At 73.8% G+C, this 53,237-nt stretch carries 59 protein-coding genes, 1 pseudogene and 1 riboswitch; of the genes and pseudogenes, 27 read left to right on the top strand and 33 right to left on the bottom strand.

Going from position 1 to position 53,237, the window contains the following annotated elements:
- Positions 1-100: 100 nt before the first annotated feature.
- The 3 genes from J4709_RS55215 (at position 101) to J4709_RS44545 (ending at position 2,728) form a co-directional block, all read left to right on the top strand.
- A complete protein-coding gene (locus J4709_RS55215) occupies positions 101-835 on the top strand; it encodes a hypothetical protein (protein WP_208251384.1) in 735 nt (244 codons plus the stop codon).
- A gap of 86 nt (positions 836-921) precedes the next feature.
- A complete protein-coding gene (locus J4709_RS44550; RefSeq protein ID WP_173097526.1) occupies positions 922-1,092 on the top strand; it encodes a hypothetical protein in 171 nt (56 codons plus the stop codon).
- Between the two features lie 79 nt (positions 1,093-1,171).
- The gene (locus J4709_RS44545; protein ID WP_208251383.1) at positions 1,172-2,728 is read left to right on the top strand and encodes a long-chain-fatty-acid--CoA ligase; all 1,557 of its coding nucleotides are present in this window, start codon (positions 1,172-1,174) and stop codon (positions 2,726-2,728) included.
- Here J4709_RS44545 and J4709_RS44540 read toward each other — a convergent pair.
- Both J4709_RS44540 and tuf read right to left on the bottom strand, forming a co-directional pair.
- Positions 2,725-3,627, bottom strand: a complete 903-nt coding sequence (locus tag J4709_RS44540; RefSeq protein WP_208251382.1) for an endonuclease/exonuclease/phosphatase family protein — start codon at positions 3,625-3,627, stop codon at positions 2,725-2,727. The two genes, J4709_RS44545 and J4709_RS44540, sit on opposite strands and share 4 nt — an antisense overlap.
- Positions 3,628-3,838: 211 nt before the next feature.
- Positions 3,839-5,023: an elongation factor Tu gene (tuf, locus tag J4709_RS44535; RefSeq protein WP_208251381.1), complete on the bottom strand. Its 1,185-nt coding sequence runs from the start codon at positions 5,021-5,023 to the stop codon at positions 3,839-3,841.
- Positions 5,024-5,412: 389 nt separating this feature from the next.
- Between tuf and J4709_RS44530 the strand changes: the two genes are divergently transcribed.
- Complete coding sequence (locus tag J4709_RS44530; RefSeq protein WP_208251380.1) at positions 5,413-6,297, top strand: haloalkane dehalogenase; 885 nt, start codon at positions 5,413-5,415, stop codon at positions 6,295-6,297.
- Positions 6,298-6,308: 11 nt separating this feature from the next.
- Here the strand turns inward: J4709_RS44530 and J4709_RS44525 are convergent, their stop codons facing one another.
- Positions 6,309-7,328, bottom strand: coding sequence for a sigma-70 family RNA polymerase sigma factor (locus J4709_RS44525; RefSeq protein WP_208251379.1), 1,020 nt, complete (start codon positions 7,326-7,328; stop codon positions 6,309-6,311).
- Positions 7,329-7,479: 151 nt separating this feature from the next.
- On the opposite strand from J4709_RS44525, the gene J4709_RS44520 reads away from it, so the two are divergent.
- On the top strand, positions 7,480-8,049 hold the full coding sequence (locus J4709_RS44520) for a dihydrofolate reductase family protein (protein ID WP_208251374.1): 570 nt from the start codon (positions 7,480-7,482) through the stop codon (positions 8,047-8,049).
- On the opposite strand, the gene J4709_RS44515 is transcribed toward J4709_RS44520, so the two are convergent.
- The 3 genes from J4709_RS44515 to J4709_RS44505 are packed head-to-tail and all read right to left on the bottom strand — an operon-like array spanning position 8,046 to position 10,198.
- The gene (locus J4709_RS44515) at positions 8,046-8,567 is read right to left on the bottom strand and encodes an SRPBCC family protein (protein ID WP_208251372.1); all 522 of its coding nucleotides are present in this window, start codon (positions 8,565-8,567) and stop codon (positions 8,046-8,048) included. The genes J4709_RS44520 and J4709_RS44515 overlap by 4 nt on opposite strands.
- On the bottom strand, positions 8,564-8,890 hold the full coding sequence (locus J4709_RS44510) for an ArsR/SmtB family transcription factor (protein WP_208251370.1): 327 nt from the start codon (positions 8,888-8,890) through the stop codon (positions 8,564-8,566). The genes J4709_RS44515 and J4709_RS44510 overlap by 4 nt, the downstream gene beginning before the upstream one ends.
- Positions 8,891-8,941: 51 nt before the next feature.
- Positions 8,942-10,198, bottom strand: coding sequence for an MFS transporter (locus J4709_RS44505; protein ID WP_208251368.1), 1,257 nt, complete (start codon positions 10,196-10,198; stop codon positions 8,942-8,944).
- A 113-nt stretch (positions 10,199-10,311) separates the two neighbouring features.
- Here J4709_RS44505 and J4709_RS44500 point away from each other — a divergent pair, with 113 nt between their 5' ends.
- On the top strand, positions 10,312-11,535 hold the full coding sequence (locus J4709_RS44500; RefSeq protein WP_208251367.1) for an arginine deiminase: 1,224 nt from the start codon (positions 10,312-10,314) through the stop codon (positions 11,533-11,535).
- 155 nt (positions 11,536-11,690) lie between these two features.
- Here J4709_RS44500 and J4709_RS44495 read toward each other — a convergent pair whose 3' ends face one another.
- The 4 genes from J4709_RS44495 to J4709_RS44480 form a co-directional block, all read right to left on the bottom strand.
- Positions 11,691-12,236 carry an ATP-binding protein gene (locus J4709_RS44495; RefSeq protein WP_307802075.1) on the bottom strand — a complete coding sequence of 182 codons (546 nt, stop codon included), beginning with the start codon at positions 12,234-12,236 and terminating at the stop codon, positions 11,691-11,693.
- Positions 12,237-12,633: 397 nt separating this feature from the next.
- Positions 12,634-14,505, bottom strand: a complete 1,872-nt coding sequence (locus tag J4709_RS44490; protein ID WP_208251365.1) for a PAS domain-containing protein — start codon at positions 14,503-14,505, stop codon at positions 12,634-12,636.
- Between the two features lie 175 nt (positions 14,506-14,680).
- Positions 14,681-16,048 carry a purine-cytosine permease family protein gene (locus J4709_RS44485; protein ID WP_208251359.1) on the bottom strand — a complete coding sequence of 456 codons (1,368 nt, stop codon included), beginning with the start codon at positions 16,046-16,048 and terminating at the stop codon, positions 14,681-14,683.
- Positions 16,041-16,158, bottom strand: a riboswitch (TPP riboswitch). (Overlaps the previous gene by 8 nt.)
- A gap of 49 nt (positions 16,159-16,207) precedes the next feature.
- Positions 16,208-16,540, bottom strand: a complete 333-nt coding sequence (locus J4709_RS44480; protein ID WP_372442238.1) for a rhodanese-like domain-containing protein — start codon at positions 16,538-16,540, stop codon at positions 16,208-16,210.
- A gap of 49 nt (positions 16,541-16,589) precedes the next feature.
- On the opposite strand from J4709_RS44480, the gene J4709_RS44475 reads away from it, so the two are divergent.
- Positions 16,590-17,051, top strand: a complete 462-nt coding sequence (locus J4709_RS44475) for an SSI family serine proteinase inhibitor (RefSeq protein ID WP_208251356.1) — start codon at positions 16,590-16,592, stop codon at positions 17,049-17,051.
- 71 nt (positions 17,052-17,122) lie between these two features.
- Here the strand turns inward: J4709_RS44475 and J4709_RS44470 are convergent, their stop codons facing one another.
- Complete coding sequence (locus J4709_RS44470; protein ID WP_208251354.1) at positions 17,123-17,386, bottom strand: hypothetical protein; 264 nt, start codon at positions 17,384-17,386, stop codon at positions 17,123-17,125.
- A 325-nt stretch (positions 17,387-17,711) separates the two neighbouring features.
- On the opposite strand from J4709_RS44470, the gene J4709_RS44465 reads away from it, so the two are divergent.
- On the top strand, positions 17,712-18,236 hold the full coding sequence (locus tag J4709_RS44465) for a PM0498 family protein (protein WP_208251352.1): 525 nt from the start codon (positions 17,712-17,714) through the stop codon (positions 18,234-18,236).
- Here J4709_RS44465 and J4709_RS44460 read toward each other — a convergent pair.
- Together J4709_RS44460 and J4709_RS44455 are read right to left on the bottom strand one after the other, a co-directional pair.
- Positions 18,230-18,550, bottom strand: coding sequence for a hypothetical protein (locus J4709_RS44460; protein ID WP_232384997.1), 321 nt, complete (start codon positions 18,548-18,550; stop codon positions 18,230-18,232). The two genes, J4709_RS44465 and J4709_RS44460, sit on opposite strands and share 7 nt — an antisense overlap.
- Positions 18,551-18,610: 60 nt before the next feature.
- Positions 18,611-19,474 (bottom strand): Fpg/Nei family DNA glycosylase, encoded by an 864-nt coding sequence (locus J4709_RS44455; RefSeq protein WP_208251345.1) that lies wholly within the window; start codon positions 19,472-19,474, stop codon positions 18,611-18,613.
- 426 nt (positions 19,475-19,900) lie between these two features.
- Between J4709_RS44455 and J4709_RS44450 the strand changes: the two genes are divergently transcribed.
- The 3 genes from J4709_RS44450 to J4709_RS44440 are packed head-to-tail and all read left to right on the top strand — an operon-like array spanning position 19,901 to position 23,444.
- Entirely contained in the window at positions 19,901-20,107 is a 207-nt protein-coding gene (locus tag J4709_RS44450; protein WP_173097543.1) for a heavy-metal-associated domain-containing protein, read from the top strand.
- A gap of 48 nt (positions 20,108-20,155) precedes the next feature.
- The gene (locus tag J4709_RS44445) at positions 20,156-21,091 is read left to right on the top strand and encodes a DUF8832 domain-containing protein (RefSeq protein ID WP_208251343.1); all 936 of its coding nucleotides are present in this window, start codon (positions 20,156-20,158) and stop codon (positions 21,089-21,091) included.
- A gap of 31 nt (positions 21,092-21,122) precedes the next feature.
- A complete protein-coding gene (locus J4709_RS44440) occupies positions 21,123-23,444 on the top strand; it encodes a heavy metal translocating P-type ATPase (protein ID WP_208251334.1) in 2,322 nt (773 codons plus the stop codon).
- A gap of 81 nt (positions 23,445-23,525) precedes the next feature.
- Here the strand turns inward: J4709_RS44440 and J4709_RS44435 are convergent, their stop codons facing one another.
- The 3 genes from J4709_RS44435 to J4709_RS44425 form a co-directional block, all read right to left on the bottom strand.
- A complete protein-coding gene (locus J4709_RS44435) occupies positions 23,526-24,134 on the bottom strand; it encodes a TenA family protein (RefSeq protein WP_208251333.1) in 609 nt (202 codons plus the stop codon).
- A gap of 266 nt (positions 24,135-24,400) precedes the next feature.
- Positions 24,401-26,527 (bottom strand): bifunctional polysaccharide deacetylase/glycosyltransferase family 2 protein, encoded by a 2,127-nt coding sequence (locus J4709_RS44430; protein ID WP_208251330.1) that lies wholly within the window; start codon positions 26,525-26,527, stop codon positions 24,401-24,403.
- A gap of 2 nt (positions 26,528-26,529) precedes the next feature.
- Positions 26,530-27,150: a hypothetical protein gene (locus J4709_RS44425; RefSeq protein ID WP_208251327.1), complete on the bottom strand. Its 621-nt coding sequence runs from the start codon at positions 27,148-27,150 to the stop codon at positions 26,530-26,532.
- Positions 27,151-27,267: 117 nt separating this feature from the next.
- Between J4709_RS44425 and J4709_RS44420 the strand changes: the two genes are divergently transcribed.
- Together J4709_RS44420 and J4709_RS44415 are read left to right on the top strand one after the other, a co-directional pair.
- Positions 27,268-27,948 carry an RNA polymerase sigma factor gene (locus J4709_RS44420; protein ID WP_208251325.1) on the top strand — a complete coding sequence of 227 codons (681 nt, stop codon included), beginning with the start codon at positions 27,268-27,270 and terminating at the stop codon, positions 27,946-27,948.
- On the top strand, positions 27,945-28,703 hold the full coding sequence (locus J4709_RS44415; RefSeq protein ID WP_208251322.1) for a hypothetical protein: 759 nt from the start codon (positions 27,945-27,947) through the stop codon (positions 28,701-28,703). Before J4709_RS44420 ends, J4709_RS44415 begins: the two co-directional genes overlap by 4 nt.
- A gap of 12 nt (positions 28,704-28,715) precedes the next feature.
- Here J4709_RS44415 and J4709_RS44410 read toward each other — a convergent pair whose 3' ends face one another.
- On the bottom strand, positions 28,716-29,120 hold the full coding sequence (locus J4709_RS44410; RefSeq protein WP_208251320.1) for a phosphoribosyl-AMP cyclohydrolase: 405 nt from the start codon (positions 29,118-29,120) through the stop codon (positions 28,716-28,718).
- 235 nt (positions 29,121-29,355) lie between these two features.
- On the opposite strand from J4709_RS44410, the gene J4709_RS44405 reads away from it, so the two are divergent.
- From J4709_RS44405 to J4709_RS44395, 3 genes are all read left to right on the top strand, one after another.
- The gene (locus J4709_RS44405) at positions 29,356-29,781 is read left to right on the top strand and encodes an ATP-binding protein (protein ID WP_208251318.1); all 426 of its coding nucleotides are present in this window, start codon (positions 29,356-29,358) and stop codon (positions 29,779-29,781) included.
- A 104-nt stretch (positions 29,782-29,885) separates the two neighbouring features.
- A complete protein-coding gene (locus J4709_RS44400; RefSeq protein WP_208251316.1) occupies positions 29,886-30,713 on the top strand; it encodes an ATP-grasp domain-containing protein in 828 nt (275 codons plus the stop codon).
- A 40-nt stretch (positions 30,714-30,753) separates the two neighbouring features.
- A complete protein-coding gene (locus J4709_RS44395; protein ID WP_208251314.1) occupies positions 30,754-31,326 on the top strand; it encodes an NADPH-dependent FMN reductase in 573 nt (190 codons plus the stop codon).
- Positions 31,327-31,417: 91 nt separating this feature from the next.
- Here J4709_RS44395 and J4709_RS44390 read toward each other — a convergent pair whose 3' ends face one another.
- The 3 genes from J4709_RS44390 to J4709_RS44380 all read right to left on the bottom strand — a co-directional run bounded on the left by J4709_RS44390 (position 31,418) and on the right by J4709_RS44380 (position 34,336).
- Positions 31,418-32,767, bottom strand: coding sequence for an FAD-binding oxidoreductase (locus J4709_RS44390; RefSeq protein WP_208251312.1), 1,350 nt, complete (start codon positions 32,765-32,767; stop codon positions 31,418-31,420).
- A 108-nt stretch (positions 32,768-32,875) separates the two neighbouring features.
- Positions 32,876-33,682, bottom strand: a complete 807-nt coding sequence (locus J4709_RS44385; protein ID WP_208251310.1) for an SDR family NAD(P)-dependent oxidoreductase — start codon at positions 33,680-33,682, stop codon at positions 32,876-32,878.
- Between the two features lie 87 nt (positions 33,683-33,769).
- Positions 33,770-34,336: a CGNR zinc finger domain-containing protein gene (locus J4709_RS44380; RefSeq protein WP_208251308.1), complete on the bottom strand. Its 567-nt coding sequence runs from the start codon at positions 34,334-34,336 to the stop codon at positions 33,770-33,772.
- 66 nt (positions 34,337-34,402) lie between these two features.
- On the opposite strand from J4709_RS44380, the gene J4709_RS54180 reads away from it, so the two are divergent.
- The gene (locus J4709_RS54180) at positions 34,403-34,792 is read left to right on the top strand and encodes a carboxymuconolactone decarboxylase family protein (RefSeq protein WP_208251304.1); all 390 of its coding nucleotides are present in this window, start codon (positions 34,403-34,405) and stop codon (positions 34,790-34,792) included.
- On the top strand, positions 34,789-35,673 hold the full coding sequence (locus tag J4709_RS44370) for a phosphotriesterase family protein (RefSeq protein ID WP_208251302.1): 885 nt from the start codon (positions 34,789-34,791) through the stop codon (positions 35,671-35,673). The genes J4709_RS54180 and J4709_RS44370 overlap by 4 nt, the downstream gene beginning before the upstream one ends.
- Here the strand turns inward: J4709_RS44370 and J4709_RS44365 are convergent.
- Genes J4709_RS44365 through J4709_RS44355 form a run of 3 tightly spaced genes read right to left on the bottom strand, consistent with a single transcriptional unit; the run spans position 35,645 to position 36,883 of the window.
- Positions 35,645-35,848 (bottom strand): hypothetical protein, encoded by a 204-nt coding sequence (locus tag J4709_RS44365; RefSeq protein ID WP_208251301.1) that lies wholly within the window; start codon positions 35,846-35,848, stop codon positions 35,645-35,647. The two genes, J4709_RS44370 and J4709_RS44365, sit on opposite strands and share 29 nt — an antisense overlap.
- Before the next feature lie 28 nt (positions 35,849-35,876).
- Positions 35,877-36,293, bottom strand: a complete 417-nt coding sequence (locus tag J4709_RS44360) for a GNAT family N-acetyltransferase (RefSeq protein ID WP_307802074.1) — start codon at positions 36,291-36,293, stop codon at positions 35,877-35,879.
- Entirely contained in the window at positions 36,290-36,883 is a 594-nt protein-coding gene (locus J4709_RS44355) for a TetR/AcrR family transcriptional regulator (RefSeq protein ID WP_208251299.1), read from the bottom strand. The genes J4709_RS44360 and J4709_RS44355 overlap by 4 nt, the downstream gene beginning before the upstream one ends.
- A 106-nt stretch (positions 36,884-36,989) precedes the next feature.
- On the opposite strand from J4709_RS44355, the gene J4709_RS44350 reads away from it, so the two are divergent.
- Positions 36,990-37,220, top strand: coding sequence for a hypothetical protein (locus J4709_RS44350; RefSeq protein WP_208251298.1), 231 nt, complete (start codon positions 36,990-36,992; stop codon positions 37,218-37,220).
- A gap of 20 nt (positions 37,221-37,240) precedes the next feature.
- Here the strand turns inward: J4709_RS44350 and J4709_RS44345 are convergent, their stop codons facing one another.
- Positions 37,241-37,960: an ankyrin repeat domain-containing protein gene (locus J4709_RS44345; RefSeq protein WP_208251296.1), complete on the bottom strand. Its 720-nt coding sequence runs from the start codon at positions 37,958-37,960 to the stop codon at positions 37,241-37,243.
- A gap of 141 nt (positions 37,961-38,101) precedes the next feature.
- Between J4709_RS44345 and J4709_RS44340 the strand changes: the two genes are divergently transcribed.
- Positions 38,102-38,797, top strand: coding sequence for a GntR family transcriptional regulator (locus J4709_RS44340; RefSeq protein ID WP_307802073.1), 696 nt, complete (start codon positions 38,102-38,104; stop codon positions 38,795-38,797).
- Between the two features lie 8 nt (positions 38,798-38,805).
- On the opposite strand, the gene J4709_RS44335 is transcribed toward J4709_RS44340, so the two are convergent.
- Genes J4709_RS44335 through J4709_RS44325 form a run of 3 tightly spaced genes read right to left on the bottom strand, consistent with a single transcriptional unit; the run spans position 38,806 to position 42,197 of the window.
- Positions 38,806-40,083 carry an MFS transporter gene (locus J4709_RS44335; RefSeq protein ID WP_208251294.1) on the bottom strand — a complete coding sequence of 426 codons (1,278 nt, stop codon included), beginning with the start codon at positions 40,081-40,083 and terminating at the stop codon, positions 38,806-38,808.
- Positions 40,080-41,273 (bottom strand): amidohydrolase, encoded by a 1,194-nt coding sequence (locus J4709_RS44330; protein WP_208251292.1) that lies wholly within the window; start codon positions 41,271-41,273, stop codon positions 40,080-40,082. The genes J4709_RS44335 and J4709_RS44330 overlap by 4 nt, the downstream gene beginning before the upstream one ends.
- A 39-nt stretch (positions 41,274-41,312) precedes the next feature.
- Entirely contained in the window at positions 41,313-42,197 is an 885-nt protein-coding gene (locus J4709_RS44325; protein ID WP_232384995.1) for a LysR family transcriptional regulator, read from the bottom strand.
- A gap of 128 nt (positions 42,198-42,325) precedes the next feature.
- On the opposite strand from J4709_RS44325, the gene J4709_RS44320 reads away from it, so the two are divergent.
- Both J4709_RS44320 and J4709_RS44315 read left to right on the top strand, forming a co-directional pair.
- Positions 42,326-42,814, top strand: a complete 489-nt coding sequence (locus J4709_RS44320) for a hypothetical protein (protein ID WP_208251287.1) — start codon at positions 42,326-42,328, stop codon at positions 42,812-42,814.
- Complete coding sequence (locus J4709_RS44315) at positions 42,807-44,426, top strand: multicopper oxidase family protein (RefSeq protein ID WP_208251285.1); 1,620 nt, start codon at positions 42,807-42,809, stop codon at positions 44,424-44,426. Before J4709_RS44320 ends, J4709_RS44315 begins: the two co-directional genes overlap by 8 nt.
- Here the strand turns inward: J4709_RS44315 and J4709_RS44310 are convergent, their stop codons facing one another.
- The gene (locus tag J4709_RS44310; RefSeq protein WP_208251282.1) at positions 44,427-44,876 is read right to left on the bottom strand and encodes a MarR family winged helix-turn-helix transcriptional regulator; all 450 of its coding nucleotides are present in this window, start codon (positions 44,874-44,876) and stop codon (positions 44,427-44,429) included.
- Positions 44,877-44,962: 86 nt separating this feature from the next.
- Between J4709_RS44310 and J4709_RS44305 the strand changes: the two genes are divergently transcribed.
- The gene (locus tag J4709_RS44305; protein ID WP_208251281.1) at positions 44,963-46,372 is read left to right on the top strand and encodes an MFS transporter; all 1,410 of its coding nucleotides are present in this window, start codon (positions 44,963-44,965) and stop codon (positions 46,370-46,372) included.
- A gap of 30 nt (positions 46,373-46,402) precedes the next feature.
- On the opposite strand, the gene J4709_RS44300 is transcribed toward J4709_RS44305, so the two are convergent.
- A complete protein-coding gene (locus tag J4709_RS44300; protein WP_232384994.1) occupies positions 46,403-47,200 on the bottom strand; it encodes an SDR family NAD(P)-dependent oxidoreductase in 798 nt (265 codons plus the stop codon).
- 123 nt (positions 47,201-47,323) lie between these two features.
- Here J4709_RS44300 and J4709_RS44295 point away from each other — a divergent pair, with 123 nt between their 5' ends.
- The gene (locus tag J4709_RS44295; protein WP_208251279.1) at positions 47,324-47,953 is read left to right on the top strand and encodes a TetR family transcriptional regulator; all 630 of its coding nucleotides are present in this window, start codon (positions 47,324-47,326) and stop codon (positions 47,951-47,953) included.
- On the opposite strand, the gene J4709_RS44290 is transcribed toward J4709_RS44295, so the two are convergent.
- Positions 47,927-48,964: a saccharopine dehydrogenase NADP-binding domain-containing protein gene (locus tag J4709_RS44290; RefSeq protein WP_208251278.1), complete on the bottom strand. Its 1,038-nt coding sequence runs from the start codon at positions 48,962-48,964 to the stop codon at positions 47,927-47,929. The two genes, J4709_RS44295 and J4709_RS44290, sit on opposite strands and share 27 nt — an antisense overlap.
- Positions 48,965-49,063: 99 nt before the next feature.
- On the opposite strand from J4709_RS44290, the gene J4709_RS44285 reads away from it, so the two are divergent.
- A complete protein-coding gene (locus J4709_RS44285) occupies positions 49,064-49,981 on the top strand; it encodes a helix-turn-helix domain-containing protein (RefSeq protein WP_208251275.1) in 918 nt (305 codons plus the stop codon).
- A 14-nt stretch (positions 49,982-49,995) separates the two neighbouring features.
- Here J4709_RS44285 and J4709_RS44280 read toward each other — a convergent pair whose 3' ends face one another.
- Complete coding sequence (locus J4709_RS44280; protein ID WP_208251273.1) at positions 49,996-50,631, bottom strand: TetR/AcrR family transcriptional regulator; 636 nt, start codon at positions 50,629-50,631, stop codon at positions 49,996-49,998.
- 94 nt (positions 50,632-50,725) lie between these two features.
- Between J4709_RS44280 and J4709_RS44275 the strand changes: the two genes are divergently transcribed.
- Complete coding sequence (locus tag J4709_RS44275; protein ID WP_208251270.1) at positions 50,726-51,862, top strand: serine hydrolase domain-containing protein; 1,137 nt, start codon at positions 50,726-50,728, stop codon at positions 51,860-51,862.
- Positions 51,859-52,308: a hypothetical protein gene (locus tag J4709_RS44270; RefSeq protein WP_208251269.1), complete on the top strand. Its 450-nt coding sequence runs from the start codon at positions 51,859-51,861 to the stop codon at positions 52,306-52,308. The genes J4709_RS44275 and J4709_RS44270 overlap by 4 nt, the downstream gene beginning before the upstream one ends.
- A gap of 108 nt (positions 52,309-52,416) precedes the next feature.
- Here J4709_RS44270 and J4709_RS44265 read toward each other — a convergent pair whose 3' ends face one another.
- Positions 52,417-52,920 (bottom strand): anthrone oxygenase family protein, encoded by a 504-nt coding sequence (locus J4709_RS44265; protein ID WP_208251267.1) that lies wholly within the window; start codon positions 52,918-52,920, stop codon positions 52,417-52,419.
- 30 nt (positions 52,921-52,950) lie between these two features.
- Positions 52,951-53,237: pseudogene (locus J4709_RS44260) on the bottom strand (NmrA family transcriptional regulator); the annotation flags it as partial.

Raw genomic sequence — 53,237 nt, 5'->3', positions numbered from 1 at the left:
GCGCGCCGGTTCCGCCCCTTCCGTCATCACTCCGTAAGGGATCGGGCTCCGCGCGGAGGATCGACCTGCGTCCGCGAACGATGACCGCTTTAATGGGCGAATGTCCCAGTCTCGTCCTCCGACCCCCATGGGCGGCGCGATAGCGATGGTCCTGGTCGGCGGCGCGGTCGCCACCGGGGTCGTCACCGTCCTCACGACCTTCCGCGCCTACCCGTCCCCGGAGCTGCTGAGCTTCCGCGCCTCGACCGGGTTCTTCCTGCTCATCTGTGCGCTCGGCGGGCTCGTCACCGCGCTCGGGCTGATGCTGTGCCGCCCGCGCGGGCCGGTGCCGCCGATCCTCGCGGCGGTCTCCGGATTCATCGTGATGGAGGTCGGCGGGCGCATCGGCACCGTCCTGGCCTGGCTGATCGGCCAGGAGACGGTCCCGGACGCGCTGTGGAAGGCGATCTTCAAGTTCCAGTTCAACAAGTATGTGGCGTACGAGCTGCTGGCCGTGCTGATCGCCGGCGGGCTCGCCGCGCTGCGGGTCGCGCTGAGCGGCGGGTTCGGGCCGGCGCAGCAGCGGCCGCCCGCGTGGACGGGTCCGCAACCGGCCGGATACGGCCAGCCGCAGCCGGGGCAGCCCGGACAGCCGGGGATGCCCTACCCGGGCCGGCCGCCCATGCCGCCGCCCGGACAGCCCTACGGTGCGCCCGCCGGCCAGCCCGCCTTCGCGCCGCCGCCGGGCAGCCCTCCCCCAGGCAGCCAGCCTCCGCCGCCCACCGGGCAGCCCTACAACGCGCCGCCGCCCCCCGACGTCACTCCGGGTGGATCCCTGGGCGGACCTCAGGGTTGACCCCCATGAGACGTCCGGAAGTACCAGGGACCTCTTCGTACTGAAGGGTGATGCCTCGCCCGCCATGACCGCATACGGTGAGGGGCATGGGTAAGACAATCCTGACCATTGTCGGCGTGGTCCTCGCGATCTGGCTGCTGATGACGGTGATCGGCGCGATCATCTCGATGCTGAAGTTCTTCTTCTTCATCGGGTTCGTCGCGGTCATCGTCGTCCTCGCGGTGACCCTCGTGTCCAAGATGGCCCGAAGCAGGTAGCGCGCCCCTCTTGCCGGGGCTTCGCCGATGACCGCATGATGCCGGGACAACCAGGCGGTCATCGGCGAAGGGACCTACCGTGCCCGGTCTGACGGACATGCTGCGCGAGCGGGCGCTGGCGCAGCCGGACCGCGTCGCCTACGTCGCGGGCGACACGAGCCTCACCTACCGCGAGTTCGACCGGCGCGCCGACCGGGCCGCCGCCGCGCTCGCCGCCGCCGGGGTCGGCCGCGGCGACCGCGTCGCGATCCTCGACAAGAACTCGCTGGAGTACGCCGAGCAGCTGTTCGGCGCGGCGCGGATCGGGGCCGTCCAGGTTCCCGTGAACTACCGGCTCGCGCCCGACGAGGTCGCCTACATCGTCAACAACGCGGCGGCGAAGGTGTTCATCGTCGGGCCCGAGTTCGTCCCGGTGCTGGACGCGATCGCCGGGAAGCTCGAGCACACCACGCACACCGTGGTCATCGGCGGCGAGGGGCACGCCCACCTCGACTACGCCGCCTGGACGGGCGCCGCCGGCGCGGAGCCGCCCGCGTACGAGGGCGCGACATCGGACGTGTTCGTGCAGCTCTACTCGTCGGGCACCACGGGCCTTCCCAAGGGCGTGATGCTCACCCACGACAACTTCCGCGCCGCGCTCGAGGTCACCAACGACGCGTGGGACGTCGACGACTCCACCGTGCTGATGGTCGCGATGCCGATGTACCACGTCGCGGGCAACGTGCTGACGGTCTCGGTCGTCTACAACGGCATCACCGGCGTGATCAGCCGGGAGCCCGACCCGACCGAGATCGCGCGGGCGATCGAGCGGCACCGCGTCACGCACATCTTCCTCGTCCCGGTGCTGCTGCAGTTCATGCCGCTGATCCCCGAGGTGACGGCGTGCGACCTGTCCAGCCTGAAGCTGATGCTCTACGGGGCGTCGCCGATCAGCGAGGACGTGCTGCGCGGCGCGATGGCGATGCTGCCGGGCACCGACTTCATGCAGGTGTACGGGCTGACGGAGGTCACCGGCGCGATCACGATGCTGCCCGCCGAGGACCACGACCCGGACGGTCCGGACGCGCGCCGGCTGCGCAGCGCGGGTCTGCCGAACGCGGGCTGCGAGCTGCGGATCGTCGACCCGGCGACGGGCGAGGACCTGCCGCCCGGGCAGGTCGGCGAGATCGTCTGCCGCACCGCGCAGAACATGAAGGGCTACTGGGGGATGGCGGAGGCGACCGCGTCCGCGCTGTCGGAGGACAACTGGTTCCGCACGGGCGACGCGGGCTACCTCGACGAGGACGGCTACCTCTACATCCACGACCGCGTCAAGGACATGATCATCTCCGGCGGGGAGAACATCTACCCCGCGGAGATCGAGAACTGCCTGATGGGGCACCCCGCGGTGACCGACTGCGCGGTCGTCGGGGTGCCCGACGAGCGGTGGGGCGAGACGCCGAAGGCCCTGGTGGTGCTGTCCGAGGACGTCCCCGAGCAGGACCTCATCGACCACTGCCGCGAGCGCCTCGCGCACTTCAAGTGCCCGACGTCGGCCGAGCGCCGCGACGCGATCCCCCGCAACCCCACCGGCAAGATCCTCAAGCGGGAGCTACGCGCCCCCTACTGGCAGGGCCGCGACCGCGGCGTCCACTAGCGGAAGCGGATCACCGCCGAGAGGGGGCGGTGATCCGACGCCTTGGTGGCGCTCGCCGGAACGGAGCAGGAGGCCGTGGCGGACTTGGTGATGAACAGGTAGTCGTCCTTCTCCAGGGCGGTGCCCTTCCAGTCCTGGAGGGTCTTCCCGCCGGTGCGCGCCGTCCCGGACTGGTCGCACTCGGCGTAGGCGCGGTACAGCGGGTCGAGCGCCGCGTTCTCCGGCGTCGCCGCGAGGTCGCCGCCCGCGATGACGCGCGTGCCCGTGCCCGCAAGGTCGGCGTAGGCGCGGGCCTGCTTGCGGCGCCATTCGCCCTGCGGGTCCTCGGCGGGCGAGCTGAACTGCGTGACGCACAGGCGCGTCCGCCACGCCGCGGCCTCACCGCACAGGGCGACGCGCCGGTTCCCGGACGGCGACGGCAGCCGCGTCGGGCGCGCACCGGTCAGCGCCGCGCGCGCGCCGATCGCGACACCGGGCCTCCCCTGGTTGCCGGCGCAGGCCCGGCCGTCCGGGTACGCGGCGAACTCCCAGCTCCACGACGCGAACCAGGACGCCTTCTTCAGCGCCTCCACCTGCCCCGAGCAGATCTCCTGGAGGAACGCGGCGTTCGCGCGGACCTTGCGCCCGCCGACCTCGGTGGTGTGCAGCTGGTCGGCGACCCGCTTGGCGAGCTCCGCGGGACGGGCGCCGAGCGGGCAGCCGGGCTCCGCGGTGCCGCAGACGTTCCAGGTCAGCGCGGTGACCGTCGCTTTGGGGGGCGGCTTGCGGACGGCGCCGTCCGCGTGCGCCGGGCCGCCGCCCGGAAGTCCGTCGATATCGGCGCCGACGCCCGCGGCCGTGACGACGGCGGCGGCTCCGCAGACCGAGAGCAGGGGAATCAGAGCGCGGGGGGCTCGCACACGTTCTCCATCAGGGGGAAATCAGCGGGGTTGTTGGGAGAGATCCCACCACATCGCGATCTTGTCCGCCAGCGATTCGCGATCGTCCGGTCACGCTTCGGGCCGCAATTCCGGACGCCCCGAAGCAAGGACGTGATCAAGAAACGACAAGTCGACAAAAGGAGGGGCCCGGCGGGCCGTCACCGGCCCGCCGGACCCCTCCTCCGCCGCCCTAGCCGAGCAGCTCCACGACCGTCCCGGCGCCGACCGTCCGGCCGCCCTCCCGGATCGCGAACCCGAGCCCCTCGCTCATCGCGACGGGCCGGCCGAGCTCGACGGCCATCTCGACGGAGTCGCCCGGCATCGCCATGCCGCCCTCACCGCCGAGGTCCACGCCGCCGACCACGTCCGTCGTGCGGAAGTGGAACTGCGGCCGGTACCCGTGGAAGAACGGCCCGCTCCGGCCGCCCTCCGCCGCCGTCAGCACCCGGACCCGCGCCCGGAACCGGGTGTGCGGGCGGATCGCGCCCGGCGCCGCGACCACCTGGCCGCGCCGCACCTGGTCGCGCCGCACGCCGCGCAGCAGCACCGCGGTGTTGTCGCCCGCCTCGGCGTGGTCCATCGACTGGCCGAACGTCTCCAGCCCCGTCGCGACCGTGCCGAACGACTCGCCGAGCCCGACGACCTCCACCGCGTCCCCGACCCGGACCGAGCCCTGCGCCACCACGCCGGTCACGACCGTGCCGCGCCCGGTGATGGTGAGCACGCCCTCCACCGGCATGAGGAACGGCTTGTCGAGCACCCGGTCCGGTACCGGCACGTACGCGTCGATCGCGTCGAGCAGGTCGCCGATCCGGGCCGTCCAGTACGGGTCGCCCTCCAGGGCCTTCAGCCCGGACACCCGCACCACCGGCACCTCGTCGCCGGGGAACCCGTACTCGCCGAGCAGCTCGCGCACCTCCAGCTCGACGAGGTCGAGCAGCTCGGTGTCCTCGACCATGTCGGCCTTGTTCAGCGCGACGACGACGTGCCGCACGCCGACCTGGTGCGCCAGCACGATGTGCTCCCGCGTCTGCGGCATCGCGCCGTCCTGCGCCGAGACGACGAGGACCGCCCCGTCCACCTGCGCCGCCCCCGTGATCATGTTCTTCACGAAGTCGGCGTGGCCGGGCATGTCGATGTGCGCGTAATGCCTGGTCGCGGTGGAGTACTGGACGTGCGCGATGTTGATGGTGATGCCGCGGTCGCGCTCCTCGGGGGCGCGGTCGATGCCCTCGAACGGCACGGCGGACGCCAGCCCGCGCTCGGCCAGCACCTTGGTGATCGCCGCGGTGAGGGTCGTCTTGCCGTGGTCGACGTGCCCCATCGTGCCGATGTTCAGGTGCGGCTTGTCCCGCTCGTACAACTTCTTCGCCATGATCTTGCCGTCCTCACGATGATCCGAACGTGAGAACCCGCGTGGCACGGGCCCATGCCGGGCCTGCCGCGTTCGCCTGGACCACCCCCCTCCGCTGGTTCTCCGGAGGCAGGACGGAGAGGGGTCAGCGTCGGACGCCGTCGTCGACGGTCGCTGCTGCCGCTGCCGAAAGGAAGGCAGCCGGCACCGCGCTCAGCAGGCTGTCGCCTGCGAGCGTCCGGGTGCCGGCCGCGAAGAACATGCTCCGCACAGTACGGAGCACATCAGCCGAAGTCGACCGATTTTCCGCGCCGCGCTCACGCCTCTGACGGCATTGCGTTGGCATAACCAACGCTGTACTTTGTTGGCATGACCAACGTTGGTTATGCCAATGAAATGAGGAGGACGCCATGCCGGTGGTCGATGTGCTCGGGTCGACGATGTACTACGAGGAGGTCGGGGACGGGGCGCCCGTCGTGTTCCTGCACGGGAATCCCGGCTCGTCGCGCCTGTGGCGGCAGGTGCTGCCCGCGATGGGCGGGGGCGGGCGGCTGCTCGCTCCCGACCTCATCGGGATGGGCCGCTCGGGCAAGCCCGACGTGCCCTACCGGTTCGACGACCACGCCCGCTACCTGGACGCCTGGTTCGACGCGCTGGGCCTGGACGACGTCGTGCTGGTCGGCCATGACTGGGGCGGCGCGCTGGCGTTCGACCGGGCCGCGCGGCATCCCGGACGGGTGCGCGGCGTCGCCTTCTTCGAGACGATCGTCAAGCCCATGACCTGGGACGAGCTGGGCGAGGCACCGCGCGCCCGCACCGCGAAGATCCGCGGACCCGAGGGCGAGGAGCTGGTGCTCGGAACGGACTTCTTCGTGAGGACGGCGTTCACCGGCGGCGTCCTGGCCCCGCTCGCCGACGACGAGATCCGGGCCTACCTGGAGCCGTACCCCACGCCGGAGAGCCGCCGCCCGATCCTGCAGTGGGCGCGGTCGATGCCGGTCGAGGGCGAGCCCGCCGACGTGGTCGCGCGGGTCGAGGCCTACGACGAATGGCTCGCCACCAGCGACGACGTCCCGAAGCTGCTGATCACGTTCGACTCGTCCCCGACGCTGGCGATCACCCCCGAGGTGGCCGGGTGGTGCGCGGAGAACATCGCGAACCTGGAGATCGAGCACGGCGGCCCGTCCGGCCACCACGCCCCGGAGGACCGTCCGGACGTCATCGCCGCCTCGCTCACCGCCTGGGCGGACCGCCGCGCCCTGCTCGCTCCCCGGGCCGCGCCGGCGTCGCGCTGAGCCGGGCGCGGCTACTCGCGGGGCCGACGGGCGGGGAGCGAGCGCGGCAGGCCGAACGAGGGGAGCACGCCGTTCTCGAAGCGGGTCATGGCGCGGATCCGGGCGCCCGCGAGGGTGAGGACGTACAGGCCGGTCCCGTGCCGGGCCCCGGTCGGAGAGCGCAGGTAGCTGCCGAACGCCGGCTGTCCGTTGGCGCGGGTCGGCACGAGCTCGAACCTGCGGCCCGCGTCGAACAGCCCGGCGCAGAAGCCCGCCACGACGTCCCGGCCCTCGTACTCGAAGGGCAGCGGCGGCATCGACACGAACGCGTCGTCGGTCAGCAGCGCCACCAGCGCGCCGATGTCGGCGGCCTCCCAGGCGCGGACGAAGTCCGCCACGACGGCGTTCTCGGCGGGCGAGCCGGGGGCGGGCGGCGGTTCGGCGGCGGTGAGCGCGGGCCGCCGGTCCCGCAGGCCGGCGCGCGCCCGCTTGAGGGCGCTCTTGACCGAGTCGACGGTCGTGTCCAGCATCCCGGCGACCTCGTCGGCGTGGAATCCGAGGACGTCGCGCAGGACGAGGACGGCGAGCTGGCGGGGCGGCAGGGCCTGGAGCGCGGTCACGAAGGCCAGCGAGACGGACTCGGTCCGCTCGTAGCGGGCCTCGGGGCCGAGCGGCACCGGGGGCGCGCCGTCGAGCAGCGCGTCGGGGAACGGCTCCAGCCACACGATCTCGCCGAGCCGGGTCGGTTCGGGCGGCTCGACGCCCGGGATGTCCCAGGCCTTGGCCGGGCGCCGGGCGGCCGACCGGAGGGTGCTCAGGCACCGGTTCGTGGCGATCCGGTAGAGCCAGGTGCGGACCGAGGCGCGGCCGTCGAACCCGGGGAGCCCGCGCCAGGCGTCGAGGAGGGCGTCCTGGAGGGCGTCCTCGGCGTCCTGGAACGACCCGAGCATCCGGTAGCAGTGCACCTGCAGCTCCCTGCGGTGCGGCTCGGTCAGTTCGCGGAACGCCTCGCCGTCCCCGGCCCTCGCCCTCGTGATCAGGTCGGTCGCCATCCGCGTTCGCCGCCTCTCCCGCTCGTCCGTTCGCTTCCCATCCTGTACGGACGCCGGCCGCGGCCTGAAGGGGGCGCTCGGCGGCCGCCCCTTTTTCCGGCGCCGCGGCATCTCCATGGGTGAAAGCCACGACACCGATGGGAGAAGGACCATGGGAAGGATCGTCATCAGCGAGAACATCTCGCTCGACGGGGTCATCGAGCTCGGGGACGAAGGGGCGGACGGCTGGTTCGCCTGGATGCGGGACGAGGACCGCGCCGCGTGGGCGCAGGCCGAGGCGGAGGAGGCGATGGGCGCCGAGGCGCTGCTCATGGGACGGCGCAGCTACGAGTACTTCGTCGCGCAGGGCTGGCCGTCGCGGAGCGGCGCGTGGGCGGACCGGCTGCGCGACCTGCCCAAGCACGTCGTGTCCTCGACCCTGGAGGACCTCGCCTGGGAGAACACCGCGGTCATCGGCGGTGACCCCGTCCACGCGATCTCGACGCTGAAGGAGAAGGTGGACGGGGACATCGTCGTCTACGCCAGCGGCCGGCTCGTGCACGCGCTGATCGAGCACGACCTCGCCGACGAGCTGCGGCTGCTGGTCTTCCCGTTCGTCCTCGGGGCCGGCGAGCGGCTCTTCGGCGGGACGGTCGGCAAGAAGCCGATGCGGCTGGTGAGCACCCGCATGGTCGGCGACGGCCTGCCGCTCCTCACCTACGAGGCCGTCCGGGAGTCCTAGGCGCCGCCCTGGCCGGGGATCGGGGCGCCGGACGGCAGGCCCGCGGCGACGTAGGCGTCGTACTTGGCCTTCCAGGCGGGCTGCTCGGCGGCGCGGTCCTCGGCGAGGGCGTCGAGCGCGGCAAGGCAGACGTCCCAGCCGGCCGCGTTGCGGGCCGCCGTGTCGCGGGCCTCGAGCACGTTGGTGAGGACGAACCTGGTCCGGCCGCCGTCCAGCGGTTCGAGGTCGAAGTGCAGTTCGTCGCCGCCCCAGCTGAAGGCGAACCGGCGCGGCGGGTCGTAGGCGAGGACGCGGCCGGCGGACGTCGCCTCGGGCATCACGGGGTCGCCGGCGAAGGTGATCGCGCCGCCCGCGGCGGGCTCGATGGTGATCTTCGGGGACGGGAACCAGCCCGCCAGCTCGGCGGGGTCGCTGACCAGCCGCCAGACCCGTTCCACCGGATGCTCGTAGATCCGCTCGAAGCGGACGGCCGGGCGCCCGCCGACCTCGAGGTAGCTGCCGGGATCGTTGATGATCATGGTTCGTCCTCCTCGGTGGCGCGGGCGTCCAGCCGGTCGCCCAGCGCGTCCAGGCTCGCGTTCCACAACCGCCGGTACGGCGTGAGCCAGGCGTCCAGTTCCGCCATCGGGGCGGGCCGGATCGCGTACAGCCGGCGCTGCGCGTCCCGCTCGACGTCGACCAGCCCGGCCTCGCGCAGCACGCGCAGGTGCTTGGACGTGCCGGGCTGGCTGAGGCCGCATTCGCGGGCCAGGTCGCCGACCGGGCGCGGGCCGTGCAGCAGCCGGTCGAGGATGGCCCGCCGGCCGGGGTCGGCGAGCGCGTGCCAGACCGCGGTTGCCATGTCGTTCAATATGCCTCACCAGGAATATAACCGTCAAGGAATATGACGAGGTCATCGAGGACGGAGCAGGAACCAGCCGGCCCCGGCGCCCGCGAACTGCAGCCCGGCGATCGCCAGCACGATGCCGACCGGGCCGACCGCGTCCGCGCACGCGGCGGTGAGCGCCGCGCCCAGCGCGGACGCGCCGATCTTGAGGCTGCCGCCGGTGGTGTTGACCTGGCCGAGCCGGTCCGGCGGCGACTCGCGCTGGCGCAGCATCAGCGTCGCGGCGAACACCGGGCCCTCGGCGAGCCCCGCCGCGCAGAACGCGGCCATCGCCCACCCCGCCGACGGTGCCGCCGCCAGCGACGCGAGCGCGGCGCCGAACGCGACGAGCCCGCCGACCAGCACGGGTTCGGCGTGCCGGGGCGTCAGCCAGCGGCTCGACGCCAGCGACCCGAGCAGCGACCCGACGGCCATCGCCACCAGCAGCCGCCCGCCCGCGCTGGCCGGGGCGCCGACGTGCTGGGCGAGCAGCACCGCCGTCACCACGACCCCGCCGAACCCGAGCCACGCGAGCGTCGTCGCCACAGTCACCGCGCGCAGCACCCGCCCGCGCGCGAGCACGAGCAGCCCGCCGAGGATCACGTCGCCGAGGCCGGCCCGGGTGTCCTCGGTGACCTCGCCGATGTCCCGCTCGGCGAGCGCGCCCTTGCCGGTCTCGGCGACCCGTCCCGCCTCCGCGGCCACCGCGGAGCGGGCCGCGGGCGCGGGTTCCTGCGCCGGCGAAGCGGGCTCGGCGGACGGGGCGGGCTCGGCGTCCGGGCCCGCGAACGGCAGCAGCGGCAGGACGAAGAGCCCGACGACGGCGCACGCGACGACGGCCGTCCCCGCGTACATCCCGCCCGCGAACGAGGCGACGCCCGCGGCGAGGCCCGGCCCGACGATCGCGGCGACGTTGTAGCTGGACGCCTCCAGCCCGTACGCGCGCGACAGCCGGTCCGCGGGCACGAAGCGCGGGAGCAGGCCGGTCAGCGCCACGACGATCGGCTCGGTGCAGCCGATCACCGCGGCGACCGACAGCGCCAGGACCAGCGGCGACCCGCCCGCCATCGCCAGCAGCAGCCCGGTCGCGGCGGCGTAGGCGAGGGCCAGCGGGACGGCGAGGCGGCGCGGCCGCGGCAGCCGGTCCAGCGCGTTCCCGATCACCGGGCCGCTGATCACGTACGGCAGCGTCATCGCGGTCTGCAGGTAGCCGGCGGTGGCGGCGTGCCCCGTGCGGGCCTGGACGGTGAGGACGAGCGCCGTCGCGACGCCCTCGGCGGACACCCGCAGCAGTGTTGCCGCGGTCAAATGCAGCGGAAGCCCCCGTATCACCCTCGGATCGTGGCACAGGAACGGCCCGTCGGCTCCGGCGTAATGTGCCGACCTAGACTTCTGGTGTGACGCAGACAACGGGGACGGCGGCGCCGGCCGCGCACGAGCACCGGGTGACCAGCGAGGTCGGGCGGCTGCGGACGGTCCTGCTGCACCGTCCGGGCGCGGAACTGAAGCGGCTGACGCCGCGCAACAGCGACAAGCTGCTGTTCGACGCGATCCCGTGGGTGGGCCGCGCGCAGGAGGAGCACGACGCGTTCGCCGAGGCGCTGCGGGAGCGCGGCGTCGAGGTGCTGTACGTCACCGAGCTGCTGCAGGACGCGCTGGAGTACGAGGGGGCGCGCGAGCAGGCGATCGCCGACGCGATCGTCGACCTGCGGCTCGGCGACCAGCTGCGCCGCGTCGTCGAGGGGTACCTGCGCGACCTCGACCCCGAGGACCTGGCGCAGACGCTGGTCGCGGGCCTGGCGCACGAGGAGCTGAAGTCGGGGCACGGCCTGGTGTACCGGCTGATGGACCGGCTCGACTTCATCGTGGATCCGCTGCCGAGCCTGCTGTTCACCCGCGACAGCAGCGTCTGGATCGGCGACCGGGTGGCGGTGACGAGCCTGGCGACGGACGCGCGGCGCCGGGAGTCGCAGCTCACCGGGCTGATCTACGCGCACCATCCGCGCTTCGACGGGGTGGAGCCGGTGTACTCGCCGGGGCTGGAGCACCTGGAGGGCGGCGACGTGCTGTTGCTCAGCCCGGGCGTGGTCGCGGTCGGGACGGGCGAGCGGACGACCCCGGCGGGCGTGGAGCGGCTGGCCCGGCAGGTGATCGGGGCGGGGCTCGCGCACACGGTGCTGGCGGTGCCGGTCGCGCAGGAGCGGGCGACCATGCACCTGGACACGGTGTGCACGATGGTCGACGTCGACACCGTGGTCATGTACCCGCCGGTCGCGCACTCGCTGACCGCGTACACGGTGACGCTGGACGACGGCGGCCTGCGGGTCGCCGGGCCGCGCCCGTTCCTGGAGGCGGCGGCGGACGCGATGGGCCTGGACCGGCTCAAGGTGATCGACACGGGCCTCGACCCGGTGACCGCCGAGCGCGAGCAGTGGGACGACGGGAACAACACCCTCGCCGTCGCGCCCCGGCTGTGCGTTGCCTACGAGCGCAACATCGAGACGAACGCGCAACTGGAGGCGTCGGGGATCGAGGTCATCCGGATCACCGGCAGCGAGCTCGGGACGGGGCGCGGCGGCCCGCGCTGCATGTCCTGCCCGATCCTGCGCGACGCCCCCTGACCTGCGGCTCAGCGGCGCTGAGCTGCGGAGACGGAACGCGAAGGGCCCCGGCGCGATGCCGGGGCCCTTCTCACGTTGGCGCTCGGGCGGTGTCGACGGGGGCACGACAGCGCCCGAGCTTGTTGAGGACCATACAAGGTGCGCGCGTGGTCCTTCTAGGCGGGGTATGCCCTACTTGGGGCCACTCCATTCCTCGTTCCGTCGTAGAGGTCGTCCTCCGGTTCGTCCAGCAGGTCCGGGAAGTCGGCGAGGTCGGGCACGACGCCGTTGGAGTGCGCCGGCGAGACCGCCTCGTCGCCGCCGGACGAGTGGCGGGTGCGCAGCACGGCCCACACGGTGGTGGCGCCGTCATCGTGCCGGACGCCCCAGCCCTCCGAGAGGGCCTCGACGATGCCGAGGCCGCGCCCGCCGAGCGAGGACAGCGTGCCCGGGCCGCGCCGCGGCTCGGTCATCGCGCCCCCGTCGCTGACCTCCAGTTCCAGGACGTCGCCCCGGCAGAGCCAGCAGACCTTGACCTGCCCGGAGGGCAGCGGCCTGGCGTGCCGCAGGGCGTTGCTGATCAGCTCGCTGACGATCACGCTGGCGTCGTCCACGATGGACTCGTAGACCCCCGAGGCGGCCAGCTCCGAGCTGAGGCGCTTGCGGGCGACCGCGACGCTGGACGGCGCGTGTGGCAGCAGTACGACGCTCGACGCCCTCACCTCCCCGTGGTTCCGCTGTCTCGGACGAGTCCCGTCACCGCTCTTCCGGTACGACCGAAATGCCCTGATGACATGGGCCGGAAACCTGAGCGATTCAGTTTGCCACCTGCACAACGAGTCACCGGCCCTCCGGTCACGGTGATCACCCCCGTCCGCGGTGTCGACGTCCGGTGCCGGCGGTGATCCCGTCACGACCGGCGACCACCCCTGGATCTATCCAGCCGGCGGACGGGTTACTCCTCGCGCGCGCGTTTCGTCCGTCACACCCGGTGGCCACCGTACTTTCCCGCACGGGGCAACACTGCCACCAGTCGAGACCGCGCAAACCGGGTGCCACATCGGACTCACCCGGCCGCATCCGGACCGCTGTCCTCACGGTAAGTGACCGACCGGGCGGTCATTCGGCCGGCAGCACCAGCCGCATGCGGGTGCCCGGCCGGCCGGCCTTGCCCGGATGCGCCGAGATCGCCCCGCCCTGCGCCTCCGTCAGCCGCTTCACGATGTAGAGCCCGAGGCCGATCCCGCCGAACCGGCGCCGGTCCCCCGCCTCGCCCTGCACGAACCGCTCGAAGATCCGCTCGTGGTCGCCGGGCCGGATGCCGATCCCCTCGTCCTCGACCGTCACCGCGATCCCGGACGCGCCGGACTTCGCGTGCACCCGGACCGTCCCGCCGTCCGGGCTGTACTTGAACGCGTTCTCCAGCAGCTGCCCGAGCACGATGTCGGTCGCCATCGCGTCGCCCCGGCATTGCGGCAGCTCCGGCTCGATCTCCAGCTCCACCTGGTGCAGCGGCGACAGCGAACGGAACCCCGCGACGACGCCCTCCAGCACCCTGGCCAGGTCGAACGGCTCGATCGTCACGGTCAGCTCGTCGGCGCCCGCGCGGGAGCCGAGCAGCAGGTGCTCCACCAGCCGGCCGAGCGACTGGGCGCGCTCGGCGATCGTCGCGACGGCGGCGCGGCGGTCCAGGTCGGCCAGCTCGTCCCACCGGTTGACCAGCGTGGACGCGAACCCCTGCACGACCGTGATCGGGGTGCGCAGCTCGTGGCTGGTGGTGGCGAGGAACAGGTCCTTGGCCTCCTCCAGCGCCTTCGCCTCCGTCACGTCGCGGAAGTCGACGACCAGCTCGCCGGTCTCCTCGATCTCGGCGGCCAGCACGTTCAGCCACACCCCGGACTCCAGCGGGAACGTCAGCATCTCGCCGAGCGCGGGCATGGCGAACGGCAGCGGCCGCCCGATCGCGTCCTCCGGCGGGATGCCGGTGAGGGTGTGCGCGGCCGGGTTCCACTGCCGGACGACGAGGTCGTGGTCGAGCACCGCGATGCCGTCCGCGCTGGAGTCGATCACCGCGCGCTCGTGCGCCCGCTGCCGGACGACCTCCGCGTAGGCGACGGCGTTGCCGACCGCGACGCCCGCGTGCCCGGCGAGCAGCTCCAGCAGCTCCAGCTCGGTGTGCCCGATCTTGCGTCCGGAGAACAGCGCGTACAGCGCCCCGTACGGGCGGTTCTGCAGGTAGGACAGGCCGAGCGCGACGGTGTGCAGGCCCGGCAGCTCGGACCAGATCAGGTCGCCGAGCCGCTGCTCGCCCGTCGCGAGCTTCACCGTCTTGCCGGACCGCAGCAGCTCCCCGACCAGGCTCGGCCGCAGCTCCGCGGTCCGGCCGCGCAGGTGCTCCGGCAGCCCCGACGTGCTGACCAGCCGCAGCCGCTCGCCCTCGATGCGGACGAAGCCGCCCGCGTCCGCGCCGGTCAGCTCGATCAGCGCGGTCGTGATCCGGTCGAGCACCACGGCCAGGTCCAGCTCGGCGTTCAGGTCGGCGACGATGTCGTTCAGCCGCCGCACGAGCCGCGCCCGCTCCGTCATGTGGTGCTGGACGATCTCGTCGTCCTCCGCCGGGTGGTACACCCCCACCCAGCCGAGCGGCGTGCCCGCCGGGTCCTTCAGCAGGCTCGTGTCGATCCGCACGTCGATCAGCCGGCCGTCCCGGTGGAACCGGCGGGTCGCGATCGAGATCTGCCCGCTCTCGCCCTCCCCGGCGCGCCGGGTGAGCAGCCGCTCCTGCACCGCGTTGTGCTCGGCCTTCAGCTCATCCGGGACGATCGGCGGGACGCGCCCGACCATCTCCGCGGCGCTCCATCCGAACATCCGCTCGGCGGCCGGGTTCCACACGGTGACGCGGTGCTTCTGGTCGACGGCCACGATCGCGTCGGCGGCGCTCTCGATGACGGCGCGCGCGATCGGGTCGTGGACGTGCTGCACGTCTGTCATCGTGCCACCGGACCCCGGCACGGCGCCGGGCGATCGGCGCCGAAAAGTTCCCACCAGACGTCCCCGGCGAACGGAGGAACGCCACTTCAGCGGCCTGAGGGCCTCGGGATCGCCCATGTGCACGATGCCTTTCCGGCGGGCGCGGCGCATCCGTCGGCGCGCGGCTCCGGCAACCCTACCGCCGGGTAATACCGCGGCCGCGGGCGGCGCCCGCCCAGCCGATCAGCAGCGTCGCGGCCCCCGCGACCAGGAACGACAGCAGCGACGCGCTCATCCAGCTCTGCGGCGTGAAGTGCAGCGCGTCCTGCACGTGCCGCCACACGTCCGCCCACCGGCGCACCGTGCCGGGGTTGATCAGCTGGTAGGCGGCGAAGCCGACCGCCCACGCCGCGATCATGCTCCACCGCGACGGCGCCGTACGGCTCGCATCCCAGCCCGCGCGCCCCCGGCCGAGGAAGAAGTCCGCCGCGAGGACGCCCAGCATCGGCACGAACACCGACCCGATCAGTGACAGGAAACCGGCGTAGTCGTTGATGTCCAGCGCCAGCGCCAGCACCGTGATCCCCACGCCCAGCGCCACCGACAGGACGCGCCGGTCCGCGCGCGGCACCAGGTTCTGGATCGACACCGCGGTGGAGTACACGTTCGCGAACGACTGGTCCGCCTCCCGCAGCACGAACACCGCGAAGAACACCGCACCCAGCGCGACGTGCAGGAACGGGTCGAACACCCGGTCGGTGTCGCCGCCGACGAGCGCCAGCGCCAGCAGCCCCAGCACGTACGCGATGATCTGGGTGACCGAATACCCGACGGACGCCGCCCCGAAAGCCCCCCGGGCGCTCTTCGCGTGCCGCGTGTAGTCGGCCGCCACCGGCACCCACGAGATCGACACCGCCAGCGCCGCGTCCGCGCCGACCCAGAACCCGCCCCACGACCCGTGGTTCAGATCCGGCAGCGGCTGCCGCACCAGCTGGACGTAGAAGTACACCAGCGCCACGATCACCGCGACCGTCACGTACCGGCGCAGCAGCCGCACCGACCCGAGCGGCCAGATCGTCAGCACCGTCGTGATCGCCCCGGCCGCGACCACGTACCCCCAGCGCGGCACCCCGTCCCACAGCTCCCGCGCCGCGTCCGCGATCACGATCAGCTCGAACGTCCCCCAGCCGATCAGCTGCGCGATGTTCAGCACCGTCGGGACGTACGACAACCGCGCCCCGAACAGGCCCCTGAGCAGCACCATCGCCGGCTGGCCCGTCTTCGCGCCGGGCGCCGCGGCCAGGCCCAGCATCAGCCCGCCCAGCACCGTCCCGACGATCATCGCGACGATCCCCGCCGCGATCGCCAGCGTCGGCTTCCCGTCCGCGTCCGGCGCGAGCACGGTGTACGCGCCGGAGAACGCCAGCAGGCTCACCCCGAGGTTCGCCCAGAACGCGCTCTGGTCCCAGAAGCCCAGCACCTTCGGCGCCGGCTCGTCCAGCGTGTACGGGACCTCGTTCCGCGGACGCTCGTCCGCAAGGGTCTTCTCGACGTCGGACGCCACGGGCCACACTCCCTACGCCGGCATTACCCGGACAGGTTCATGCGGTCGGCGGCGCCCTGAAGGCCGCCCTCTCAGCCCGGCTTATGGCCCGAGCTCCCGCGGGTATCGGTCGGCACCGATCGTACAACCGCCCGCAACCCCCACAAAGGGCGCAAACGGTTAAGCCACGTAAGGCTCGCCGTCCCCGCCGTTCTCCATCGGCCGGCCCGCCTCGGCCCAGCCCTTCATCCCGCCGTCCACGTTCTTCGCCAGCCAGCCCGCCTGGTTCAGCGCCACCGTCACCTGCGCCGACCGCGCCCCCGACCGGCAGATGACGAAGATCTCCCGGTCCCGCGGGACCTCCCCGGCCCGGTCGCCCAGCTGCCCCATCGGAATGTGGACGGCCTCCGGCGCGTGCCCCGCGTCCCACTCGTCCTGTTCGCGCACGTCCAGCAGGTAGCCGCCCTGCGGAACGTCGGCGGCGACCACCGCCGGAACCTCGTCCCCGAAAATCATCACACCCCCATGGAACCGCGCGATGCCCCCCTGCGTCGAATCACGCATGCGGTATCGGACGCTCATCCTCGCCGCGCCCGGGCTCGCCACGGTCCTGTCTCTGGCCGCCTGCGGCGACGAACACGCCAAGACCCTTCCCGCCGAGGGCCCTTCGGGCACCGCCACGGTCCGTCCTTCCGGATCCCCGGCCGACGACCTCACCATCCGGATCCGGGCCTCGGCCCAGGCCCCCGCCAAGACCTACACGCTGACCTGCGACCCCGCTGGCGGCGACCACCCGAAGGCCGCCGACGCCTGCGCCGCCCTCACCAAGGCCAAGGACCCCTTCGCACCCGTCCCCAAGGACCGGATGTGCACCGACATCTACGGCGGCCCCGAGGTCGCCACGGTGAAGGGCACCTGGCAGGGCAAGCCCGTCGACACCACCTTCAAGCGCAACGACGGCTGCCAGCTCCACCGCTGGACCGCGATCGCCCCCGTCTTCGGCGCCGTCCCCAAGGTCCGCTGACCCGTCCGCGCCTGTGCGGTCACGGGCGCGGCCGGAGGCAGGGCTCGAAGATCCAGCCCGGGCACCCGGATTCAGGTGTCGATCCTGGCCGCGCCGATCCCGCACGTGTCCGTGCCGGTGACGGCGTGGACGGGCACGCACGCCCCGGTGACCGGCTGCCGGACGTCGTTGATCGACTCGAACCGGACGCCGGTGTCGAAGCCGGGAAGCGGATGGACCCGCACGGGCGCCCCCACCGGGACATAGACGCATCCCCCCGGGGCGGCCTTCGGCGCCGGCCGGCCTGACTCGCGGGCGGCGTAGACCAGCACCATCACCGCAAGCAGCGCGATCACCACAAGCACCCCCCACCCGCCGCCCAGCGCACCCCGCCACCGCGCCCTCCCCGGCACGTGTGGCGCGGTCGAGGCATCCAGAGGAGCGAGCGGGGACGCCGGTACGGGCGCCAGAGCCGCAGGTTCCGCGACCACGGGCTGCTCTGCGGGCGGACGGAGGCTCGGGACGGGGCGACGCGCCTCGTCGAGCCTGTCCCACGCATCCGCCCAGGCCCGCAACTCCTGGTCGGGGACGTTCAAGGCGCGCAGGATCGCCTCGTAGACGTCGGGCGGCGCAAGACTCCGGGGCCGCGTCCGTTGGCGGCGGGCTGCCACCATGGGCGGCGTGCTCTCGCTGCAGATGAACGACGCCGCCCTCGACCTGCTGCAGGGCTCGGCGGCCGCCGAGCCGCCGGGCGGCCTCGCCACCGGGCTCCAGGACCGGATCCGCACCGGCATCACCCGCCGCGGACGCATCCTGACCTGGGCGGACTCGATCGCGAACGCGGCGGGCGCGCCGGGGATCTTCCCAGACCTCACGGCGTGGGAGTGCGCCGACACCTCGTTCCATCTGGAGGACTCCGTCGACGTGGCGGTCGACGTCACCGACGGCGTCCCCGCCATCTCCGAGGACGGCCAGCGGATGCTGCTCCAGCAGGGCGTCGCGTTCGCCCTGGAGTTCGCGCGGCTCGTCCGCGCGCTCGACCCGCCCGCCGCGGTCCGCTGCATCCTGGGCGCCAACGAGACCAACGCGACCTTCCGGTTCCACCAGATCAGGCCGGACGAGCGCTGGCACAACCCGAACCTCGACCGCTACCTCGACGACAAACTGATCGTGGTCGACGTCCAGCCGGCGGCGCCCGGTCAGTGAAGGTCGTCCAGGACGAACGGGGGGCCTGGCTGTGAGGGCTGCCAGCCTCGTTGGAGGGCGGTGTTGATCGCCGCGGCGACCGTGCGAGGCAGGACCGGCGTCGCGGGCAGCCCCAACCAGTTGCTCGGGTGGGCGCACCGCATGGAGACCACCAGCAGCGCCCCTGGCTCTGCGGCCCGTTCCGCGGCGAAGGTCAGCGGAGTCCAGCCGAGCGCCTGGTCGTAGGTGGGCCTGCCACGGACCTTCCACCTGAATTCGAGCCCGGCGACGGTGATCCGTCGTGATCCTTTCTTCGCCATCGCCACGCCTGTCATCTTTGCAGCCTGCTGGGTGGGTTGACGTGCGCGGCCTGCGCGAACTCCCGCTGGCCTTGGCTATTTGAGGAGGCGGGACATGCGGCGGTCGGCGAGGGGCTTGCCGGCGGTCTGGCAGGTGGGGCAGTACTGGAGGGCGGAGTCGGCGAAGGAGACCTCGCGGATCGTGTCGCCGCAGACCGGGCATTCCTGGCCCTTGCGGCCGTGGACGCGGAGGCCGGTCTTCTTCTCGCCCTTGAGGTCCTGGGCCTCCAGGCCGCGGGAGCGGTCGACGGCGTCGCGGAGAGTGGTGACGATCGACGAGTGGAGGGTGACGACGTCGTCGTCGGTGAGGGTGGCGGCGATCTTGAAGGGGGACATCTTGGCCGCGTGCAGGACCTCGTCGGAGTAGGCGTTGCCGATGCCGGCGACGACGCTCTGGTCGCGGAGCAGGCCCTTGATCTGCGTGCGCTTGCCCGCGACGATCTCGCGGAGCCGGTCGGTGGTGAACGACTCGTCGAGGGGGTCGGGGCCGAGGGAGGCGACGCCGGGCACCTGGTCCGGGTCGCGGACGACGTAGACCGCGAGGCCCTTCTTCGTCCCGGCCTCGGTGAGGTCGAAGCCGGAGCCGTCGTCGAGGTGGACGCGGAGGGCGAGCGGGTTCTTGCCGCCGGGGCGGGCGGGCCGGGACGGGATCTCGTCGCGCCAGCGGAGCCAGCCGGCGCGGGCCAGGTGGATCACCAGGTGGATGCCGTCGACGTCCAGGTCGAGGAACTTGCCGTGCCGGGACGCGCCGGTGACGGTCAGGCCGGCCAGTGCGGTGACCGGCGGGTCGTAGGTCTTGAGCGCGGAGATCGCGAGGACGTCGACGCGGGCGACGGCATGGCCGACGACGCGTTCGCGCAGGAACGCCGTCAGCGCCTCCACCTCGGGCAACTCGGGCATCGGACCTCCACTCGCCGGCCGTGACCCCTCCAAGGTAAACGCTCCGGCAGCGGTGCGGCGGACCTGCGCAACGGGCCCCCCGACGGGCGCGGATCGCGAGAACATCGAGGGGGCGGCGCCCCGCGTCCGGCGACACCCCAGAGCTGTCCACAGGGCTGGGGAAGCTTGTGGAAAACCTTGTGCATGACGCGAGAGTCGGCGCGCGGGCGGGGCGCCCCGGGGTGAATACCTCGACGAATATCGACAAATCGCCGTGCGGCGGGCCATGTGGACCGCTGAACAGGGTGTGGATAACTCCGTGCGACCGGCTGTGACCCGGATCTCGAAATAACCCCTAGGGGGTACCGGTTGTGCGAGGTGTTCGGGTTGTGGCACGATGAGGCCACAGAGATACCCCCAGGGGGTACTAATGAGGGAGGACGAGAGATGAGCACCGCCACCTACACCGTCACCGGGATGACCTGCGGCCACTGCGTCGCCTCCGTCACCGAGGAGGTCGAGCAGGTCGCCGGCGTCACCGCCGTCGCCGTCGACCTGCCGACCGGACGGGTGACCGTCACCAGCGAGGCCCCCGTCGACGACGCCCTGATCAAGGGCGCCGTCGAGGAGGCGGGATACGCCCTGCAGGCATGACGCCTGCGCCCTGAGGACCAGGGCCCCAGACGAGTGGAGTGAAGGACCATGAACAACGCGACCAAGCTGAGCGCCTACGTGGCGGCGCTGGCCGTCGTCTTCGGCGGAGCCGCCGTCGTCGGCACCGTGACCGGGCCGGTCGGCAAGGCCGACGACGGCGGGCACGGCGGCGGGCACGGCGCGCACGGATCCCACGGCGGGACGGCGGCGGGCCCGGCGCTCCCCGGCGGGCTGCAGGTCAGCCAGGACGGCTACACCCTGCACCCGCGGACGGCGACGGTCCGGCCCGGCGAGCGGACCGACTTCCGGTTCACCATCGACGGCCCGGACGGCAGGCCCGTGACCGGGTTCACGCCGCTGCACGGCAAGCGGCTGCACCTGATCATCGCGCGGCGCGACCTGTCCGGCTTCCAGCACCTGCACCCGACCGAGGTCGGCGGCGGCGTGTGGACGGTCCCGATCGTGCTGCCGCAGGCGGGCGCGTACCGGTTCTTCACCGACGTCCAGCCGGACGGGGCGAAGGAGGCGCTGACGCTGGGCGTCGACGTCACCGCGCCCGGCGACTACCAGCCCGTCGCGCTGCCGGGGCCCGAGCAGGTCGCGAAGGTCGACGGCTACGAGGTGAGGCTGGCCGGCGCGCTGGCCCCGGGCAAGTCGAGCAAGCTGACGCTGTCGGTGAGCAAGGACGGCGCGCCGGTCACGGACCTGGAGCCGTACCTGGAGGCCTACGGCCACCTGGTCGCGCTGCGGCAGGGCGACCTGGCCTACCTGCACGTCCACCCGGACGGGGAGCCGGGCGACGGCAGGACGAAGCCGGGCCCCGACATCACCTTCTACGCCGAGGCCCCCAGCGCGGGGACGTACCGGCTCTACCTGGACTTCCAGCACGGCGGCAAGGTCCGCACGGCGGAGTTCACCGTGACGGCGGGGCCGTCGTCGGGGCCGGTGGAGCAGGGCGAGGGCCACGGCGAGCACACCCACTGACATCCCGTACGGTCGAAGCGAAGGAGGAGCGATGACCACCGGCGCCGTGCCAGAAGCGGAATCCGGGCGGATCGAGCTGGCGATCGGCGGGATGACGTGCGCGTCGTGCGCCAACCGCATCGAACGCAAGCTGAACAAGCTCGAGGGCGTCACCGCGACGGTCAACTACGCCACCGAGAAGGCGAAGGTCGAGTTCCCGGCGGGGGTGTCCCCGGAGGAGCTGGTCGCCACGGTGGAGGCGGCGGGCTACACCGCCGAGCTGCCGGCCCCGCCCAAGAGCGACGGCGAGGGCGGCGCGGGCGAGGAGCCCGACGACGGGCTGCGCACGCTGCGGCAGCGGCTGGTCATGTCGGTCGTGCTGTCGGTCCCGGTCATCGCGATGGCGATGGTCCCGGCGCTGCAGTTCGACAACTGGCAGTGGCTGTCGCTGACGCTGGCGTCGCCGGTCGTCGTCTACGCGGGCTGGCCGTTCCACAAGGCCGCGTGGACGAACCTGCGGCACGGCGCCGCGACGATGGACACCCTGGTGTCGGTCGGTACGCTCGCCGCGTTCGGCTGGTCGCTGTGGGCGCTGTTCTTCGGCACCGCCGGCGAGACCGGCCTCAAGCACGGGTTCGAGTTCTCCATGACCCGCTCGGACGGGTCGATGAACATCTACCTGGAGGCCGCGTCCGGGGTCATCGCGTTCATCCTCGCGGGCCGCTACTTCGAGGCGCGCTCCAAGCGCCGCGCGGGCGCCGCCCTGAAGGCGCTGCTGGAGCTCGGCGCCAAGGAGGTGTCGGTCGTCCGGGACGGGCGCGAGGAGCTCATCCCGGTCGAGAAGCTGGCGGTGGACGACGTGTTCGTCGTCCGTCCGGGCGAGAAGATCGCGACGGACGGCGTGGTGACCGAGGGGTCGTCGGCGGTGGACGCGTCGCTGCTGACCGGCGAGTCGGTCCCGGTGGAGGTCGCGCCGGGCGACGCGGTGGTCGGCGCGACGGTGAACGCCGGCGGGCGGCTGCTGGTCCGCGCCACGCGGGTCGGCGCCGACACCCAGCTCGCGCAGATGGCGCGGCTGGTGGAGGACGCGCAGACCGGCAAGGCGCAGGTGCAGCGGCTCGCCGACCGGATCTCCGGGATCTTCGTCCCGGTGGTGATCGCGCTGGCCGTCGCCACGCTGGGCTTCTGGGTCGGCACGGGCGGCGGCCTGGCCGGGGCGTTCACCGCGGCGGTCGCGGTGCTGATCATCGCCTGCCCGTGCGCGCTCGGCCTGGCCACCCCGACCGCCCTCATGGTCGGGACGGGGCGCGGCGCGCAGCTCGGCATCCTGATCAAGGGCCCGGAGGTGCTGGAGTCGACCCGCGCGATCGACACGGTCGTGCTGGACAAGACCGGCACCGTCACCACCGGCCGGATGGCGCTGGTGGACGTGCACACCGCCGACGGGGTCGACGAGGCGGAGGTGCTGCGGCTGGCGGGAGCGCTGGAGAACGCGTCCGAGCACCCGATCGCGCAGGCCATCGCCAAGGGCGCGGCCGAGCGGGCCGGGACCCTGGGGACGGTCGAGGACTTCGCCAACGTCGAGGGCCTGGGCGTCCAGGGGATCGTCGACGGGCACGGCGTCCTGGTCGGCCGGCCGCAGCTGCTGGCGGAGTGGTCGCAGCACCTGACCGCCGGGCTGGAGCGGGCGATGTCGCAGGCGCAGGCGCTCGGCCGCACCGCCGTCGCGGTCGGCTGGGACGGCGAGGCCCGCGCGGTGATCACCGTCGCGGACCAGGTCAAGCCGACCTCGGCGGAGGCGATCGGGCAGCTGCGTGCGCTCGGGCTGCGGCCCGTGCTGCTCACCGGCGACAGCGAGACCGTCGCCCGCACGGTCGCCGACGCGGTCGGGATCGACGAGGTCATCGCCGAGGTCCTGCCGCAGGACAAGGTGGACGTCGTCAAGCGGCTCCAGGGCGAGGGGCGGACGGTCGCGATGGTCGGCGACGGCGTCAACGACGCCGCCGCGCTCGCCCAGGCCGACCTCGGCCTGGCGATGGGCACCGGCACGGACGTGGCGATCGAGGCGTCCGACCTGACCCTGGTCCGCGGCGACCTGCGGGCCGCGGCGGACGCGATCCGGCTGTCGCGGCGCACGCTCCGCACGATCAAGGGCAACCTGTTCTGGGCGTTCGCCTACAACGTGGCGGCGCTGCCGCTGGCGGCGACCGGGCTGCTCAACCCGATGATCGCGGGCGGCGCGATGGCGTTCTCGTCGGTCTTCGTGGTCAGTAACAGCCTGCGGCTCCGCCGGTTCAAGGCGCTGAACGGCGACACCGCGCCGGCGCCGGCGGCCGCGGCCCCGGCCCGTCCGGAGGTCCCGGCCCCGCGTTGACACACGGGCGGCGAGCGCCGCGGTCCCGCACTCCGGGGCCGCGGCGCTCGCTGTTTCATGTGAAACCCCCGCGCGGGCGGGCTAGAGCGGGACGTCCCAGAAGGCGAGTTCGTGGCGCATGCCCTCAAGGAACAGGTGTTCCGCGCGGGCGGGGTCGGCGCCGGACTCGTCGATCATCTGGGCGATGCGGCCGGTCAGCTCGGCGAAGCCGGGGTCGGCGTAGGTGTCGACCCAGCGGCGGTAGCGCGGCTCCGCCGGCGGGTCCTCGGCGAGCCGGGTGCCGAGCGTCGAGTAGCCCCACATGCACGGGTACAGGGCGGCGAGGCCGTCGCCGTAGGAGGCGGCGCTGTCCAGCAGGAACGCCGTGTAGGCGGCGCAGGGCGGGCCCTTGCGGGCGCCGTCGAGGTCGGCGCCGAACTCCGCGGACAGCGACCGGTGCAGGTCCAGCTCGTCGTGGTACGTCGCGTGCGCCAGGTCGACGAGGTCGCCGAGGTGCGCGGACGGGGCCTGCCAGGCGAGCCGGGAGAACACCCGGACGTAGTCGTGCAGGAAGAGGTAGTCCTGTTCGAGCCAGGAGCGGAAGACCGCCTCGTCGAGGTCGCCGCGGGCGATGCCGGCGACGGTGGGGTGCTTCAGCTGCTCCTCGACCAGCGGGCGGCCGAGGTCCTCCAGGCGGGCGGCGAGACTCATGCTGGCAAGTCTGGCATTTCCCCGGACACGACCATCCCGGACGCCCCTCCCCGGACAGACCAGGGCCCCGCCGGGTCTTGCGGCCCGGCGGGGCCCTGGTCAAGCACCGGTGTGCGGGTCGCCTCTCGGCGAAAGGCTCAACACGGCTCCAGCCGAACGGTATTCCGTGAAGGCTATAGGTGAGGCCCGGGGACACCAGGCACACCGGCTGTCTTGTGTAACCGATGGGACCCCCGGGATTGTTCCCGCCCGGCGGCCGAGATCCGTCAGCCGGTGGACGCGGGCTGCGGAGGGACGTCGGAGAACGTGCCGGTGCGGCGGATCGTGTGCCAGCCGAGCCGGGACCCCAGCAGCGCCGTGACCACCGACTGGACGACGACCAGGTACATGAGCTGCCGGTATACGAACTGCTGGAGCGGCAGCGCCCACAGCGGGCGGATGCGCTCGCCGTCCAGCCACAGCGCGTACGCGCCCGCGGCGGTCTGCGCGGCCGTGAACCCGGCCCACAGCAGGATCGGCTCCAGCGGGTTCAGGAAGATCAGGCCGAACAGCGCGAACAGGTCGACGGCGGGCGCGAACAGCGGCAGCAGCACCTGGAAAACCGCCAGGTAGGTGAGGCAGCGGCGGCCGAACCGGCCGGACGCGCCGCCCTCGATCAGCGACCGGCGGTGCTTCCACATCGCCTGCATCGTCCCGTAGCACCAGCGGTACCGCTGCCGCCACAGCTGCCGCAGCGACGACGGCGCCTCCGTCCAGGCGATCGCCTTCTCCTCGTAGACGACGCGGTGGCCGGAGCGGCAGATCACCATGGTGAGGTCGGTGTCCTCGGCGAGGGTGTCGGAGGGCACGCCGCCGACCCGCGCCAGCACCGGGCGGCGGAACGCGCCGATCGCGCCCGGGACGGTCGGCATGCACTGCAGCACGTCGAACATCCGGCGGTCGAGGTTGAAGCCGATCACGTACTCGATGTGCTGCCAGCGGCCGAGGAGCCCGCCCCGGTTGGCGACCTTGGTGTTACCGCTCACCGCCCCGACCCGCGGGTCGGCGAGCGGCGCGACGAGGTGCCGGAGGGTGTCGCGCTGGAACACGGTGTCGCCGTCCACCAGCACGAGGATCTCGGTGCGCGCCGCGGCCGCGCCCGCGTTCAGGGCGCTCGGCTTGCCGCCGTTGGGCTTGCGCAGCAGCCGGACGCCCGGCAGCGCGAGCCCCTCGACGATCGCGGCGGTGCGGTCGGCGGACCCGTCGTCCACCACGATCACCTCGAACGCGCCCGGATAGTCGGTGTCGAGCAGCGAGCGGACCGTCGCCGCGATCCCGGCCTCCTCGTTGTAGGCGGGGACGATGACGGAGAGGTCCGGGTACGGCCCGGGCGGCACCGGGCGGTCCGGTGGCCGCCGGACCCGCCGGACGTGCACGTGCGCGAAGAAAAGCAGCAGCACGAGCCTCAGCACGTACAGCACCCCGGCCGCGCCGAACAGCACGCCCAGCCAGCCGGTGAGCGAGGACGCGGTCCGCTGCGCGGCGACCAGCGTCCAGCCGATCGCCTTCTCCCGGCCCGGGACGGCGATGTCGGCGGCGGGCATCCGCATCGCCTGCGACAGCGTGGTGAAGCGGTAGCCGCGCGGCTGGAGCCGGTCGATGATCTGCTCGACGGCCGCGACGGTCTCGGCCCGGTCGCCGCCCGCGTCGTGCAGCATGACGACGGCGCCCTGGCCGCGCCGCTCGGCCGCGAGCGCGGTCTCGACGATCTTCTCGGTGCCGGGCCGCTGCCAGTCCTCGGTGTCGCGGTCGGTGAGGACGACGACGTACCCGTCCTTGCCCGCCCGCTCGGCCGCCCGCCATTCCGGCGCGGTCAGGCCGTCCGGGACCGACGAGTACGGCATCCGCATCAGCCGGGTGTGGACGCCCGCCGCGCCCGCCAGCGCCCGCTGCGTGAGGTCGAGCTCCAGGCGCGCGCGCCAGGCCGGGGCGGTGGCGAGGTCGACGTGCGTGTAGGTGTGCGAGCCGATCTCGTTGCCCTCGCGCAGGATGCGGCGGGTCAGGCCCGGGTTCTCGGCGATGTGCGCGCCGACCGCGAAGAACGTGCCGTGCGCGCCGTGCCGGCGCAGCACGTCGAGGATCCGCGGCGTCCATTTAGGGTCGGGGCCGTCGTCGAAGGTCAGCGCGATCGTCTTGGCCGGGGTGCGCAGCGAGTGCGGTGTCCCGCCCGCCAGGTTGAGCACCGGGCCGCCGGAGGTGATCTGGGACGGCGCGGGGACGGGGTGCGCCGGGTCCTTGCGCGGCGCCTCGCCGACCGCGCCGTGCGCGTAGCCGTCCAGCAGCAGCAGGACGGTCAGGGCCAGGCCGCCGAGCAGCAGCAGGATCCAGTGGCCCCGCGGTTCGCCTCGCCGCATCCTCAGGCCGGCTTCTTCGTGTGCCCCCAGGCGGGCGGGCTCGCGTGGGAGTTGCCCGGACGGCTCGTGGTCGCGGCCGTCGTCGGTGCGGCGCCGGGCGCGGTCGAGGCGGACGGCGCAGGCGTCGCGGGGGCCGCCGTCGACGCCGGCTTCGACGACGCGGAGGGCACCTTGGGCGACGTCCCCGACGGGGCGGTGCGAGGACTCCGGCTGGGCGCCTCGCTACGGCGCTCACCCTCCGGACCCGCCTTCCCAGCGCGCGCGCCGGCCGGCTGGTGCCCGCCCACACGAGGGTGCGTGGACGGAGCGTTCCATGGCGTTCCCGGCACCGCGGCGCCCGTCGCCGCCCCGACGCCCAGCGCGCCGAGGAAGACCACGAGCAGCGCGCCCGCCGCCAGGCCGATCCGCCGGGCCAGCCGGTGCCGCCGCCCGGTCATGTCCACGAACACCGGCGCCCCGCCGGGCACGCCGGCCTCAGCGAGCGCGGCGGAGCCGATCTCGTCCGGGGACGGGGCGTGCGCCGCAGGCCCGGCGTGGCCCGGTACGGCGTGGCCCGGTGCGGCGCCGGGCCCCTCGTCCGGACCGTGCCGGTGTGCAGGCAAATCGCGGATCATCGCGTCCATCACTTCGCATCAGGAGACGAACTCCGCGCGCTCGGGCGGCGCGGCCGTTCAGAACGGTCAGCGCCGAGCGGCGAGGACATGTCACACCACACGCGAAATGCCTGCACAATGACGCAGATGGCACGAGTGCGGCGGGAGAGCGCGAGCGGCGGGGACGACCTCGACCGCGCTCTTCGCGCGGCCCAGGAGGGCGACGAGGAGTCCTTCCGCGTCCTCTACCGCGACGTGCAGCCGCGGCTGATCCGGTTCGCGGGCGCGCTCGTCGGCGCGGACGCCGAGGACGTCACGTCCGAGGCGTGGCTGCAGATCGCCCGTGACCTGCCCGCCTTCCGCGGCGACATCGACGGGTTCCGCGGCTGGACCGCCACGATCACCCGGCACCGCGCGCTGGACCACCTGCGCCGCCGGTCCCGCCGCCCGGCCGCCGACGCGCCCCCCGAGGAGCTGCTCACGCTCGCCGCGCCGGCCGACACCGAGACGCTCGCCCTCGACGGCATCGCCACCGAGGACGCGCTGCGGCTGATCGCCGGGCTGCCGCGCGACCAGGCCGAGGCGGTGCTGCTGCGCGTGGTGGTGGGGCTGGACGCGAGGTCGGCGGGCGAGGTGCTCGGCAAGCGGCCCGGCGCCGTCCGCACCGCCGCCCACCGGGGACTTCGCCGGCTCACCGAGCGGCTCGCGGGGCCCGCGGCGGGGCCGCAGGCGGGCGCCGCCGAGGCCGCTTCCGCGTCGCCGGCCGGTTCGCTGCCCGCCGCCGGGAGTGACAAAAGCGGCGGGCCGGGCGCTGAAGGGGTGAGATGAGCGACCACCAGCGAGCCGGACGGCTCGACCAGCGCACCGCCGAGCGGCTGCTCGGCGGGGCTCCGGCCGCCCCCGGGGACGGCCACGACGCGCTGCGCGCGCTGCTGTCGGCCGCGGCCGGCCCGGCGCGCCCGGGCGAGCTGCACGGCGAGGACGCCGCGGCCGCCGCGTTCCGGGCCGTCCAGGCGCGGCCCGCCCCGCGCCGGTCGCGCTGGGCCGCGCTGCCCCGCTACGCGACGGTCAAGGTCGCCGTGGTCGCGGTGACGCTCGCCGCGTTCGGCGGCGGCGTCGCGGTCGCGGCGAGCACCGGGCACCTGCCCGGGCGGTCGCCCTCGCCGTCGTCGTCGCACCACCACCGCTCGCCGGGCAAGACCTCGCACCGCGAGCACCGGCCGGCCCCGCCGCCGTCGTCCCCCGTCCCGCACACGTCCCCGGTGCAGCGCCCGACGCCGTCCAAGTCCCCTGAGGGGAGGCGCAAGCACGGCAAGGCGCACCCGCCCGGCCTGGACAAGGGCAACCCCCAGAAGGGCAAGAAGGCCCATCCGGACCGCGGCGACCAGCACGACGACAGCGCCCAGACCCACAAGGACGGCGGGCACGGCGAGTTCAACTTCAAGGCCCCGAACGTCACCAAGCCGGACGGCGGGAACGCGAACGGCGGCAAGCCGGACGCCGGCAAGCCCAACGGCGCCAAGCCGAAGGGCGGCACCGCGCCGCAGGGCAGGGACGCGGGACGCCGCTCCGGCGGGCGCTGAGCGGGCCGCCCGTCAGTCGTGGCGGAGGGCGCCCTCGCCGGCGATCGTCCGGTAGTAGCAGGTCGGACGCGCCTCGCCTGAGGCCGTCTTGGTGTGGCAGGCGCCGCCGGTCGTCCGGTTGACCAGGTACAGCAGCGAGTTCTGCTCGCAGTTCACGCGGACCTCGACCAGCTCCAGCACGTCGCCGGACGAGGCGCCCTTGCGCCACAGCTCGTTGCGCGACGTCGACCACAGCACGGCGATCCGCTCCTCCAGCGTCGCCTTCAGCGCCTGCTCGTTGGCGTAGCCGATGAACAGGACGTCCTTGCTCGCGGCGTCCTGCAGCACCACCGGCACGACCTCCGAGCCGGTCGCCGCGACCGCGCGGAGCTTGCCGAAGTCCAGTTCGAGCCGCGTTCCCTCTTCGAGTTCGTTCACCCCGCGATCCTCCCGGTGCCCGGACGCGACGGCAACCCGCTCGTCACTCTGCGCGTCGGGACCGGCACGCATCGTCGCATGTCCGCGCGGCGCATCTGCGGAAACCGCGAATGCGCGGCACCCGGCTTGTCATCGGAGGCGATTGTGCGGCCGGATCCGCGGACCCATGCTGGCGAGAGCACTCACCCGAGGGAGCGATTCGATGGCACGGGGTACTGTCCGGACACGCGGTCCCATGAGACTCCTCGGCACGACCAGCCTGCCCGGGGTCGCCCGGTCCGCTCCGGAGGCGCGCGCGTTCGTCCGCCGCGTCGCCCCGTACATCGACGCCGAGGCCCTCGCCGACATCGCCCTGTGCGTGGACGAGCTGGTCGCGAACGCGTGCGAGCACACGGCGTCCGGCCTGGGCGGGCGGGTGACGGTCATCGTCAGCGCGGCTGAGGGGATGCTGCGCGTCACCGTCCTGGACGACGGCGGTACCGCCGGTGCGCCGTGCGTGCGCGCCGACCCGTGCGACGAGGACGGCCGCGGGCTGTGGCTGGTCGACGCCCTGTCCACCGCATGGGGCTCGCATAGCGCGCTCGGCGGCACGGCGGTATGGGCGGAGTTCCGCGCGCCCGCCGGCTCCCACATCCCCTGCGGCCACCACCACCTGGCCTGACCCGCGCCCCGTCCGGCGGGTCATTGTCACTCCATATCCGGATGACGCGGGCTCATGGATGGCGGCATCCTTTGACGGTCCCCGGTCGGACGTGGAGGTCCGTTATGCCGACGCTCGTGCTGTCGCCCCGCTACTCCGAGGACTCGAAGGTGCTGCGCCTCGCCGCCGGGCGGGCCGGGTGGCGGGCGGAGCGGCTGGGCGGCTGGCGGGCTCCGGCGCGGCTGCGCGGGCGGGACGTGGCGCTCTACGGGGAGGCGACGTTCGTCGAGGTCATCGCGGCGCAGCTCGGGGTCGGGCTGATCGACGCGCCGCCGGGCTGGCTGCCGAACCTGCCGGAACGGCACCTCCACAGAAAAGTGGATATGTCGACATTGGTGGAGGTTCGCGAGTCGCTCGCCCGCCGGCCGGCCTTCGTCAAGCCGGCGGACGGCCGCAAGGGCTTCGAGGGCCGCGTCTACGGCTCGCCCGCCGACCTGCCTGACGCCGTCCCCGGCGACACCCCCGTCCTCGTCGGCGAACCGGTCGAGTGGGAGGTCGAGTACCGCTGCCACGTGCTGGACGGCGAGGTCGTCGCGATGTCGCCCTACCTGCGCGACGGCGAGCTGGCGCTCACCGGGGACGGCCGCTGGGAGGCGCCGTGGGACGCGGAGGCCCGCGAGTACGCCGGCGCGCTCCTCGCCGAGGTGCCCCTCGCGCCCGCGATCGTCGTGGACGTCGGCCTGGTGAAGGGCCGCGGCTGGGCCGTCGTCGAGGCGAACGCCGCCTGGGGCGCGGGCCTCTACGGCTGCGACCCGGCGGCCGTCCTGCGCGTCCTGGCCCGCGCGTGCGCGCCCGCGCCGTCCGACCGCGCCTGGACGACCGCGCCCCTCGACCTGGACGGCGACCCGGACGGCGACCTGGACGGCGACCCGGACGGCCGACCAGTCGGCTGACAGATGCCCGGCACGTTGGCCCGTTCCTAACGTCGAGGCCATGGAAAACACACCGCTCCGCGTCGCCGTCATCACCGCCAGCACCCGCGAGGGACGCTTCGGCCCGACCGTCACCGCCTGGTTCGCCGAGCAGGCCGCGCAGCGGGACGACCTCGTCCTCGACCTGGTGGACGTGGCGGACGCGCCGCCGCCGAGCCGGCTCGGCGCACCCGCGCCCGACGGTTTCGACGAGACCACCCGCAAGCTCCAGGCGGCCGACGCGTTCGTGGTCGTGGCCTGCGAGTACAACCACAGCTTCCCCGGCACGCTGAAGAACCTGATCGACACCCACTTCCACGAGTGGCGCGCCAAGCCGGTCGCGTTCGTGTCCTATGGCGGGGTTTCGGGCGGGCTGCGCTCCGTCGAGCACCTGCGCGGCGTCTTCGCCGAGCTGCACGCCGTCACGATGCGCGACACCGTCAGCTTCCACGCTCCGTGGAACGGGTTCGGCGCGGACGGCCGGCCCGTCGACGCGGACGGTGCGGGCACGGCGGCGAAGGGCATGCTCGATCAGCTCGCCTGGTGGGGGCACGCGCTGCGCGACGCCCGCTCCGTCCGTCCCTACGACGGCTGATGCGCCCGGGAACCCCCGTTCCGGCTGCCCGGAACGGAGGCGCGGGGCGTGAGGGCCCGGAGGGCGCGTCCGCCGTGCGGGGCCTCGCGTCTCAGGCGGGCGGGATGTTGTGGTTCAGCCGGAACAGGTTCGCCGGGTCGTACCGGGCCTTCAGCCCGGCGAGCCGCCGGTAGGTCTCCGGCTCGTAGGCGGCGCGGACCTGGTCGGGCGTCGCGTTGCCGCCGAACAGGAAGTTCAGCACCTGCCCGCGCGACCGCCCGGCGAGCAGCCCGCCGAACCGGCCGTGCAGCGCGTCGACGACGGGATCGGCGTCAGGGCCGAGCTTGGACAGCAGGCCGACCAGGTACCCGGCGTCGCGGTTGCCGACCGCGTTCGGGACGGCCGGCGGCTTCGCCATCGCCCCGCCGAGGTGCCGGATCTCCACGATCGTCCGGTCGGGCGCACCCGGGCCGGCGAGGGCGAGCAGGTCGCGGACGAGGTCGCCGGCCGGCTCGTCGACCGCGGCGTTCGTCGCCCGGTACGCCATCGGGACGGGCGGCTCGTTGTGGATCAGCCCGGAGTCGGTGTACGGCATCTCGCCGACCGTGTCGATGAGGCGCGGTCCGATCGCGCGCAGCGGCGCGATGAGGTGCTCGCCGTCCGCGGCGTCGCCGGTGTAGGCGATCCGGATGTGGGCGATATGGCGGCCGCGCAGCGGTTCCGGGAAGACCGGGACGTCCGGCACCGGCATCAGCGCGACGGACGACGTCATCTCGTCCGGGACGGTCCGCGTCCACTCCCGCCAGGCGTCCATCACCGCGGGGATCAGGCCGGCGTCGAAGTACAGGCCGCCGCCGAACAGCCGCGCGACCGGCAGCAGGCCGATCTCCAGGCCCGTGACCACGCCGAAGTTGGCGCGGCCGCCGAGCAGCGCCCAGAACAGGTCCGGGTCGGTGTCCGGTGTGACGTGCCGGAGCTCCGCGTCCGCGGTGACCACGTCGATCGACCGGACGTGGTCCGCCGCGAACCCGTACCGCCGCGACATCAGGCCGACGCCGCCGCCGAGCGTGTAGGACACCGCGCCGACGCCGGGCGACGACCCGCTCAGCGGCGCGAGCCCGTGCGGCGCGGCCGCCGCGACGACCTGCGCCCACCGGACGCCGGCCTCGATCCGGGCCGTCCGCGCCTCCGGGTCGATCTCCACGCCGGTCGTCTTCCGGGTGGCGATCAGCAGCCCGCCGTCGGCGGGGAGCGGGAGCCCGTGGCCGGTGTTCTGCACGGCGACGGGCAGGCCGTGCGCGGCGGCGTGCTCGACGGCGGCGCGCACGTCCTCGACGTCCTCGGCCACGACGATCACCGCGGGACGGTGCGGGCTCGCGGTCTGGAAGCCGGTCCGCTCCGCGTCGTAGCCGTCGTCGCCCGGCTCGAACACCGCTCCCCGTACCGTCCCGTACGCGCTCATCGTGGCCCCCTTCGCGTCTTCGCCGTTCGCTCACCACCCATCCTGGTCACCGGCTGTCCATACGTCAAAGAGATGGATCTTATGAACTCAAGCAGGATTGCTTATGGCTCAGAGTTCCTTGAGGAAGCCCGAGTCGACCACGACCTCCGCGCCCGTCGTGCTCGCGGACCGCGGCGAGGCCAGCAGCGCCACCGCGTCCGCGACCTCCTGCGGCTCGGCCATCCGGCCGGTGGTCAGGCTCATCATCTGCGCGGCGCCGCCGTTCAGGACCGCGTCCCGGTCCGAGCCGGTGGCCTGCGCGATGACGTCCGCCGCGCCGCCCTCCTCGGTCCACCACGCCGTCCGGACCGGGCCGGGCGACACCGTGTTCACCCGGATCCCCTGCGGCCCGAACTCCTCCGACAGGCCCTTCGCCAGGTTGGTCAGCGCCGCCTTCGCCGCGTTGTAGTCGAAGTTCATCGGCCCCGGGCGGCGCCCGTTCACCGACGACACGTTGACGACCGCCGCCGCGTCGCTCTCCAGCAGGTGCGGGATCGCCGCCCGGACGGCCCGGACCACCGCGATCACGTTGAACTCGAACGTGTCCGCCCAGTCGCCGTCCGTCAGCGACCCGAACCCGAACCGGGGCATCACCGCGCCGGGCGGCGGGCCGCCCGCGTTGTTGACCAGGATGTCCAGCCGCCCGAACGCCTCGACGGCCTGCTCGACGGCGAGGCCCGGCGCGGCCGGGTCCATCAGGTCGGCGGCGACGTGCACCAGGTTCGGCCCGGCGAGCGCGTCGAGCTCCGGCCCGGGCTTGCGGGACACGGCGACCACGCGGGCGCCCTCGTCCAGCAGCGTCCGCACGACCGCCAGCCCGATGCCCTTGGAGGCGCCGGTGACGACCGCCACCCGTCCGCTGAGCTGCAGGTCCATGGGGTTCCCCTTTCGTGAGCGCGCACGCCGCCACGGCGTGCAACGCCCCCATGAACCCCGCCCCGCGGGCCCCGGTTGCACCCGCGGCTATCCGCCTTCCGCGCCCCGGCGCGCCCGCAGCGCACGGACGCGCCCGCGGCTGGCGCACGCGGGCGACGGGCACCAGCGGCGCCGGTCCGCGGGATCGGCGAACACGCCGCGGCAGTCGTCCTCGGGGCAGACCTTCAGGAAGGCCCGCTCGGGACCGGTCAGCTGGTCGGCGGCCTGGCGCGCGATCCGGCCGAGCGCGGCGCCGCCGTCGTCCGGGGCGGCCCGGACGAGGCGTCCGTCCACGGCGAGGACGACGGGGTCCGCGGCCGCCGCCAGGAAGCCGGCGAGCTCCTGGACGTCGCCGCCGGCCGGGGCCTCGCCGTCGACGGTCGCCAGCGCGATCGGGCGCAGCACCTCGCGCAGCCACCGGGCCCGTTCGAGCTCGGCGGGCCCCACGGGGCGGACCGGGGCCAGCTCGCAGGCCTCGAGCCAGCGCGCGAACCGCGGTACGTCGGGGATCCGCTCGACCGGCCGCGCGCCGAACGCCCGGCCCTTCGTGGCCAGCAGGTTCAGCCAGGTCGCGCCGCAGTCGAGCCGGAACGCCGCCGGATCGTTCGTTGCCATGGCCCGATTGTAACGCCCTGCCCGTTACGCTAGCGTGTAACGCCTGACCCGTTACAAGGAGCGCCCGTGGACCTCACCGAAGCCACCCTCGACCGTGCCGAAGGCCACCGCCTGCTGGACGTCCTGCAGGACGAGACCACCCGGCAGGCCACGTTCCCCGCGCTGGAGGACCTCGCGCCGGGCTTCGCCGACTGGGTCGTCACCAGCCTGTTCGGCGGCACCTACCAGCGCCCCGGCCTGTCCCTGCGCGACCGCCAGCTGCTCAACCTCGCCGCGCTCACCACGCTCGGCGGCGTCGACCCGCAGCTCACCGGGCACGTCCGGACCTGCGTGCGGCTCGGCATGACCCGCGAGGAGATCATCGAGACGTTCGTCCACCTCGCGCCGTACGTCGGCGTTCCGAAGGCGCTCGCCGGACTGCGCGTCGCCGCCGCGGCCCTGGCCGAAGCCCGGTGAGGGTCCGGACCGTCCTCGGCGACGTCGCCTCCGCCGACCTGGGTGTCTGCGACGCCCACGACCACCTGTTCCTCCGCACACCGCGGCTGCCGGGCCGGGAACTCGACGACCCGGCGCACGCCGCCGCCCGCCTCCGGGCCTTCGCCGGCCTCGGCGGCCGGACCATCGCCCACTGGACCCCCTACGGCCTCGGCCGCCGCACGAAGGAACTGGCCGAACTGTCCGCCGCCACCGGCGTCCACATCATCGCCGCGACGGGCCTCCACCAGGCCGTCCACTACGACCCCGGCCTCCTCGCCCGGATCCGCCCCGGCCTCGCCGCGCTCTTCCACCGCGAGCTCACCGACGGGCCCGCTGGGATGATCAAGGTGGCGGGCGGCTTCCACGGCCTCGACGAGCACGCCCGGCACACCATGGCCGCCGCCGCCGAGGCGTCCAACGCCACGGGCGCCCCCATCGGCGTCCACCTGGAGGAGGGCACCGCGGCCCTCGACGTCCTCGACCTGCTCTGCGGGTCCCTCGGCGTCCCGCCGGACCGGGTGATCCTCAGCCACCTCAACCGCTCGCCCGACCCCTGGATCCACCGCCGGGCCGCCGAAGCGGGCGCCTACCTGTGCTTCGACGGCCCGTCCCGCGCGCACCACGCCACCGACTGGCGCCTGTTCGACGTCCTGGCGGCCCTCGCCGAGGCCGGGCACACCGACCGTGTCCTCATGGGCGGCGACACCACGACGCCCGACACCCCCGGCATGCCGCACCTGCTCCGCGTCCTCCGCCCCCGCGTGGAGGCCCAGCTCGGCCGGGGCGTCGCCACCGCGATCTTCGAGACCAACCCCGCGCGGGCGCTCGCGTTCAGCGGCAGGGCCGGAGGAAGTCCGTGAGGTCGGCGGGGAACAGCGCGACGGCCGTCGGGACGTCCACGCGCTCCACCCTCTGCGTCAGCCCCGCGGCGTACTCGTCGTACGGACGGAACAACGTCGAGATCGTGCGCGTGAACCAGTAGAGCGACGCCTGCGTGAGGACGAAGTCGTCGCTGAACCGCGGTGACGTCGCCATAGGACGCCGGGCTCGCGACCGCGCAGGTCTAGCCGCTCGCGGAAGGGAGATGGACCAGCCCGGCCTCCGTGGGACGGAAGCCGCAGGCGTCGAAGTAGAACCGCCGCAGGTGCGGCTCGAAGTCGACATGGAGCCATTCGCAGCCCGCCGCCCGCGCGTGCTCCGCCGCCAGCCGGACGACCGCCGTGCCGATGCCGCGGTGCTGGTACGAGCCGCGCGTCTTGGTGTCGATCAGGAAGGCGTGGTCGCCGCCGTCCCACGCCACGTTCACGAATCCGACGAGGGTCCCGGCGGCGTCGCGGGCGCTCACCCAGCCGAGGCTGTGCCGGTGGATCCTGTCCCACCAGCCGGCGACGGCGTCCCCGCCGTGCGACCGGACGAGGTCGACCATCTCGGCGTCGGTGATCGGGTCGCGCCAGGCGTAGGTGATCTGTCCGGCGGTCACTGCGCCGGGTCCCCGAGGACGCGGACGAGGCGGACGAGCGCGGCGCGCTGGCCGTCCGGGTCGTCGTTGAGGGCGGGCATCAGCATGCGGCGCAGCTGGGGGGTGGCGAACCACCAGCCGGCCAGGACGATGACGGCGTACAGCAGCTCCTGGGGGGCGAGCCGGACGTCCAGGTTCCCGGCCGCCTGCGCCGCGGTCAGGGCGGCGATCTTCTCGGCGTAGTGCGCGGTCCGCTCGGCCTCGGCCGCGACGGGCTCGCCTTCGGCGGTGTGGAGGCCCTCCCAGTGCAGCAGCCGGACGAAGTGCGGGTGCGCGCGGTGGTAGTCGAACACGCGTCCGGCGTACTCGCCCAGGTCGGAGGCGACCTGCTCGTCCAGCGGGACGGCTTCGGCGAGGCGCTCCAGCTCGGCGGTCAGCACGATCGCGAACAGCTGCCGCTTGTTGCCGAAGTAGGAGTAGATCCGCTCCTTGTTCACCCCGGCGGTCGCGGCGATGCGGTCCATGCGGGCCGCCTCGGGCCCGTGGGCGGCGTACTCGCCGACCGCGGCGTCGAGGATGAGCCGCCTTGTCCTCTCGGTGTCCCATGCCATGACCCGAGCATACGGCGGAAATCCAACTGATGGGTTGGAATCCGGCCGCGGATGTGGCAAACTCCAACTCACGAGTTGGAGTTTCGCCGAACCGCGAGGAGACGTCATGACCCCGTCCGCACTGCCCTCGGTCCACCTGCGCGCCGCGTTCACCTGGCTGGCCGTCTACGTCATGATCATGGCCACGCAGATCCTGCTGGGCCCCCTGCTGGGCTCGCTGTCGCTGCCCGTCCGGACGCTCGTGGTGACCGGCGTCGTCGTGCCCACCGTCGTGTACGCGCTCGTCCCCGCGATCCTGCGGACCTACGCCGCGCTGCGCCGCCGCGCGGCCCGGTGACGCCCCGCGCCCTGGGCGCCTCAGGACGCCTGGTCGATCGCCTTGACGATGTCCTGGTAGCCGCGCTGGGCCGCCAGGTCGCGGGGCAGGACGCCCTGCCCGTCGCGGATCGACGGGTCGGCGCCCGCGGCCAGGAGCAGCCCGACCACCGTCACGTGGTCCCGGTCCCCGTTCCCCAGGACGATGGCCTCGTGCAGGGCGGTCCAGGAGAGATCGTTGACGTGGTTCACGGGCACGCCGGCCTTCAGCAGGATCCGGACGGTCTCGACGTGCGCGTGCTCGCCGGCGGGGATGAGCGCCGTCCCGCCGTAGCGGTTGGTGCTCTTCACGTCCGCGCCGTGCGCGAGGGTCAGCCGGAGGATGTCGTTGAGGCCCTCTGCGCCGGCGTAGAGGAACGCGGAGTCCTGGATGCCGTCCTTGGCGTTGGGGTCGGCTCCGGCGTCGAGGAGCAGACGGGCCATGTCCGTCTTGCGCGCCTTGGTGGCGGCGACCAGGGGCGTACGGCCGTCGCCGTCCCGCACCTCCAGGTCCGCGCCCGCCTTCACGGCCGCGGCCGCGGCGGAGGTGTCGCCGCGCGCGACGGCGGCGGCGAGCTTCGCGGTCGCGTCCGCATGTGTGCCGGTCGTGCGTGCGGGCGCCGACGCGGAACGCGACGGCCCGCCCTCCGCCGAGGCGGGCTCTGAGGCCGAGCAGGACGCCGACATCGCCGCGACGCCCGCGAGGAGCCCGGCGGTGATCATGATGAAGCCTCTCCTGGACCTGGGCCGCGGCGTCCGGCGCGGCGGGATACGGTCTGCCACAACGGCTCCGTTCTTCGCTGACGGATAGAATGGGATACCAAAATCCCGTTTGGTATACCAAACGCCGCTGAGGAGGATTTCGTGCCCGAGGACGGCGCGCGGGCCGGCGCGCAGGGCGGTGGCGAGGCCGAATCGGCGCGGGTGGCCCGGCTGATCCGCGACGACATCCTCGACGGCGTCCGCCCGCCGGGCAGCCGGCTCGTCGAGCGCGATCTCGCGGCCGAGCTCGGGGTGAGCCGGGTGCCGGTGCGCGACGCGCTGAAGACGCTCGTCTCCGAAGGGCTCGTCACGCTGCGCCCGCGCACGTGGGCGGTCGTCCGCGAGTTCACGCCGAGCGACATCGCCGACCTCAACGAGGTGCGGTCGGCGCTGGAGGTGCTGACGTTCAAGCTGGCGGCGCAGCGCCACACCCGTCCCGGGCTGGCGCGGTTGCGCGCCGCGCTGGACGCCGAGCTGGCCGCCGCCCGTTCCGGCGAGGCCGTGGCCGCGCGCCGCGCCGCCGCCGACTTCCACGAGTGCGTCACCGAACTGGCGGGCAACCAGCTGCTCGACGAGCTGGAGCTCGTCCTGCGCAGCCGCATGCGCTGGCTGCTCGGGCAGCACGACGACCTGCTGCGCGTCGCCGAGGAGCACGAGCGGCTGTACGAGGCGCTCGCGCGGCGCGACACCGCCGAGGTCGAGGAGCTGGCGCTGCGCCACCTGGAGACCGGACGCCGCCTGCACGACGGTCGCCGCCTGCACGACGAGGCCCGCGCCGCCCGTGACGACGCGGGCTGAGCCCCAGGTCAGCCGGGCTTCCGGCCGCTGAAGGCCAGCAGCGCCGGGACGCGCGCCGCGAGCACCGCCAGCGCGGCGATGAGGATCAGCGCGGCGCCGAAGACGGTCCGCGCCACCCCCGCCCGCTCCGCGATCGCACCGAGCACGAGCGTCGCGACCGGCATGATGCCGATGGCGAGTTCCTGCAGTCCCAGCGCCCGGCCGTGCACGGACGGCTCGGTCGTCATCAGCAGCAGCGTCGTCTGCAGCACCCCGAACGCCGCGCTGCTCAGCCCGATCAACCCCATCAGGACCAGCGACAGCGGCACCGAGCGCGACAGCGCGAACAGCGCCCAGAACCCGGCCCAGACCGCCGTGCCGACGACGAACACGCCGCCCTTGCACCGGAAGTCGCCCAGGCCCGCGATGACCAGCGAACCGACCAGGCCGCCGACGCCGCAGCAGGTCAGGAGCGCGCCGAGGCCCGCGGCGTCCAGCCCCAGCGACTCGTCGGCGAACACCGGCATGAACGACTGGTACACCGGCCACAGCAGCGTGTTCGCCGCGAGCGTCACCAGCAGCACCGCCACCGCGAGCCGGTTGCGTCCGATGCTCCGGAACCCGCCCGCGACCATCGCCGACACCGACTGCGCCCCGTCCCGCACGACCGTCCCGTAGCCGCGCAGGGGCAGGAGCAGCAGGAGCGAGACGCCGTACCAGGCCGTCGACACCCACAGCGCGGCCGGCGCGCCGATCGCCGCGATCAGCGCGCCGCCGAGCCCGGGGCCGATCACCTGCGTCATGTTCATCGCCATGGAGTTCAGCGCGTTGGCGGTGGACAGGTTCTCCCGGCCGACCAGCTCCAGGACCAGCGAGGCGCGGGCCGGCTGCGACGGCGACTGGGCGAACCCGATGGCGAGCCCGCCCGCGACGACGCCCCAGTACGGCAGCAGGCCCGCCGTCGCCAGCGACGCCACCACGGCGAGCGCGCCGGTGGCCCACCCGCAGGCGACGATCAGCAGCCGCACCCGGTTGTGCCGGTCGGCGAACGCGCCCGCCACCGGGCCGAGGAACATCGGCGCGAGCCGGGCCGCGGTGAACACCGCGACGAGGAACTCCGAGTGCGTCGCCTCGAACGCCAGCCATCCGAGCACCAGCGACTGCGTCCACACGCCGCCGAAGAAGAACACGTTGGACAGCCACAGCCGCCGGAACGGCCGGTTGCCCCGCAGGGAGGCCAGCGCGGCGCGCAGGCCCGGCCCGCCGCCGGCCGCCCCCGCCGGCGCCGCCGGGGGAGCCGAGGTCAAAGCAGGACGTCCCCGTCGCGGGCGACGACCCGGCCGCCCGCGATCACGAGCGCGCGCCGGGGCGCGCGCACGAGCGCGTCGGGGACGTTCTCCGCGTCGATGAGCACCAGGTCGGCTGGGGCGCCGGTGGCCAGATCGTGCAGGTCGCGGTGGACGAACGGGCTCGCCTGCGAGGACGCCAGCGCGACCGCGGCCGTCAGGTCCTCGTCGGTGCGCGCCCCGTGCAGGCGCGCGAAGCCGAGCGCGATGCCGAGCATGTCGCCGTCGCCGAACGGCGACCACAGGTCGCGGATGCCGTCGGTGCCGAGCCCGATCCCGATGCCGCGGGCCGCCATCTCCCGCCACGGCAGCGGGGCCGTCGCGGGCGGCGCGACCGTCGCCCACGAGATCCCGGCCTCGGCGAACCGGTCGAGCAGTTCGAGCCGCCGCGGCTCGGGCAGCTCCCCGAGCGCGAACCCGTGCGAGATCGTCACCCGCCCTTGCAGGCCCGCGCGCAGCGTCCGGTCGATGATGAGCTCGAACTGGAACGCGCCGAGCTCTCCCCTGTCGTGCAGGTGGATGTCGAGCCCGACGCCGCGGCGCTCGGCGATCGCGAACAGGCCGTCGAGCTGCGCGACCGGGTCGCGGTCGATGCCGGCCGGGTCGATGCCGCCGATGCCCGCCGCGCCGGCGGCCGCCGCCGCGTCCAGCAGGTCGAGCACGCCCGGACGGCGCATCACGCCGTCCTGCGGGAACGCCACGATCTCCACGTCGACGGCGCCGCCGAGGCGGTCCGCGGCCTCGCGCACCGCCTCGATGCCGCGCAGGCCGACGCCGAGGTCGACGTCCACGTGCGTGCGCGTCGCCGTCGTGCCGTGCCGGAGGAACTCGCGCAGCACCGCGGTGGCGCCGTCGGCGCTCGGCAGCCGGAGCCGTCCCCGCTCGGCCCGCTCGTGGGCGATCCGTCCCCGCGTGGTCGGCTCGCCGCCGTACGGCACCCACGGCAGGCCCCACCAGCTCTTGTCCACATGCGCGTGGGCGTTGACGAACCCCGGCAGCGCCAGGAGCCCGCGCCCGTCGACGCTCTCGCCGCCGGTCCCCGGCTCGGCGGGCGAGGCGGGGCGCACCTCCCGGATCCGCGTGCCGTCGATGATGACGTCCGCGGCCGCGCCGCCCCAGGGGCGCACATTCCGCACGATCGCAACAGTCATACCGAATGGTATACCAAACGCCCCGGGCGGGCGTGCCGGTCAGCGACGCTCCCGCGGTGCACCGCCCGGCCAGTCCCAGTCGCGGATCGCGGTGTGCATCAGGCGGGCGGCGGGCGAGAGCCGGCGGCCCGCGCCCCAGTACAGGGTGAGCGTGCGGCGGCAGTCGGGGCTGTCGACGGTGATCCACGAGACGGGGGCCATCGAGGCCGAGGCGCGGGCGAGGGCCGGGACGAGGCTGATGCCGAGCCCCGCGATGATCAGCTCGGCGATGGCGCCCACCTCGTCGCCCTCGCAGACGATCTTCGGGACGAGGCCGCGCGCGGCGAACAGCCGGTCGATGAGCCGGCGCTGCCAGTGCCCCCGGTGGGCGGCGATGAACGGCCGGCCGGCCAGCTCGTCGACGCTCACCGAGGTGCGGCCCGCCAGCGGATGGTCGAGGGGCGTGGCCAGCCACACCTCCTCGTCGAGCAGCTCGGCCGACTCCAGGCCGTCGGCCGGGATCGGCTGCGAGGCGACGCAGAGGTCGACCTCCTGGGCGTGCAGGCTGCGGGCCATGTCCGCGGCGGGCCTCTGGTGCAGCTCGACCTCGACATCGGGATGCGCCCGTTTGTAGGCCGCGAGCGGCCCGGTGAAGGTGAGGAAGGTCTCCGACGCCAGCCGGACGGTGCCGAATCCCTCGCCGGCGGCCTCCGCGACGGCCCGACGGCCCGCTTCCAGCTCGCCGAGGCCGCGTTCGACGTGCTCGCGGAACAGCCGCCCGGTGTCGTTCAGCCGGAGCCGCCCGGCCCGGTCGAACAGCGGCGTGCCGAGCTCGCCCTCCAGCCGCGCGATGGTGCGGCTCAGCGACGGCTGGGCAATGCGCAGCTCGTCGGCCGCGCGGCTGAGGTGCTCCAGCCGCGCCACCACGAGGAACTGCCTGAGCATGTTCAGGTCCATCGGCCCATGCCTCGCGAATCATAACGTCATAGCAATATTGATCTTAGACAGGATAACTCTCCCGTCATAGCGTCGTGATGCCCGCCGAACCGAGAGAGAACGAGGAGGGCCGCCCCATGGCCACCGCGGCCGACGAGATCCGCCCCGCGCCGCCGGCCCGGCCCGATGCCGCGCCCCGGACGAGACCCTCCGCCTGGGTCCTCCGGGCCGTCGTCAGCGCGCACGTCGTCGCGATCTCCGGGCAGCCGGTGTTCGCCGGCGTGTTCCTGAGCGGCGACTACGACGGGCTGCGCCTGCACCTGGCCGGCGCGAACATCACCACGTCCATCGGCTACGTCCAGCTGATCGTGGCCATCGCGGTCTGGGTCCGGCTGCGCCGGCCCGGGCCGTTCCTCGGCACGCTCGCGCTGGTCGCGGCGGAGACCGTCCAGTACTTCGCCGGGATGGACGGCGCGCTGTGGCTGCACCTGCCGCTGGGCGTGGCGACCATCGCCGCGCTCGCCGTGCAGTTCGTCGGCGTATGGCGCCGCCCCCTCGAACGGCGACCGGAGACCCCGCGGCCCGCGGCGGCGGCCCCGGAGCGGCAGGAGGACGACGATGAGTGAACACGCCGACGACCGGCCCGCCCGCGCCCGCGACCTGGCCAGACGCCACGTCCTGAGCGCCGGCGGAGCGCTCGGGCTGGTGGCGTTCACCGGCCTCACGACCGCGCACGCCCTCGCCCGCCGGCCGCCCCGCACCGGCGCCGCGCTGCGCAGCGAGGTGCCGCTGCCGCCCCCGTTCCAGGTGCCGCTGCCGGTCCCGTCCGTCCTGAAGCCGGTCGGCACGGCGGGCGGCATCGACCGGTACGAGATCACCCAGCGCGAGACGACCGCGGAGATCCTGCCCGGTACGCGGACGCCGCTGTGGACGTACGACGGCACCTTCCCGGGCCCGACGATCGAGTCGCGCCGCGGGCGGCCCGTCACCGTGCGGCACCGCAACGAGCTGCCGGTCCCGACCGTCGTCCACCTGCACGGCGGGCGGACCCCGGCGGCGTCCGACGGCTACCCGACCGACCTCGTCCTGCCGAAAGCATGGCCTGGCGGCGCCCACGGCATGCACATGAGCGGGATGCCCTCGATGCACGACCCGAGGGCCGCCGAGACCAGGCTCGTGCGCGACTACACGTTCCCCCTGGACCAGCGGCCGACGCTGCTCTGGTACCACGACCACCGGATGGACTTCACCGCCCCCGCGATCTGGCGGGGCCTCGCCGGCCTGCACATCGTCCGCGACGACGCCGAGGACGCGCTCGGCCTGCCCGCAGGGGACCGCGAGCTGCCCCTCATGATCACCGACCGGGCGTTCGGCGCCGGCGGCCGCCTGCGCTACCCGGCCCTCGACCCCTCCCTGCGCGAGCGGCCCGGCGTCCAGGAGCCCTACCTCGCGGGCGTCCTCGGCGACGTGATCCTGGTCAACGGCGCGCCGTGGCCCGTGCACGAGGTCGACGCCGCCCGGTACCGGCTGCGCGTCCTGAACGCCTCGAACGCCCGGCACTACGACCTCGAAGCGGTCACCGACGACGGGCGCCGGCTCGACCTCGTCCAGGTCGGCGCCGACCAGGGGCTGCTCGCGGCGCCGGTCGTCCACCGGTCGCTGCCGATCGCGCCGGCCGAGCGCTACGACCTGGTCATCGACTTCGCGCGCGTGCCGGTCGGCGGCCGGGTCCGGGTCGTCAACCGGCTCGGCTCCGGCCGCACCCGCGACGTGATGGCGTTCCGCGTCGCGCGCAAGGCGCGGGACGGCAGCCGCGTCCCGCGCGTGCTGTCGTCCGACGTGCCGGTGTGGCGCCGGTCCGAGGCCGTCCGGGTGCGCGACTTCTCGTTCCGCGCCGGCCGGATGGACGGCGGCCACGGCTGGCTGATCGGCGGCAGGGCGTTCGACCCGGCGCGCACCGACGTCACCGTCCGGCTCGGCGACGTGGAGGTGTGGCGGCTGGTCGCCGACGTCCACCACCCCGTCCACCTGCACCTGGTCGGCTTCCGGGTGCTGTCGCGCGACGGCGGGCCGCCGCTGCCGCACGACGCGGGCCTCAAGGACACCGTGTCGCTGCGCCCCGGCGAGGCGGTGGAGATCATCACCCGCTTCGACGGATACCGCGGCCGGTACCTCTTCCACTGCCACAACGCCGAGCACGAGGACATGGGGATGATGGCGAACCTCGAGGTCGTCTGATCACCCTCCGGCGCGGCGGCGCTTGGCGTCGACGTTGCCGGTCAGGGCGCCGAGGAGGGCGGGCAGTCCGTCCACCGTCGCGGCGGGCAGGCCGGCCACGGTCTCCTCCGCCAGGGCGCACCACAGCTCCTTGACCCGGTCGGCCAGGGCCCGGCCGGCGTCGGTGAGCTCGACGACGGTGGCGCGCTGGTCGTCCGGCGCGGGCGTGCGGCTGACGTGTCCGGCGGCTTCGAGCTTGCGGGCCATGAGCGTGATGCTGGGCCGCTCGACGCCGAGCGCCTCGCTGAGCCCGGCCTGGATCATCGGGCCGGTGCGGGCGAGTTCGAGCAGCAGCGCCTCCTGGCCGGGATGCAGGCCGAGCGGGGCCAGGAGTTCGGCGGTCCGGGCCCGGTGGCGCAGGCTCAGCAGGCGGATGGCCTGGTTGAGGGCGTCGGCTCGGTCGAAGTCCACGGGCGCTCCTTGACAGGTTAGTTATGCGGATAACTATTATGCGAATAACGTTATCCGCATAACTAAATCCTAGTCGAGGAGCCCGCATGACCGCGAAGAGCGCCGTCGCCCGCGACGGCACGACCGGCACCCCGGCGCCCGCCGGCACCAGACCCGCCTGGCTCGTCCTGGCGCTGGCGTGCGCCGGCCAGTTCATGGTGATCCTGGACTCGTCCATCGTGAACGTCGCCCTGCCGTCGGTCGACCGGGACCTCGGCTTCCCGCCCGCCGGCCTGGCCTGGGTGGTGAACGGCTACCTGCTCGCCTTCGCCGGGTTCATGCTGCTCGGCGGGCGCGCCGCCGACCTGTACGGGCACCGCCGGACGCTGGCCACCGGGCTGGTGCTGTTCTCCGCGTCGAGCCTGGCCGGCGGCCTGGCGACGGTCCCCGCGGTCCTCGTCGCGGCCCGCGTCGCGCAGGGCATGGGCGCCGCCCTGCTGGCCCCCGCCACGCTGGCCGTGATCAACACCGGCTTCGCCGCGGGCCGCGAGCGCGCCCGCGCGTTCGGCGCCTGGTCCGCCGCCGGCGGCGTCGGCGGCACCGCCGGAGCCGTCGCGGGCGGCGCCCTCACCTCCGGCCTGTCCTGGCGTTGGGTGTTCCTGATCAACGTGCCGATCGGCGCCGTGCTGGTCGGGGTCGCGCTGGTGGCGCTGCCCGGCGCGCGCACCGGCCGCCGGGAGCCGCTCGACCTCGCCGGCGCCGCCACCGGGACCGCCGGCCTGGCCGCGCTGATCTACGGGGTCATGCAGGGCACCGACCACGGCTGGACGTCCCCGCAGGTCCTCGGGCCGGCCGCCGGCGGCGTGCTCCTGCTCGCCGCCTTCGTCCTGGTGGAGGCGCAGTTCGCCGCCCGGCCGACGATGCCGCTCCGGCTGCTGCGCGTCCGCGGCGTGGCCGCCGGCAACGGCATGCTGCTGATCTTCGGCGGGATCGCCATCGCGATGTGGTACTTCACCGCGCTGTTCCTGCAGGACGTCCTCGGCTACGGCGCGCTCCAGGCCGGGCTCGGCCAGACCCCCGCCGCGGTGACGTTCGTGCTCACCGCGCGGCAGGCCGCCGGGCTCCTGCCGCGCGCGGGCGTGCGGCCCCTGATCACGGCCGGCGCCGCCTGCTTCGTGGCGGGTTTCGGCTGGCTTTCCCAGGCCGGCGCCGGCAGCGCCTACCTCACCGGCGTCCTCGGGCCCACGCTCCTCATCGCGGCCGGCATCGGGCTGACCTTCCCCACCCTCATGGCGGCGACGACCGCAGGCGTGCCCGAGGACGACGCGGGCGCCATCGGCGGCCTCGCCCAGACCGCGAGCCAGGTCGGCGGATCGGTCGGCCTGGCCGTGCTCACCACCGCCGCCGGCAGCGCGACGAGGGCCGCCGGCTACGAGCGGGTCTTCCTCATCGCCGCCGGGCTCGCCCTGGCCCTCGCCCTGACCGGCCTGCTCCTCCCGCACGGGAGGCGCGGCTGAGGGTCCGGCCGCGCGCCCGTGGCCGGACGGTCAGAAGTGGGTGCCGCCGTCGATGCGGACCTCGGTCCCGGTGATGAACGCACCGTCCGCCGACGCGAGCATCGCGACGACGCCCGCCACCGCCTCCGGACCGGCGAACCCCTTACCGAGCGCCGGCGCGAGCTTCATGAACAGGCTCATGTCGGCGTCCTCGGGCAGGCCCGGGCCCTGGCTCTGCCGGCTCTCCCCCGACCCGTCCGTCATGCCGGACGAGATCGAGCCGGGCTGGACGGCCGTGAACCGGATGCCCTGCTTGGCGTACTCGGAGGCCAGCGCGTGCGTCATCGACTGGATGCCGCCCTTGCTCGCCGCGTAGGCCGCCATGTAGGGGTGCGCGAACATCGCGGAGGTCGAGCTGAAGTTGACCACCGCCGGCGCGTTCCCCTCCAGCAGCGCGGGGATCGTCTCGCGGATCATCAGGAAGGTGCCGGTCAGGTTGACGGTGATCACCTTGGTGAAGTCGGCGAGGGACGTCTCGTGGGTGTGCGAGGAGCGCAGGATGCCGGCCGCGTTGACCAGCACGTCCAGGCCGCCGAGGGTCGACAGCGCCGCGGCGACGGCGGCGCGCACGGACGCCTCGTCCGAGATGTCCACGACGACCGTGCTCAGGCGCCCGGCGTCGGCGCCGGCCTTGGCGACGGTGTCCTTGAGGCCCGCCTCGCTCACGTCCGCGGCGACGACGTCGCCGCCCTCCGCGAGGATGCGCAGCACGGTGGCCTGGCCGATGCCCGAGCCGCCGCCGGTGACGAGTGCCCGACGTCCGCTGTAGCGGTCCATGTCGTCTCCCATGTCCGTGGTGTGGAGAGCGGGCCCGGTCGGGGCCCCTTTATGTCCACGATACGTCAAGGTGGCACATTTTGTCAGTGTGACTCATCATGCCTTCCTGTCCCTGCCGGACGTAGGATTCCCTCCATGGACCAGGACGGGACGCCCCGCTCGCTGACCGAGCGCCGCAAGGCCGCGACGCAACTCGACATCGCCCGCGCGGCGGCGGAGCTGTTCGCCGACAAGGGCCCCGATGCCACCACCGCCGAGGAGATCGCCGGCCGCGCCGGCGTCGCGCTGCGCACCTTCTACCGGTACTTCCGCAACAAGCAGGACGCGGTCGGGCCGCTGCTGTCGACCGGCGGCGACCGCTGGCGCGCGCTGCTCGCCGAGACCGACCCGGACATGGGGCTCGCCCGGGCCCTGGAATCCGCGGCCGTCGCATCCCTGTCCGCGGGCGACGGCACGGCCGAGGAAGGGCTGCGCTGGACGCGCGGCCTGCTGCGCGCCGCCCAGGACGACCCCGCCCTGCGGGCCGTCTGGTGCCAGGTGAACGCCGACTCGGAGGAGAAACTGCTCCCCGTGCTCGGCCGGCTGGCCGGCCCGGACGCCGACCCGCTGGAGATCCGCCTCGTCGCCGCCGCGGCCACCAGCGCGATCCGCGTCTCGCTGGAAGCCTGGGCGACGACGGAGCCCACCGAGTCCCCCGCCGAACTGGTCGTGCGCTGCCTCCGCGAACTGACGGGCGGCCTAAGCCTCCTGGCCTCCCAGCGCTGACCCGCGGACGCTGATGTGCGGGGACAGCGCGCGGAGGAAGCCCGGCGCGTCGAAGACCTCGCCCGCTGACACGACCCCGACGGCCCTCGTCCGCCCGGTGAGGATGCGGTCGACCGCCTCCACCACGAGCGGCGCGGTCACGGCGTAGATGTCCCGGCCGCTCGCCACGGCGCGCCGCTCCTCGCCGCCCGCGCGCACGACGACGTCGACGACGAAGGTCTGGTCGGACCTGCCCAGTTCGTCGGACGCGGCCGGCGCCGGCGTCTCCGGATCCGACAGGTCCCTGGCCGCCTCCACCGTCATGTACGTGCGCACCTCGGGAATCGGCAGGTGGCTGGGCACGGTGACGACGTCCGCCATCGTGAACTCGCCGATGACCGGCCGGATCCCCATCGGCTCCGGGAACTCCCACTTCAGCGCCGGCGGGGCGTCGTCGCGGTACTCCAGCCGCCCGTTCGCGTAGCGAACGCGGCGGCCGTCCCGGCGCCGGTGCGAGACCGCGCCCGCGGCGCGCGTCCCGGGCGTGGGATGCCAGCCGCTCAGCCCGTACGCGACGTGCGCCTCATCGGCCGCCGTCCAGTCGCCCATCGCGGCCGTGACCAGCAGGTCGCCGAGGCCGCCGTAGAACGCCATCGCGGGCACGACCATCGCTCCCGCCGCCCGGGCCCGATCCGCGAAGCGGGCGAACGTGTCGAGGTTGGCCTCGATCTCGGCCGCCACGTCCACGTACGGGATCCCGGCGCGGAGCGCCGCCTCGACCACGGGCGCCGCCGTCGCGGCGAACGGCCCGGCGGAGTTGACCACGGCGGCCGCACCGGCCAGCGCGCGATCCAGTGACGCGGGGTCGTCCACCGACGCCGGACGCGCCTCCAGCCCCGATTCGCGCGCCATCGCGTCCAGCTTGCCCGCGTCGCGCCCGGACAGGACCGGAACGAACCCGCGCTCCCGCAGCCCCGCCACCACGAACCGCCCCGTGTGCCCGTACGCCCCGAACACAACCACCCTGGCCATGCGCTTCTCCCGTGCTCGAACCCGCCGTCGCGAACATCCTGGCGACGGCGGGCGCTCCGCACGAGCGTCCGGAACGCCATCATCCATACAATTCCGGCCATGGACACGGTCGCGCTGGCCGTCACCGACGGGATGCTGCACTTCGAGCTGTCGCTGGCGCACGAGATCTTCGACGCCGCCCCCGGCTACGACCTCACCGTCTGCGGCCCGGGCCCCGTCCGCGTGGGCCGGTTCCTGCTCGAACCCGACCACGGCCTCGACCGGCTGCGGGACGCCGGCACCGTGATCGTCCCGGGCTGGGACGTCGACATCGATCCCCCCGACGACCTGGTCGACGCGGTGCGCGCCGCGTACGAGGCGGGCGCGCGCGTCGCCTCCCTCTGCACCGGCGCGTTCGTCCTGGCCGCCGCCGGCCTGCTGGACGGCGAACGCGCCACCACCCACTGGATCCACGCCGATGCCCTGGCCGACCGCCACCCGCTGGTGAACGTGGACCCGGACGTCCTCTACGTGGACAACGGCCGCGTCCTCACCTCCGCCGGCAAGGCCGCCGCCGTGGACCTGTGCCTGCATCTCGTCCGCCTCGACCACGGCTCCGCCGTCGCGAACGCCGTCGCCCGCCGGCTCGTCGTCGCGCCGCACCGGGACGGCGGCCAGGCCCAGTTCGTCACCGCCCCCGTCCCCGCCCCGTCCGACCATCCGATCGCCGGGCTCCTGCGCTGGGCGGTCGAACGGCTGGACCGCCCGCTGACCGTGGACGACCTGGCCCGCCAGGCGCGGATGAGCCCCCGCAACCTCGGCCGCCACTTCCGGTCGGTGACCGGCACGACCCCGCTGCAATGGCTGCTGTCCCAGCGGATCCGGCACGCCCAGGAACTGCTGGAGACCACCGACGACGGCATCGACGCCATCGCCGCGGCCACCGGCATGGGCACCGCCACCACCCTGCGCCGCCACTTCAACCGCACCGTCGGCGTCCCGCCCGACACCTACCGCCGCACCTTCCGCGCGACCTGACGGGCGGTCGGGCCTCAGCGGGCTTCGTGCCGTTCGGCCCGGTCGCGGATCCCGCTCAGCACGGTGTCGAGCAGGCGGTCGAACTCCGCCGGGGACCCGAAGTCGGCCTGCAGCGGCGCGAGGGCGGCCATCACCGGGTGGTCGGCGGCGTCGATCGCGGGTCCGGCGGGGTCGCCGCTGAGGACCGCCAGCAGGTAGCCGTTGAGGAAGGCGAACAGCGCCATCGGCGCGTCCGCGGTCACCCGGTCGGGCAGTCCGGCGTCGCGCATCGCGGCGACCAGGCGCTCCAGCGCGGCCAGCGCCACCGGCGAGCCCTGCGGGCGCAGGGCCAGCAGCGGGAACACGCGGGGATGCCGGTAGGCCATCCGCCGGTAGTCGTGCGCCGTCCGGCGGGCGACCTGCTCCCAGCCGCCGGTCACCTCCTCCGCGCCGGCCGCCATCTCGGCGATCACCGCCTCGGAGACCGCGTCCAGCAGCGCCGCCTTGCCCTTGATGTGGTGGTAGATCGACATCGGGTCGACGCCGAGGTCGTCGGCGAGCCGCCGCACCCCGAAGCGGTCCAGGCCGTCGCGGTCGACGAGCGCGACGGCGGCGGCCGCGATGCGCGCCCGGTCGAGCCCCGCCGAGGTGCCCCGTGTGCGTCCGGTCACGTCTGTTCCTCCTCCTTGCCAAACCTACGCCGTAGAACTTACTGTTCGATCGCAACCTACAGCGTAGGTTTACGAGATCTGAGAGGACGCACGCATGGAGAAGCCGTTGGACACGGCGGAGCTGGACGCCGCCCTGGAGAACGTCCACCGCGCCGGAATGCCGGGCCTGATCGCCGAGGTGCGCGACGGCGACCAGATCTGGCGCGGCGCCGCCGGGGTCGCCGACGTCGCCAGCGGCCGCCCGATGACCACCGGCATGCGGCACCGGGTCGGCAGCATCACCAAGACCTTCACCGCCGCCGCGGTCCTGCAGCAGGTCGAAGCCGGACGGATCGGCCTCGACACGCCGATCGGCCGCTACCTCCCGGACCTCGTCCCCGGCGAGCGCGGCGACGCCATCACCGTCCGGATGCTCATCAACCACACCAGCGGCCTCGCGGAGTACCTGCCCTACGCCTACCCCTCCCTCAAGGGGTTCCCCGTACCGGCCGCCACCGGGCCGCAGAGCCTGGACGACCACCGGTTCACGACGTTCCACCGCCGCGAACTGATCGAGATGGGCGTCGGCGCACCCGCCTCCGGCCCGCCCGGCGCCACACCGGGGGTGTACTCCAACACCAACTACCTGCTCCTGGGCGAACTCCTGGAGCACATCACCGGCATGACGGCCGAGAAGTGCATCACCCGGAACGTCATCGAGCGCGCCGGGCTCCGCGACACCGAACTCCCTGCCGAACCGCGCATCGACGGGCCGCACTCGCGGATGTACGAGTCGTGGTTCGGCATGATCGACCCGCCGCGCGACTACAGCGTCTTCGACATGTCCTGGGTGACGCCCGCGGCCTCGCTGGTGTCGACCGTCGCGGACCTCAACCGCTTCTTCGGCCTGCTGCTCGCCGGCGAGATCGTGAGCCGGTCGTCGCTGGAGCAGATGCGGCGCACCGTCCCGGTCATCTCCCAGGAGCGCAAGACGATCGACTACGGCCTCGGCCTGTACCCGATGGAGCCCGCGGACCCGGACGGCTTCTGGGGGCACGGCGGCTCGGCCTGGGGCGCCGGCGCCCTCGCCATGATCCGCGCGGACGGCAAGCGGCAGATGGCGGTCGCGGTGAACCTGCAGAGGTGGCACACCCTCGACGCCACGGGCAAACCGCAGCCCCACCCCATCGACGACGCGCTCAAGGCCCTCTACCAGGCGGCGATGGACCTCAAGACGGGAGCGCCGCAATGACCACCGAACGGCGACGCGGCGCGGTCCTGGCGACGATGGCCGTCGGGCTCGTCCTGACCGTCATGGCGGCCGTCTACCCGTTCGTCGACCGCGCCACCACGCACCTGCTCGCCGACCACATTCGGGCCGGCTATCCCACCTACACCGAGGCGCGGATCGACACTGCCGTCACCACCTACCTGATCCTGCTGGCGGTCATCGGAGCGCTCGGCGCCGTCGCCTGGCTCGCGACGATCCGGGCCGTCAAGGCGGGCAGGCGATGGGCCCGCCCCACCGCGACCGCCATGTTCGTGCTCGGCCTGTGCACGGGCCTGATCGCCCTGCTCACCAAGGACACCTCCGGCCAGACCGGCCTGGCACCCGCCCTCGGCTGGCTCGGCATGGCCCCCTGCCTAGCGGGACTCGCCGCCGTGACCCTCCTCTGGACCCGCCCCCGCCCCGCATGACCGGCTCGCGCTCCTCTCACCGCGCCGCGGTGACCGGACGGGCGGACAACGGGCGCGGCCCGCGCTCGGCAGGTGAGCGCGGGCCGTGGGTCGGGCGGGGTGCGGTGGTCAGCTGGTCTTGCCCCACAGGTAGGCGCCGGCGCCCATCGCGAGCAGGCTGATCCAGGAGAACACGGCGCGGACGGTGTTCCAGGCGGTCCAGCGGCCGGAGTAGTCCGACCAGATCTTGGCGGCCTCGGCGGCGTTCTTGGGGATGTGGACGGCGTCCAGGTCGTTGTTCATCGGGATGTTCACCGCGAAGCTGGGGAACAGCGCGCCGAGCACGTAGACCGCGGCGGCGGCCAGGAACAGGATTCCGGCGGCTTTGTGGTGCATGGTCATCAGCAGCACGCCGGTGATGGCGGCGAGCACGGGCAGCAGCATGAACATGCCGACGAACAGCGGGTTCTGGATGCGCTGGTTGATGGTCTGCATGGCATCGATCGCCGAGGCCGGCCGGGCGCCGTTCAGGCCCGGCATCACCCCGGTGGAGAACCCGAAGAACGTCCCGGCCATGCCGGCGGCCATGATGATCGAAAGGGTGGCGGACGCGGCCGCGATAGAGAATTTCATGTGCTCGTCCAATCGTCTTCCCGAAGAGGTTCAGGCGTTCCAGATGCCGGTGGCGGCGGTCTCGCGGGCGTAGAGGGCGAAGTCGCGGGCCTCGCGGCCCAGAGCGCGGTGGACGCCGTCGGCGGGTTCGGCGTTGCGGCCGTCCAGCACCGTGGTGAACAGGTAGGTCAGCAGGCCGACCACCTCGCCTGGCAGGCCGTGCTCGCGCAGCGCCGCCGCGTAGTCTTCGGCGCCGACCTGGATGTAGGTGATCTCGCGGCCGGCGGCGCGGCCGATCTCGGCGACCGCGTCGGCGAAGGTCAGCGCGCGGGGGCCGG

The sequence above is a fragment of the Actinomadura violacea genome, assembly GCF_017573465.1.
GTDB lineage: Bacteria > Actinomycetota > Actinomycetes > Streptosporangiales > Streptosporangiaceae > Spirillospora > Spirillospora violacea.
Note: the sequence above shows the minus strand (reverse complement) of the source record. Positions and strands in the feature narration are given on the sequence as shown.

Excerpts from the sequence above, each read along its gene's own strand:
- J4709_RS44315 (WP_208251285.1), top strand. The coding sequence starts at position 42,807 with ATGAGTGAACACGCCGACGACCGGCCCGCCCGCGCCCGCGACCTGGCC.
- J4709_RS44430 (WP_208251330.1), bottom strand. The coding sequence starts at position 26,527 with ATGCGGCGAGGCGAACCGCGGGGCCACTGGATCCTGCTGCTGCTCGGC.
- J4709_RS44530 (WP_208251380.1), top strand. The coding sequence starts at position 5,413 with ATGCCGGTGGTCGATGTGCTCGGGTCGACGATGTACTACGAGGAGGTC.
- J4709_RS44455 (WP_208251345.1), bottom strand. The coding sequence starts at position 19,474 with ATGCCCGAGTTGCCCGAGGTGGAGGCGCTGACGGCGTTCCTGCGCGAA.
- J4709_RS44265 (WP_208251267.1), bottom strand. The coding sequence starts at position 52,920 with ATGAAATTCTCTATCGCGGCCGCGTCCGCCACCCTTTCGATCATCATG.
- J4709_RS44345 (WP_208251296.1), bottom strand. The coding sequence starts at position 37,960 with ATGATCACCGCCGGGCTCCTCGCGGGCGTCGCGGCGATGTCGGCGTCC.
- J4709_RS44405 (WP_208251318.1), top strand. The coding sequence starts at position 29,356 with ATGAGACTCCTCGGCACGACCAGCCTGCCCGGGGTCGCCCGGTCCGCT.
- J4709_RS44380 (WP_208251308.1), bottom strand. The coding sequence starts at position 34,336 with ATGGCAACGAACGATCCGGCGGCGTTCCGGCTCGACTGCGGCGCGACC.
- J4709_RS44365 (WP_208251301.1), bottom strand. The coding sequence starts at position 35,848 with ATGGCGACGTCACCGCGGTTCAGCGACGACTTCGTCCTCACGCAGGCG.
- J4709_RS44460 (WP_232384997.1), bottom strand. The coding sequence starts at position 18,550 with ATGACAGGCGTGGCGATGGCGAAGAAAGGATCACGACGGATCACCGTC.
- J4709_RS44415 (WP_208251322.1), top strand. The coding sequence starts at position 27,945 with ATGAGCGACCACCAGCGAGCCGGACGGCTCGACCAGCGCACCGCCGAG.
- J4709_RS44550 (WP_173097526.1), top strand. The coding sequence starts at position 922 with ATGGGTAAGACAATCCTGACCATTGTCGGCGTGGTCCTCGCGATCTGG.
- J4709_RS44300 (WP_232384994.1), bottom strand. The coding sequence starts at position 47,200 with ATGGGAGACGACATGGACCGCTACAGCGGACGTCGGGCACTCGTCACC.
- J4709_RS44325 (WP_232384995.1), bottom strand. The coding sequence starts at position 42,197 with ATGCTCAGGCAGTTCCTCGTGGTGGCGCGGCTGGAGCACCTCAGCCGC.
- J4709_RS44305 (WP_208251281.1), top strand. The coding sequence starts at position 44,963 with ATGACCGCGAAGAGCGCCGTCGCCCGCGACGGCACGACCGGCACCCCG.
- J4709_RS44270 (WP_208251269.1), top strand. The coding sequence starts at position 51,859 with ATGACCACCGAACGGCGACGCGGCGCGGTCCTGGCGACGATGGCCGTC.
- J4709_RS44440 (WP_208251334.1), top strand. The coding sequence starts at position 21,123 with ATGACCACCGGCGCCGTGCCAGAAGCGGAATCCGGGCGGATCGAGCTG.
- J4709_RS44520 (WP_208251374.1), top strand. The coding sequence starts at position 7,480 with ATGGGAAGGATCGTCATCAGCGAGAACATCTCGCTCGACGGGGTCATC.
- J4709_RS44435 (WP_208251333.1), bottom strand. The coding sequence starts at position 24,134 with ATGAGTCTCGCCGCCCGCCTGGAGGACCTCGGCCGCCCGCTGGTCGAG.
- tuf (WP_208251381.1), bottom strand. The coding sequence starts at position 5,023 with ATGGCGAAGAAGTTGTACGAGCGGGACAAGCCGCACCTGAACATCGGC.
- J4709_RS44390 (WP_208251312.1), bottom strand. The coding sequence starts at position 32,767 with ATGAGCGCGTACGGGACGGTACGGGGAGCGGTGTTCGAGCCGGGCGAC.
- J4709_RS44510 (WP_208251370.1), bottom strand. The coding sequence starts at position 8,890 with ATGGCAACCGCGGTCTGGCACGCGCTCGCCGACCCCGGCCGGCGGGCC.
- J4709_RS44395 (WP_208251314.1), top strand. The coding sequence starts at position 30,754 with ATGGAAAACACACCGCTCCGCGTCGCCGTCATCACCGCCAGCACCCGC.
- J4709_RS44275 (WP_208251270.1), top strand. The coding sequence starts at position 50,726 with ATGGAGAAGCCGTTGGACACGGCGGAGCTGGACGCCGCCCTGGAGAAC.
- J4709_RS44515 (WP_208251372.1), bottom strand. The coding sequence starts at position 8,567 with ATGATCATCAACGATCCCGGCAGCTACCTCGAGGTCGGCGGGCGCCCG.
- J4709_RS44400 (WP_208251316.1), top strand. The coding sequence starts at position 29,886 with ATGCCGACGCTCGTGCTGTCGCCCCGCTACTCCGAGGACTCGAAGGTG.
- J4709_RS44290 (WP_208251278.1), bottom strand. The coding sequence starts at position 48,964 with ATGGCCAGGGTGGTTGTGTTCGGGGCGTACGGGCACACGGGGCGGTTC.
- J4709_RS44490 (WP_208251365.1), bottom strand. The coding sequence starts at position 14,505 with ATGACAGACGTGCAGCACGTCCACGACCCGATCGCGCGCGCCGTCATC.
- J4709_RS44385 (WP_208251310.1), bottom strand. The coding sequence starts at position 33,682 with ATGGACCTGCAGCTCAGCGGACGGGTGGCGGTCGTCACCGGCGCCTCC.
- J4709_RS44475 (WP_208251356.1), top strand. The coding sequence starts at position 16,590 with ATGCGGTATCGGACGCTCATCCTCGCCGCGCCCGGGCTCGCCACGGTC.
- J4709_RS44425 (WP_208251327.1), bottom strand. The coding sequence starts at position 27,150 with ATGGACGCGATGATCCGCGATTTGCCTGCACACCGGCACGGTCCGGAC.
- J4709_RS44420 (WP_208251325.1), top strand. The coding sequence starts at position 27,268 with ATGGCACGAGTGCGGCGGGAGAGCGCGAGCGGCGGGGACGACCTCGAC.
- J4709_RS44350 (WP_208251298.1), top strand. The coding sequence starts at position 36,990 with ATGACCCCGTCCGCACTGCCCTCGGTCCACCTGCGCGCCGCGTTCACC.
- J4709_RS44295 (WP_208251279.1), top strand. The coding sequence starts at position 47,324 with ATGGACCAGGACGGGACGCCCCGCTCGCTGACCGAGCGCCGCAAGGCC.
- J4709_RS44445 (WP_208251343.1), top strand. The coding sequence starts at position 20,156 with ATGAACAACGCGACCAAGCTGAGCGCCTACGTGGCGGCGCTGGCCGTC.
- J4709_RS44285 (WP_208251275.1), top strand. The coding sequence starts at position 49,064 with ATGGACACGGTCGCGCTGGCCGTCACCGACGGGATGCTGCACTTCGAG.
- J4709_RS55215 (WP_208251384.1), top strand. The coding sequence starts at position 101 with ATGTCCCAGTCTCGTCCTCCGACCCCCATGGGCGGCGCGATAGCGATG.
- J4709_RS44450 (WP_173097543.1), top strand. The coding sequence starts at position 19,901 with ATGAGCACCGCCACCTACACCGTCACCGGGATGACCTGCGGCCACTGC.
- J4709_RS44330 (WP_208251292.1), bottom strand. The coding sequence starts at position 41,273 with ATGACTGTTGCGATCGTGCGGAATGTGCGCCCCTGGGGCGGCGCGGCC.
- J4709_RS44525 (WP_208251379.1), bottom strand. The coding sequence starts at position 7,328 with ATGGCGACCGACCTGATCACGAGGGCGAGGGCCGGGGACGGCGAGGCG.
- J4709_RS44320 (WP_208251287.1), top strand. The coding sequence starts at position 42,326 with ATGGCCACCGCGGCCGACGAGATCCGCCCCGCGCCGCCGGCCCGGCCC.
- J4709_RS44355 (WP_208251299.1), bottom strand. The coding sequence starts at position 36,883 with ATGGCATGGGACACCGAGAGGACAAGGCGGCTCATCCTCGACGCCGCG.